The following is a 57,671-nucleotide window of genomic DNA, read 5'->3' as shown; positions in this document are numbered from 1 at the left end:
CATGGCGCAGATCGGGTCGACTTCGGAGACTTTAACGATCATGCCTTCCTGACGCAGGGACTGGGACGAACCCTTGCCCACGTCACCGTAGCCGATCACCAGCGCTTGCTTGCCGGACAACAGGTGGTCGGTGCCGCGCTTGATCGCATCGTTCAGGCTGTGACGGCAGCCGTACTTGTTGTCGTTCTTGCTCTTGGTCACCGAGTCGTTGACGTTGATGGCCGGGATTTTCAGCTCGCCCTTGGCCAGCATGTCCAGCAGGCGGTGTACGCCGGTGGTGGTTTCTTCGGTCACGCCGTGGACGCGGTCGAGGATCTGCGGGTACTTCTTGTGCAGCAGTTCGGTCAGGTCGCCGCCGTCGTCGAGGATCATGTTGGCATCCCATGGCTTGCCATCCTTGAGGATGGTTTGCTCCAGGCACCACTCGTACTCTTCTTCGGTTTCGCCTTTCCAGGCGAACACGGCGATACCGGCAGCAGCGATAGCGGCGGCGGCCTGGTCTTGAGTCGAGAAAATGTTGCAGGACGACCAGCGTACTTCGGCACCCAGGGCAACCAGGGTTTCGATCAGCACGGCAGTCTGAATGGTCATGTGGATGCAGCCGAGAATCTTCGCGCCCTTGAGCGGCTGCTCAGCGGCGTACTTGCGACGCAGGCCCATCAGGGCTGGCATTTCGGATTCGGCGATAAAGGTTTCGCGACGGCCCCAGGCAGCGAGGGACATGTCGGCGACTTTGTAGTCGGTAAAACCTGCAGGCGTGATTACAGCGCTCATGAAGAGCCTCCATTCGTAGTGTGCGAATGGGCGCCGTTGTGCGTTTAGTATCCAGCTGGCTAACCAGGCCGGACAACGCCCCATCCGAGCCTGACAGGTCGAGCCTGCTGCAGCGCCCCTCGGACAGGTGGCGGGAGAACGGTATCAATCGAAGATGACCGTTTTGAAGCGGAGGCGATTATAGCCGCCTGCGCCTGACTTCTAAAGCCTTTCTGTCGGCGGCATGAAGATCGCTCATGGGGTTGATAGGCAATGGCTCATAGAGCTTGGGCCCGGCCTCTGCCATGATGTTGCCCATCATTTCGCAACACGCTTTGGAGTGAACATGAACTTCCACACTCGCAAATGGGTAAAACCCGAAGACCTCAACCCCAACGGCACCCTGTTCGGTGGCAGCCTGCTGCGCTGGATCGACGAAGAAGCGGCCATCTACGCGATTGTCCAGTTGGGCAACCAGCGGGTGGTGACCAAGTACATCTCCGAAATCAACTTCGTCAGCGCCTCGCGCCAGGGCGACATCATCGAACTGGGCATCACCGCCACCGAGTTCGGTCGCACCTCCATCACCCTGACCTGTGAAGTGCGCAACAAGATCACGCGCAAGAGCATTCTGACGGTGGAAAAAATGGTCTTCGTGAACCTGGGTGAAGACGGTCTGCCGGCGCCCCATGGCCGCACCGAGATCAAGTACGTGAAGGATCAGTTCCAGTCGGAAGGCCTCGGCGAGTAATCCTGCGCAGGGCCAGTGAACGCTCTTGATCAACCATAGGTCGTACCTGAACATCGCCCCCCGTTCAGGTATCACCATGGCCACGCAAGAAGACGGCAAGACCCCCAATCTGTCGCAGGAAGAGCAGCACGACGTCGACAAGAACCAGCCGCCTCGCGCGGCGGTTCTGCATGAAATCATCCGCACTCAAGGCGATCAGGAACTGGAGCGCAACGTCGCCGCGTTGTGGTGGTCGGCGCTGGCCGCCGGCCTGACCATGGGCCTGTCACTGATGGGCATGGGCTTGCTCAACTCGCGCCTGCCGGATGGCGAAGAGTTCAAGGTGATCGCCAGTTTTGGTTACTGCGCCGGCTTTCTTGCCGTGATCCTCGCCCGTCAGCAGTTATTCACCGAAAACACCCTGACCGCGGTGTTGCCGGTGATGAGCAAACCCACGCTGAAGAATTTCGCACGCCTGCTGCGTTTATGGGCCGTGGTGCTGGTGGGCAACCTGTGCGGCACCTTGCTGGTGGCGTATGTGATGCTGCACTTGCCGATCTTTGACACCAAGACCGACCTGGCCTTCCTGGAAATCGGGCGCAAGGTCATGGAAAACGACGCCTACCAGATGTTCGCCAAGGGCATCGTGTCGGGCTGGATGATCGCCACCATGGTGTGGATGATCCCATCCATGGAAAGCGCCAAAATCTGGATCATCATCCTGATCACCTACCTGATGGCACTGGGAGACTTCACTCACATCGTGGTGGGCTCGGCGGAAGTGTCGTACCTGGTATTCGCCGGCGAGCTGCCGTGGAAAGACTTCTGGCTGGTGTTCGCCGGGCCGACGCTGGCGGGCAATATCATCGGCGGCAGCTTTATCTTTGCGCTGATCAGCCATGCGCAGATTCGCAGCGAAAGCAGCCTGCCGGGCAAAGCCGCTGCGGACCCGAGGCATCCGCAGCAGATCAACAAGGGTCAGTGAGTCTCCGGCGCCGCAGCAGGCGCCGGCTCATCCTTGGTCACATGCTTGACCAGCTTGCCGATGCTCAAGCCCTGCAACAGGATCGAAGACAGCACCACGATGTAGGTGATGCTCAGCAGCAAGTCACGCTCCGGGCCCAGTGGCAGGGCCAGGGCCAGTGCCACGGAAACCCCGCCGCGCAAGCCGCCCCATGTGAGGATGCGGATGGTGCCGCGGGGCACCGTGCGCCAGCGGCGCAGCAGCAGGATCGCCGGGGCCACCGTCAGCAGGCGTGACAACAGGATTGCCACGGCCAGCAAACTGGCGGCCAACACGTGCAGCCAGTTGAACGGCAACAGCAGCAGTTCCATGCCGATCAGCGCAAACAGCAGGGCGTTGAGCATGTCATCGAGCAGTTCCCAGAAGCCGTCCAGGTAGCGCCGGGTCATGTCGTTCATCGCCAGCTTGCGGCCGAGGTTGCCGATGATCAGGCCCGCCACCACCATCGCAATGGGTGCCGAGACGTGCAGTTCAGTGGCCATCGCCGAGCCGCCGATCACCAGGGCCAGGGTCAGCATCACTTCGATCTGATACTGCTCGATGCTCTTGATCATCAGGTACACGATGTAGCCGATCAGCCCGCCGAACACCACGCCGCCAATCGCCTCATGGGCAAACAGCATGGCCGTGGCGCCGACCGTAGGCGTCTCGCCCAGTTGCGCGATGCCCAGCAACACGGTGAACACCACCACCGCCGTGCCGTCGTTGAACAGCGATTCGCCGACGATGGTGGTTTTCAGTGGTTTCGACGCATTGGCGGTCCGCAGCACACCGAGCACGGCGATCGGGTCGGTGGGGGAAATCAGCGCGCCGAACAGCAGGCAGTACAGGAAACTCACGTGCCAGCCGAACAGGGCAAAGATGTAGAAGGCCAGGCTGCCGATCACCACCGTGGCAATCAATACGCCGAAGGTGGCAAGCAGGCCGATGGGCCAGCGGTAGCTGCGCAGGTCGCTCAGGTTGACGTGCAAGGCGCCGGCGAACAGCAGGAACGAGAGCATCCAGTTCATCAGCAGGTCGCCGAAGTCGATCTGGCCGATCAACTGCTGGATGCGCTCTTCAAGGCCGGGGTAGCCGATAAAGCTCAAGCCTTGCAGCAGCAGGGAAAACATCAGTGCCGTGACCATCACACCGATGGTGGGCGGCAGGCCGATGAAGCGGTAGTTCACATAGGTGAGCAGGGTGGTGAGGCAAATAAACGCAGCGACAAGTTCAAGCATCCGGGGTCCTTGGATGGAGGAGTGAGTAGAGATCATATGTGGGAGCTGTCGAGCCCCAGCGAGGCTGCGATGGCATCACCTGGGTGAGGCTGCAAGACCGCAGCGCCTGTATCGCAGCCTCGCTAAAGCTCGACAGCTCCCACACAGAACACATTTATCAGTTGGCTACGTTGACCGCAGCAGGGCGACGACGTTGCAGGTCGATGAACAAAAGTGCCGCCGCCACCATCCCGCCGATCCAGGCACCGAGCGGCAGGCGAGGATCTCCTTCGGTAATCGTGACGCTCTGATCAGGCATACGCAGGCCGACGCCCGGATCGGCGAAGATCGGGCAGCGGCAAAAATTTATTGGTCCAGGTCTTTGCGCAACTGAGTGCGGCGTGGTCGGCTTTAGTATAAACAGGTGCTGAAATATGGCGAATCAATTCCGCTTTTTATGACTGGGGAGTCACCGTGATCGCAACAGCTCTGGTACTGGTAGCGGCGTTGTTGCATGCGACGTGGAACACTTTGATCAAATTCAGCGGCGAGCGCCTGTTGGTCATCGCGTGCATGGACACGGTGGCATTGCTGTTTGTGGTGCTGGCGGTGGGGTTTGTATCGTTTCCGCCACTGGAAATCTGGCCGTGGATCATCGCCTCGGCGTTGTTTGAATTGCTCTACCGCTACCTGCTGATCCAGGCCTATCGCGTGGGTGACCTGGGCCTGGTGTACCCATTGATGCGCGGCTTGTCGCCTTTGGTGGTGCTGGCGCTGACGCTGGTGTTTGCCGGTGAGGTGCTCAGTCCCCAGCAGATTCTCGGCATTCTGCTGATTCCGTTCGGCATGCTGTGCCTGTTATGGCAGGGCGGCGGTGGCGACCGGTTGCCCTGGTCGATGCTGCCGGTGGTGGCGTTGATCGGCTTGTGTATCGGTTGCTACACCTTCCTCGATGGCCAGGCATTGCGCCGTTGGTCACACCCGCTGGACTACCTGGTGTGGCTGACGCTGATAAGCGCATGGCCGTTTCCGTTGCTGGCGATGGTGCGCAAACGGGCGGCGTTCGGGCTGTTCTGGCGCACGCAGTGGCGGCTGGGGCTGAGTGTCGGGTTGTGCGTGTTGTTGAGCTACGCTCTGGTGCTTTGGGCCATGCAGTTGGGCTCGATTGCCGAAGCCGCTGCGCTGCGGGAAGTCAGCGTGATCCTGGTGGTGCTGTTCGGCATGCGTTACCTGAAAGAACCTTTCGGCCGCCCACGGCTCATAGCCTGTGGGTTGGTGCTGATCGGCATGTTCGTGATGAAACTCTAACCGTCGGATAAAACTAAAAAAGGAATGGGTTATGACAGTCGCTTTCTGGTGTGTGTTGATCGCAATTTTTCTGCCGTACCTGTGCACGGGCGTGGCCAAGTTCAGCGGCGGCAAGTTCGGGCCCCGGCAGAACCATGACCCGCGGGCGTTCCTCGACACCCTCGAGGGGTTTGCCAAGCGCGCCCACAGTGCGCAACTCAACAGCTTCGAAGTGACCCCGGCCTTTGCGGCCGCGGTGATCATTGCCCATCTGGCTGGCGTTGCGTCGCTGGTGACGATCAACGTCCTGGCGGTGCTGTTCATCACCAGCCGGTTGCTCTACATCATCTGCTACCTGGCGGACTGGGCGATGCTGCGGTCGGTGGTGTGGGCGGTAGGGATGGCGTTGATTGCGAGCTTCTTCTTCGTCTCGATCTGAAGCCTGACACTGTTCAAGTGTGGGAGCGGGCTTGCTCGCGAATGCGGTGAGTCAGTCACCGGATGTATCGACTGATCCACCGCATTCGCGAGCAAGCCCGCTCCCACACAAGCCCGCTCCCACATAGACCTTGGTGTTCTTCAGGTGCCTGTCGGCACATCCGGCACTTTTGGCAACGCTGCGCCTTTGGGCCACAGCATCCAGATCTGGCCCTGCTGCTTCATGTTGCCCGCCAACTCGCCGGCGGCATCACCGGTTCCCCAGAACAGGTCGGCCCGCACTTCGCCGGTAATTGCACCGCCGGTGTCCTGCGCGGCCACCGGGCGGGCAATCGGTGTGCCGTCCGGTCGGGTAGTCGACAGCCATAACAGGCTGCCCAGTGGAATCACCTTGCGATCCACCGCAACGCTATACCCCGCAGTCAGCGGCACGTTCAGCGAGCCACGCGGGCCTTCGTTGCTGTCGGGGCGGGCACTGAAGAACACGTAGCTGGGGTTGCTTGCCAGCAATTCAGGAATACGCTGCGGATGCGCCTTGGCCCAGGCCGCGATGGCGCCCATGGTCACGTCTTCTTTTTTCAGCTCGCCCTGCTCCACCAGCCAGCGGCCGATGGGGCGGTACGGGTAACCGTTCTGGTCACCGTAACCCACCCGCAATTGGCGGCCGTCGGCCAGTTGGATACGACCCGAACCCTGGATCTGCAGGAATTGCAGGTCCATCGGGTTGGTCAGCCAGGCGATGGGCTTGGCGGTGGAGCCTTGGTGGTTGATGGTGCTGGCGTCGTCATAGGGTTTGAGTACCCGGCCCTCCAGGCGACCGCGCAGGCGCTTGCCCTTGAGCTCCGGGTAGATGCTTTCCAGGTTGACGATGATCAGGTCATCCGGCACGCCGAACACCGGCACATGGGCGGTGGCGGTTTCGGTCAGGCTGCCGGGGTAAACCGGTTCGTAGTAGCCGGTGATCAGGCCATTGGGGCTGTTGTCGGCCGAGCGCAAGCCGTAGACATCGAGGTTGGCCTTGAGGAAGTCGCGAATCGCCACTGCCGTCGACGGCACAGTGGCCGATGCCGCGCACGTCGTGCCCCACACCGGGTCAGCCTTGAGGCGTTGACAGGCACTGCGCCAGGATTCAAAGCCGGCTTGCAGGTCGCTGTCCGACACGGCCGGCAGGTTTTCCCAGGTAGCGCCAACGTAGGTGGCGATGGCGTGGGGCTTGGCTTTTTCGTCCTTGCCGGTGTCGCAACCGGCCAGCAACGCGATCATTGGCAGAGCCCACGCCAGGCGGCGGCTCCAGGGTTTAAAGCGGATACTCATACAATCAATTCCTGAAGCGATTGCCCGCGCTGGTTGGTGCTCGAGCAACCCTTATTATTAATAGGGGTATTGGTCTTTGCGGGCGGGGCGAGGATACTGGCCGCCGTTTCCCGTAACCTTGAGCCATCATGACTTTTAAAAGACTGACCGTTGTATTGCTGGCCTGCCTGACACTGTCCGCCTGCGGCGGGGTTGATCCGAATTCGCCCCTTGGCCAGCGCAAGGCCATTTTCAAGCAGATGCTCAAGACCGGCGAAGACCTGGGCGGCATGCTGCGTGGGCGCATTCCATTCGACGGCGGCAAATTTGCCGAAGGCGCGGTCAAGCTTGATGCGTTGTCCCACGAACCGTGGAAACATTTCCCGAGCGTGCGTGAAGAAGACCACACCAGCGCCAAGGACGACGTGTGGCAGCAGCAGGCACGCTTCCAGGAAATGGCTCGAAACCTTGAAACGGCCACCGGTGAATTGGTGATCGCCAGCCAGGTCCAGCCCTACAAGGCCAGCAACCTCGGGCCGGCGGTGCAGAAAGTCGAAGATGCCTGCACCGCGTGCCATAAACAGTTCCGCGATCACTGAGGCCGTCTTACTTGTCCAGTTCGTCCAGGGCTTCCTGCAAGTCCTTGCGTGACTGGGCCAGCTTGTCCTTGCGCTTGTTGATCTTGTCGGAGTCACCCTTCTTCATGGCCTTGTCGAGGTCAGCCTGACGGCGGCTGACTTCGTGCTTGGCGTCGAGCACCTTGTTTTCCCGCTCCTTTTTCAAGGAGGCATCGGTGCAGTTGGCGGTGACTTCACTCAAGGCTTTTTCCAGGCCGGCTTGTTGCTCACTGTTGCCGTGGGCCTTGGCTTGTTCGATCTGGGTGCTGATGGACTCGCGCTTGGCGGCGCAGCCTGTGAGTGGCGCAGCTTCCTCGGCTGCCAGCAATGGCGCGGACATAAGGGTAGCGACGGTCAACAGGGCAAAAGGTGCAAGAAATTTCATAAAGGCTCCAAGGCAAACAAGGTCGCAATCAGGTGGGCAGGATGAATTCTGCCGGCACCGGTTAATGCCGTCGGGCAGAGGTCAAAAACCATCTATCCCGGCAGCCCGTAATGTTTCACTCAAGGCCAGTACCTGCGGGTCGCGAAAAAAAGCGCTCAGTTGCGCCGCGCGACCCGGGCCTATGCCGTCTTCGGCCAGCCAGGCTTGAGTGTCTCTGGCGGCCAGGGTTTGCCAGCCGCCTTGTAGATTGTTGCGGGCCGTGGGCGGTACTCCCAGGGCCATCAGCCATTGCGCGAACGGTCGCTGCCGGGCGCTGCGCAAGCTGTCGAGTAAACGCGCACTGCTGCGTTCGCCGAAGCCATCAATGTTAGCAAGCTCTGCCTCATCCAGGGTTAACCAATCGAGCAGGCCGTCGATCAGGCCGGCCTGGATCAAGGTGTTCCAGGTTTCGCGGCCGATGTGTGGCAGGGCCAGGCCCTGGGCGCCGCTCAGCCAGGTCAGGCGCGCGAGCAGCTGTTCTTCGCAACCCGGGGCCAGTTGCCAGCAACTCAAGGGGTGGAAGTCCCTGGCCTGCGGGACCTGCAACTCGGCCCGTGGCTGGCTGCGCAGGATGACGCGGTCAAGGCGTGGGATGACGTGCCCGGCGAGGCTGATGGAGACCTGGTCGCCAGTACGGATATCCAGTTCCCGCCAGCGTTTCAGCGAACCGACACTGACCCGGCTGATCTTCCGGTCATCGAGCAGTACCGGTTCCAACTCCAGGATGGAGGTGATGCGCCCGGTGCGGCCAATCTTGAAGTGCACCTTGCGCACATGGGCCAGCGCCTTGGCCACCGGGTACTTCCAGGCAACCGCCCAGTAGGGCGCGCTGACCCGCCAGCGCTCGGCCGGGGCCCGCTGGCCTTGATGCAATACCACGCCGTCGCTGGCGAAGGGCAGCGGGTGGCTGTACCAATAGCTGCGCCAGTGCGCCGCTTCGGTAATGTCCTTGATCGGGTGGCTGTAGCGCCCGCTGTCGGTGAAGCCCCACTGCGCCAGCTGGCTCAGCCGCTCGGAAAAGTCATCAGGGCCCTGGGGCCAGGCCCAGACAAACAGACCGATATTGGCGGCCTCGGCGTCGCTCAACTGCCGGCGATTCATCAGCCCGGCCACTTTGCCGCGGGCGCCGAGGCCACCTTTGGCAGCTTGCACATGGTCATTCAGTCGCCAATAGAGTTCGCCCTGCAACAGCAGGTCAACGGGCTCGGGCAGTTGCTGCACGATCCCCGGAATCCGGCGGGCGGAGGCTGACCAATCCTGGCCCAGCCGGCCATCGCCGCGACTGATGACCCGGCTCAACCGGCCCTTGCGGTAAACCAGCGTGACGGCGACGCCATCGACCTTGGGCTGGATCCACACGTCCTGGCGAGTCCCCAGCCAGGTTTGCACGGCGTTATCGTCCAGCAGTTTTTCCAGGCCGGTGTGGGGCGTCGGGTGGGCGGTCGTGCCCCGCGCGCTGCCCAGCGGGTCGTCCGTGACTGGGGCGGAGGGAGTGAAACACCTGCGCCATTGGGCAAGGCGCTGGCTGGCCTGGTCATACAGCTCATCGCTGATCAATGACTGGCCGAGCCGGTGGTAGCTGTCATCCCACAAGCGGATTTGTTGCGCCAGGGTGCTGATCTGGGCCCGGGCGTGATCGGCCTCCCAGTCGGGGCACTCCTGCGACCACGCAGTGAGCGGCGAGAAGCTGAGTAAAAGGAAAAACAGCCAGCGCATAAGTGACGTCATCATGAGCATCCTTGCTCTGAAAAGGGCGCCCAGCCTAAGCCATCCCCGCGGGCATAAAAAAGCCCCGCAACCGCGAGGCTTTTTACCCGATGTTTCTGCTCGCTTGAACAGAACGCCGGGGCTTTGTGTACACCGTAGGACGATTACAGGCCGGCGGCAGTACGCAGGTCGTTGGCACGGTCGGTCTTTTCCCAGGTGAACGTAGTGAACGTGTCGTTGCCGACAGTCTTCTGCTCAGGGGTACGACCGAAGTGGCCGTAGGCCGCAGTTTCCTGGTACATCGGGTGCAGCAGGTCGAGCATGGTGGTGATTGCGTACGGACGCAGGTCGAAGATCTCACGCACCAGCTTGACGATCTTGTCGTCGCTGATCTTGCCGGTACCGAAGGTGTTCAGCGAGATCGACGTAGGCTGGGCCACACCGATTGCGTAGGACACCTGAATCTCGCAACGCTCGGCCAGGCCGGCGGCCACGATGTTCTTGGCCACGTAACGACCGGCGTAGGCCGCCGAACGGTCAACCTTGGATGGATCCTTGCCGGAGAACGCGCCACCGCCGTGACGGGCCATGCCGCCGTAGCTGTCGACGATGATCTTGCGACCGGTCAGGCCGCAGTCGCCCACCGGGCCACCGATGATGAACTGGCCGGTCGGGTTGATGTGGAACTGGGTGTCCTTGGTCAGCAGTTCGGCAGGCAGCACGTGCTTGACGATCAGCTCCATGACGCCTTCGCGCAGGTCGGCGTAGGAAACGTCCGGGTTGTGCTGGGTCGACAGTACCACCGCGTCGATGGCGACGACTTTGCCGCCTTCATAACGGCAGGTCACCTGGGACTTGGCGTCCGGGCGCAGCCATGGCAATGCACCGGATTTACGGGCTTCGGCCTGGCGCTTCACCAACTGGTGGGAGAAGGTGATCGGTGCCGGCATCAGCACGTCGGTTTCGTTGCTGGCATAGCCGAACATCAGGCCCTGGTCGCCGGCGCCCTGATCTTCAGGCTTGGCACGGTCGACACCCTGGTTGATGTCAGGGGACTGCTTGCCGATGATGTTCATCACGCCGCAGGTCGCACCGTCGAAGCCGACGTCGGAGCTGTTGTAGCCGATGTCGATGATCACATCACGCACGATCTGCTCCAGGTCTACCCAGGCAGAGGTGGTGACTTCGCCGGCGATGATCGCCACGCCCGTTTTCACCAGAGTCTCGCACGCCACTCGGGCGAACTTGTCTTCAGCGATGATGGCGTCCAGCACCGCGTCAGAGATCTGGTCGGCGATTTTGTCCGGATGCCCTTCAGACACGGACTCGGAGGTGAAAAGGGAGTATTCGCTCATCTCGATGTTTTCCTGATATTTACCGATGGTGAGTGTCGCCAGCCGGCCGCTGAAAATGGCGGACCTGAATCTGGAAACCATTACGTAAACCTACATAGAGGCTTTCCCCGGGAACGAGTCCCGCAGCGGTGGCCCAACGGGCCAGATCGTCCTGTTCAAAACCCAGCCAGAGATCACCGCAGGCTTCCCTGGCCCAACTCTGGTTGTGGCTGCATAAATCCGTGACCAACAGGCTGCCGCCTGGTTGCAGCAAATTCGCCATCTGCCTGAGGGCGTCTGCCGGGGCGGCGAAATGGTGCAGGACCATGTTCAGCACCACGCAATCGGCCCGCAGGCTGGTGTCATTCAGGGCGTCCGCCAACTGCAGGTGGACATTGCCCAGCGCTTCGCGCTCACACAATTGGCGGGCCAGCTCCAGCATCGCCGGGCTGTTGTCCAGCGCCGTGACCTGATGAAAGCGCCGCGCCAGCTCCGGCAGGAAGCCGCCATCACCCGGGCCCACTTCAACCGCCGTAGCCTCATCACTGAAGCTCAGCTTGTCCAAAAGTGCCAGCACGCTTTCGCGGTATTGCGCCAAGCCGGCGATCAGATCCTGCTGGGCGCGAAACTTCTCGGCTACCCGTGAGAAAAAGTCCTGGCTGGCGGCAGCACGTTGCCCGTGCACCTGGCTGATGCGCGACTGCACGTCAGCCGGCAGCGCCAGGCTGTCTATTTCTTCGAGCAGCGCGGCGTGCAGCTTGCCGCCCAGTTGCTCGGTGTGGGGCAGGGCGCGACGGTAAAAAATCGCATTGCCCTCGCGGCGGGTCGCCACCAGGTCGGCCTGGGCCAGTACCTTCAAGTGGTGGCTCATGCCGGATTGGCCGATGGCGAAGATCTGCGCCAGCTCCAGCACCCCGAACGAATCGTTGGTCAGCGCGCGCAACACATTCAGGCGCAACGGATCGCCACCGGCCTTGCACAGGGCTGCCAGCTCGTCGCTGTCGTCGGGTCGAATGGAAGGTGCGCTCAGGTTCATAAGGCCAGCAGTCTAGTGACGGTGGGAAAACCCCGCAAGGGCAATATCAAAAAGTTTTGATATTGGTCGATAATCGGTGGTTATAAGCAGCCGCTATAACCCATGGACGAAGCGGGGGGCGGTTTCTCCAGTCAATCCGCAGGAAAAACACCCCCAAGTGACTATCTGTCATTGCCCCGAGGGCCGTGGCTGAGGGAAAATGCCGATCCTTTTTTCCGTTTCTTTTATTCAACCTCCAGGAGATCAGCGATGCCCAGCCGTCGTGAGCGTGCCAACGCCATTCGTGCCCTCAGCATGGATGCCGTGCAAAAAGCCAACAGCGGCCATCCCGGTGCCCCGATGGGCATGGCGGATATCGCCGAGGTACTTTGGCGTGACTACCTGAAACACAACCCGAGCAACCCGTCGTTCGCCGACCGTGACCGGTTCATCCTGTCCAACGGCCACGGCTCGATGCTGATCTACTCGTTGCTGCACCTGACCGGCTACGACGTCACCATCGACGACCTGAAAAACTTCCGCCAGATCCACAGCCGCACCCCGGGCCACCCGGAATACGGCTACACCCCTGGCGTTGAGACCACCACCGGTCCACTGGGCCAGGGCCTGGCCAACGCCGTGGGTTTTGCCCTGGCTGAAAAAGTGCTGGCTGCGCAGTTCAACCGCCCGAACCACAACGTTGTCGACCACCACACCTACGTGTTCCTCGGTGATGGCTGCATGATGGAAGGCATTTCCCACGAAGTCGCCTCCCTGGCCGGTACCCTGGGCCTGGGCAAGCTGATCGCCTTCTACGATGACAACGGCATCTCCATCGACGGCGAAGTCGAAGGCTGGTTCACCGATGACACGCCGAAGCGTTTCGAAGCCTACAACTGGCAGGTGATCCGCAATGTCGACGGTCATGACCCGGAAGAAATCAAGATTGCGATCGAGACGGCCCGCAAAAGCGAGCAGCCGACCCTGATCTGCTGCAAGACCACCATCGGCTTCGGTTCGCCGAACAAGCAAGGCAAGGAAGACTGCCACGGCGCCCCACTGGGTGACGCGGAAATCGCCCTGACCCGCGCTGCGCTGAAGTGGAACCACGGCCCGTTCGAAATCCCGGCTGACATCTACGCCGAGTGGAACGCCAAGGAAGCCGGCCTGGCGGTCGAAGCCGAGTGGGACCAGCGTTTCGCGGCCTACTCCGCCGAATTCCCTGAGTTGGCCAACGAACTGGTTCGCCGCCTGGCCGGTGACCTGCCTGCCGACTTCGCTGAAAAGGCCTCGGCCTACATCGCCGAAGTGGCGGCCAAGGGCGAAACCATCGCCAGCCGTAAAGCCAGCCAGAACACCCTGAACGCGTTCGGCCCGCTGCTGCCTGAGTTCCTCGGCGGTTCGGCTGACCTGGCCGGTTCCAACCTGACCCTGTGGAAAGGTTGCAAAGGTGTCTCGGCGGAAGACGCCAGCGGCAACTACATGTACTACGGCGTGCGCGAGTTCGGCATGAGCGCCATCATGAACGGCGTTGCCCTGCACGGCGGCCTGGTGCCTTACGGCGCGACCTTCCTGATGTTCATGGAATACGCCCGCAACGCCGTACGCATGGCGTCGTTGATGAAGAAGCGTGTGATCTTCGTCTACACCCACGACTCCATCGGCCTGGGCGAAGACGGCCCGACGCACCAGCCGGTCGAGCAATTGACCAGCCTGCGCACCACGCCGAACCTGGACACCTGGCGCCCATCGGACGCAGTCGAGTCGGCTGTGGCCTGGAAGCACGCAATCGAGCGCAAGGACGGCCCTTCGGCGCTGATCTTCTCCCGTCAGAACCTGCAGCACCAAACCCGCGACGCGGCGCAGATCGAAGGCATCAGCCGTGGTGGCTACGTGCTGAAAGACTGCATCGGCGAGCCGGAGCTGATCCTGATCTCCACCGGTTCCGAAGTGGGCCTGGCGGTTCAGGCTTACGACAAGCTGACTGCCGCCGGTCGTAACGTGCGTGTGGTTTCCATGCCGTGCACCAGCGTCTTCGAAGCCCAGGACGCCGACTACAAGCAATCGGTGTTGCCGTTGCAGGTCAGCGCACGTATCGCCATCGAAGCGGCTCACGCCGACTACTGGTACAAGTACGTGGGCCTGGAAGGTCGCGTGATCGGCATGACCACCTACGGTGAGTCGGCGCCGGCGCCAGCGTTGTTCGAAGAGTTCGGTTTCACCCTGGAAAACATCCTGGGTCAGGCTGAAGAGCTGCTGGAAGACTAAAAGCTCGAACGCGGTGACCCTTTGGTTGCCGCATCCACTGTAGGAGCGAGCTTGCTCGCGAAGATCGTCAACGATATCGCAGCGTTTCTGGTTTAACGCGGCGCTCTCGGGTTCTTCGCGAGCAAGCTCGCTCCTACAATGGTTTGTGTCGCCCACAATGCGAGAACCCCATGCCTCAACCGCGTCCCTACAAAGTTGCACTCAACGGCTACGGCCGGATTGGTCGTTGCGTCTTGCGTGCTCTGTTCGAGCGAGGGCCGGCGGCCGGGTTTGAAATTGTCGCGATCAACGATCTGGCGGACATGGCCAGCATCGAATACCTGACACGCTTTGACTCCACCCACGGCCGGTTCCCCGGCGAAGTGCGGGTCGAGGACGATTGTCTGCATATTAATGGCAACTGCGTGAAGGTCCTGCGCAGTGCCACCCCTGAGGGCATCGACTGGGCGGCGCTGGACGTCGACCTGGTGCTGGAATGCTCCGGTGCCTATCACACCCGTGCCGACGGCCAGCGGTTTCTCGACGCCGGCGCACCACGGGTCCTGTTTTCCCAGCCGATGGCCAGCGAGGCGGATGTTGACGCCACCATCGTCTACGGCGTGAACCAGGATTGCCTGACCGGTGCCGAATTGCTGGTGTCCAACGCCTCCTGCACCACCAACTGCGGCGTGCCGCTGTTGCGCCTGCTGGACCAGGCGATTGGCCTGGAATACGTGTCGATCACCACCATTCACTCGGCAATGAACGATCAGCCGGTGATTGACGCTTACCACCATGAAGACCTGCGCCGTACGCGTTCGGCGTTTCAGTCGGTGATTCCGGTGTCCACCGGCCTGGCGCGCGGTATCGAGCGACTGTTGCCGGAACTTGCCGGGCGAATCCAGGCCAAAGCCGTACGGGTACCGACGGTGAATGTGTCTTGCCTGGACATCACCATGCAAACCGTCAGCGACACCGATGCCGGCGAAGTCAACCGGATCCTGCGCGACGCCGCCACCAGCGGCCCGCTCAAAGGCCTGTTGGCCTACACCGAGTTGCCGCACGCCAGCTGTGATTTCAACCACGACCCGCATTCGGCCATCGTCGATGCCAGCCAGACCCGCGTTTCCGGCCCACGGCTGGTGAACATCCTGGCTTGGTTCGACAACGAATGGGGTTTTGCCAACCGAATGCTGGACGTTGCAGAACACTATCTGCAAACAGCCTCTCCACAACTTTAGCTCTCAGGAATTGCCCCCCATGACCGTGTTGAAGATGACCGACCTCGATCTGCAAGGTAAGCGCGTACTGATCCGCGAAGACCTCAACGTCCCAGTCAAGGACGGTGTTGTCACCAGCGATGCGCGAATCCTGGCCTCGCTGCCGACCATCAAGCTGGCCCTGGAAAAAGGCGCGGCCGTGATGGTCTGCTCCCACTTGGGTCGTCCGACCGAAGGTGAATTCTCGGCAGAAAACAGCCTCAAGCCTGTAGCTGAATATTTGAGCAAGGCCCTGGGCCGCGACGTGCCGTTGGTAGCCGACTACCTGAACGGTGTGGACGTGAAGGCTGGCGACATCGTGCTGTTCGAAAACGTGCGCTTCAACAAGGGCGAGAAAAAGAACAGCGACGAACTGGCCCAGCAATACGCTGCCCTGTGCGACGTGTTCGTGATGGACGCCTTCGGCACCGCGCACCGTGCCGAGGGTTCGACCCACGGCGTGGCCAAGTTTGCCAAAGTTGCCGCAGCTGGCCCGTTGCTGGCGGCTGAACTGGACGCACTGGGCAAGGCCCTCGGCGCTCCGGCCCAACCGATGGCGGCCATCGTTGCCGGCTCCAAGGTGTCCACCAAGCTCGACGTGCTGAACAGCCTGAGCCAGATCTGCAACCAGCTGATCGTCGGCGGCGGCATTGCCAACACCTTCCTGGCGGCTGCCGGTCACCCGGTGGGCAAATCGCTGTACGAGCCGGACCTGCTGGAAACCGCCCGCGCCATTGCCGCCAAGGTCAGCGTGCCGCTGCCGGTAGACGTGGTGGTGGCCAAGGAATTCGCTGAAAGCGCCGAAGCCACCGTCAAGCTGATCGCTGACGTTGCCGCTGACGACATGATCCTGGACATCGGCCCGCAAACGGCAGCCAACTTCGCTGAACTGCTGAAGTCGTCCAAGACCATCCTGTGGAACGGCCCGGTCGGCGTGTTCGAGTTCGACCAGTTCGGCAACGGCACCAAAGTGCTGGCCCACGCCATCGCTGAAAGCTCGGCATTTTCCATCGCTGGCGGTGGCGACACCCTGGCGGCCATCGATAAATATGGCGTTGCTGACCAGATCTCCTACATTTCTACGGGGGGTGGTGCGTTCCTCGAATTCGTTGAAGGCAAGGTACTGCCGGCTGTCGAAGTGCTGGAAAGCCGGGCCAAGGGATAAGGCACTTGCTGAGGAAAAGGAGCATTCCGATGATCAGGTCGTTGGCACTGGTGATTGCAGCGGGCCTGCTGGCCGGCTGCGGCAGCACGCCGAAAGCGGCGCCCGAGTCTGAAAAGGCCGGGGCGGCTCGGCAAAAGAGTTGCTATCAGGCTGACTGGCAAGCCGAAACCATGCCGGTGATCAACAAGCGCATTGGGCCGGACGGGTTGGAGAAATACGACTCTGCGCCCAACGGTCAGGAACAGGGTTGCCCTTGACGGGTCTGATTCACTAACCGACAGCAGCGGTGGCCGCAGGTCGCCGCTTGAGGATTGGCAATGAAAGGCGTTTTCGCCCTGGCGGCACTGGCGTTATTGGCCGGATGCACCAACCTGAACATGTTCGACAAGAAGGCAGAGCCGGCAGACAAGTGGACCACCTGGACGTGTGACAGCCAGGCGCAAGTCAACTGGCGGTTTGCCGACCAGGCCCGCACCCAGGTGGATGTGCGCCTCGGCGGCTCGGACCAGGTGTATCGCCTCAAGCAGGATGTGGCGGCCTCGGGCGTGCTGTACAGCGACGGCCAGTTGGCGTTTCACACAAAAGGTGAGGAAGGCCTGGTTTACTGGGTTGCCACCGATGATTTGATCGGGCGCGGCTGTAAAGCGCAATAACACGCCGCGATCACCTGTAGGAGCCGGCTTGCCGGCGATAGCGTCAGCCGCCATCGCCGGCAAGCCGGCTCCTACAGACAGGTTTAACGATTAAGCAGGGCAGGCTTTGAAAGCCTGACCTTCAATAACTTGAATAGCAGCCGCCGCTACGGCAGGCTTGCACGATTAACGACCCTCGACCGGGAGAGAGACTCACAATGGCACTTATCAGCATGCGCCAGATGTTGGACCACGCAGCCGAATTCGGCTATGGCGTTCCAGCCTTCAACGTCAACAACCTTGAGCAGATGCGCGCCATTATGGAAGCCGCTGACAAGACTGACTCTCCAGTGATCGTCCAGGCTTCGGCCGGCGCGCGCAAATACGCCGGTGCCCCGTTCCTGCGTCACCTGATCCTCGCCGCGATCGAAGAATTCCCGCACATCCCGGTGTGCATGCACCAGGACCACGGCACCAGCCCTGACGTGTGCCAGCGCTCCATCCAGTTGGGCTTCAGCTCGGTAATGATGGACGGTTCCCTGGGCGAAGACGGCAAGACCCCGACCGACTACGAATACAACGTACGCGTCACCCAACAAACCGTGGCCATGGCTCACGCCTGTGGCGTTTCGGTTGAAGGCGAGCTGGGCTGCCTGGGTTCCCTGGAAACCGGCATGGCCGGTGAAGAAGACGGTATCGGCGCCGAAGGCGTACTGGATCACAGCCAAATGCTGACCGATCCGGAAGAAGCCGCCGACTTCGTGAAAAAGACCCAAGTTGACGCCCTGGCCATCGCCATCGGCACCAGCCACGGCGCCTACAAATTCACCAAGCCACCTACCGGCGACGTGTTGGCCATCGACCGCATCAAGGAAATCCACAAGCGCATCCCGAACACCCACCTGGTGATGCACGGTTCTTCCTCGGTACCGCAAGAGTGGCTGGCGATCATCAACCAGTACGGCGGCGACATCAAAGAAACCTACGGCGTGCCGGTTGAAGAAATCGTCGAAGGCATCAAGTACGGCGTGCGCAAGGTCAACATCGACACCGACCTGCGCCTGGCCTCCACCGGTGCAATGCGTCGCCTGATGGCCACCAACCCGAGCGAATTTGACCCACGTAAATTCTTCGGCGCTACCGTGACTGCCATGCGTGATGTATGTATCGCACGTTACGAAGCCTTCGGTACTGCGGGCAACGCTTCGAAGATCAAGCCGATCTCCCTGGAAGCGATGTACCAGCGTTACCTGAAAGGTGAGTTGAACGCCAAGGTCAACTAAGCCTTACGCGTTAATGAAAAGCCCGCAGCGATGCGGGCTTTTTTGTGGCTGAAATTTGATCAGGCGGCTGCGGGGGTGTCGAAGCCGCGGTATTCGATGACGCGGAATACGTCGCTTACGTCCTGCACCAGGATGCGGGCGGTGTTGGCTACGTGGTTCAGGTCACGCTCCGCAAAATCGGGCAGGCTGGAGCAGGCCATCAAGTTGAGGTGTTCGAGGGCGGCGTTGAGGCGTTCACGCAGGCAGGCGTGCAGGTCCGTGAGTGGTGCATCGCTGTCGATCAATAGCACGGGGTATTCGGTGGCTGTTTCGGTGCAAGGGGTGAAACGGCGGGGTGGGAGTTGTGGCTTCATGGCAAATCCTTAACTCAAAAGAAAATTGGCCACCGTTTGCTGCGAAACAAATAGGGTGGCAGCTGTACGCGGGTTCGCAGACCGAGGAGTTAAGACCCGGCAGACCCGAAGGTCTCCCACGTACAACCGCCATAAAAAGCCGAGCATTGGCAGGACTGCCTATGTCGTATTTTGACGGGTACGGTATTAACTCTGTAGGGCTGCGAAACCCTATCGCCGTTCAATGCCGGCGACGGGGCGAACTATAAGCGGCGCTCCGGTTCACCGCAACGGCCCTGTAGGACACAGAACCCCTGTGGGAGCCGGCGGTGCGACGATTCGACTTGCCCGCGATGGCGGTGTGCCAGTCGAGGAATAAGTTGGCTGATACACCGCCATCGCGGGCAAGTCGAATCGTCGCACCGCCAGCTCCCACAGGGATACGTGTTGGTTAAGTGATTGTGTTAATCACCGAATGATCCTTGGGTCCATAGGACAGTGCCTACGAGATGTGAGGAGACTTAGTTCTCCACCAGCACCTTCGGATTCGAGTTACCCCACACCGTATACAGATCCGCCAGCAACGCACCGTTGATGTCTTCAACCTCCGCCTGGCTGGTCTCCACCGCGCCCTGCTTGCCGAACAACACCACCTCATCGCCGCTCTTCACGGTCGGCACGTCGGTGACATCGACCATCAGGGTGTTCATCGACACCTTGCCCACCACCGGCACCCGGTGCCCGTTGATCAGCACGATGCCTTTGTTGGTAAACGCCCGGCGATAGCCGTCGGAATAACCCACGGTGATGTTCGCCAGTTTCGAATCCCGCGCCAGGGTGTAGGTGCGGTCGTAGCCTACGGTGTTGCCTTTCGGGTAGCTGTTGACCGACGCCACGTGGGATTTGAACTGCATCACGCGCTTGTATTCGGTGAACGACGGTACGGTATCGCCAAACAGCAGGCCGCCCGGACGAACCATGTCCAGCCGCGACTCGGGCACTTCCAGGGTGGCGAAGGAGTTGGCGGCGTGCAGGGTGATTTTGCTGCGGTCGAGCTGGGCAACGTTGATCAGCCAGTTGGCTTGTTCGTTGAACGCCTTGAGCCCGGTGCGCACGTCGGCGGCGTCTTCAACGGCGAAGTGGGTCATGATCGCCGTCACCTGCAGGTTTGGCACCTTGGTAATCGCTACGGCGTCGCGGCGGCCCTGGGCGGTGGTCATTTCCACACCGTTGCGGCTCATGCCGCTGGAGTTCAGGCCCAGGTGCACGACCAGTGGGCGGCCGTGGTTTTCGGCGATCAGGCTGGCGCGCACGGCGAAGTCCAGATTGCCCACCAGCTCTTCGACGTTATACGGCAAAGCAGCTTCCAGCTCGCTCAGGGCGGCGGTGCGTACGCGGATCAGTTGGCCCTTGAAGCCGCTTTCACGGACCACGCGGGCTTCTTCGTTGCTGGCGATGCCGACGCAGGGCACGCCCAGTTTGATCACCGAGGGCATCAGTAAACCGATGCCGTGACCGTAGGCGTCCGCCTTGAGCACGGCGCAGATTTTCGACTTGTCAGCGAGGCTGGCTTGGAGGGTGCGGATATTGTTTTCGAAGGCGACCTTGTTGATTTCGACCCAGGCGTTGCTGTCCTGGATATTGACCTGGGCCACCCCGTCGGCCATCGAGAGGGGCGGGGCGGCGAAGGCCGGGTTTTGCAGCAGTGCCATGCCCATAGAGAGGGCGAGCAGGGTGCGGGAAAAGGGCATTGGGCAGTCTCCATGACTTTCTTGTAGGGGGTAGTGCGCGTGCGCGGCGCCATACTCGGATTGTCCTACAAGAAAGTCGAGACCCTGGGTCGCGGTTCTGTCCTAAAGCGTCGTGGGACCGGTCGCTGAAGCGAATCAGCTTCAGTCGTGATCAATGTCCAGCTTGGCAAACGTCACGCGGGCGCCTTCCTTGCTGTTGCCGCTGTTGTCCTGCACGTAGGCGCCGGCCTTGAAGTACAGCGGTTGTTTGCCCCACGCAGCGCCGATGCGTTCGTTCCATTGCCCATTGGCAGCGTCGACGCTCAACAATCCGGCCTTGTTCAGGTGGATGACATAGGTGAAGTCGCGGTCCAGCGGTACGTTCTCGGCGACGATGATCACCCGGCCTTCCGACTCGTCAGGGCGCATGCGCACCTTGGCGACGATGTTGCCGGTCTGGGTTTTTTCCTTGTATTGGTATTCGACCTTGATCAGTGGCTTCTGGCTTTCGTAGGCGTGGATTTGACCGATCACCACCTTGCCGGAGGACGGCACCTTGTTGACCGCCAACGTGGCACGCAGGAAATTGTCGGCGTCGCTGTACAGCCAGTTGCGCAGGCGGCCGTCGGCGTAGGTTTCCCGCAGTTCGCTGCGAGGGTAAACGGCGTTCTCGGTACGCGTGCCGGTCACCGGGGTCCAGAATTGCACGCTGCTGCCTTCGGCCTGGAAGTATTGGTCCTTGAACCCGCTGAGCAGTTTCGGCGTGTCGATGGTCGAGGGCGGGGAGCCGACGGGGATGCTCAGGTTCCAGGTGGACAGATCAATCATTGAATACGCCTTTAACGGGGAGAGAAGGCCTTGGCTCGGGAGCCGGCACTTTCTTTATAGGTGGCTCGAAATGGATTGTTAATGGCTTTGTGGCGGATTGTTGGCGCCAATGAAATGTCAAAAAGCCATGTTTCCCGTAAACCGCGGGCTGTAGACACTGACCGTTAGTCGGTTGTCTGGGCTTTGGCGCAATGATGGCACCGTCGTGGCTTCTGCTTTATGGGATCCAGGGCTAGAGTGAGCCCTTATTGTTTATCCGGTTTTGTCGCAAAAATGACCGGAATGACTCCGACGAAAGAGAAGCAGCAATGGAATGCGCTCCAATCAAGCCTCGCGATGGTTGTTCAGTGCTTTTGGTGGTCGATGACTATCCCGAAAACCTGATCAGCATGCGTGCGTTATTGCAGCGTGAAGATTGGCATGTGGTGACGGCGGCCTCCGGGGTGGAAGCCCTGGGATTGCTGCTCGAACACGACGTCGACCTGGTGTTGCTGGATGTGATGATGCCCGGCATGGACGGGTTCGAGGTGGCCCGGCTGATGCGCGGCAGCCAACGCACACAAATGACCCCGATCATCTTTCTCAGCGCTCACGCCCAATCGCCGGCGGCGATGCTGGAAGGCTATGCCAGCGGCGCGATCGACTACCTGCTGAAACCCTTCGACCCGAATATCCTCAAGCCCAAGGTCCAGGCCCTGCTGGAGCACCAGCGCAACCGCCGTGCCTTGCAGCGCCTGAGTCACGATCTGGAATCGGCCCGGGCCTTCAATGCCTCGGTGCTCGACAACGCCGCCGAAGGCATTCTGGTGGTGGGCGAAGACGGCGTGATCAGCTACGCCAACCCGGCGATTTCGCGGCTGATCAATGCGCCGGTCGCCGAGATCCAGGGTGCCGAGTTCCTGGGCTTCCTACAGAAGCCCCATGTGCCTGGGTGGTCCGATTCTGCCTTGTATGAAGGCTACAAACGTGGCGAAACCTGGCGCCTGCACGACGCCATCTTGCGCACCGCACCCGGCCAGCAGTTGCCCGTGGCGATGTCGTGCGCCCCGCTGCCGGCCGAGCAGAAAGCCATGGTGGTCACGGTGCTGGACATGTCCGAGGTGCGCCATCTGCATCAGCAACTGGAGTTCCAGGCCGTCACCGACCCGCTGACGGGCCTGCTCAATCGGCGTGGGTTTCACCAGTCGGTGGAGAATGTGCTGTTGCGCAGCGAGCGTAACGAGCAGTCGCTGGTGCTGCTGTACCTGGACCTGGACGGGTTCAAGCGGGTCAACGATTCCCTCGGCCACGACGCCGGAGACCGCGTGCTGCGCTGGGTCTCGGAACAGTTGAAGGCGTGCCTGCGCTCCTACGACATTCTTGGCCGCATGGGCGGGGATGAATTCACCGCGCTGCTGGAGCTGGAATTTCCGGAGCAGGCGGCCAAGATTGCGGAAAAACTGATCGAACGGGTGTCGATCTGTCAGCAGGTCGACGGTCTGGATGTGATGCTGGGCCTCAGTATCGGCATCGCCACTTTCCCGGACTGCGGCTCGGACCTCAACGGCCTGCTGCGCGCGGCGGACGTCGCGATGTACGAGGCCAAGCGCGCCGGGCGTCAGCAATATCGCTACTACGACCAGGAAATGAACGGCCGGGCCCGCTCGCGCCTGATGCTCGAAGACAGCGTACGCAGCGCCATCGACAGCAAGGATTTCACCCTGGTGTACCAGCCGCAGGTGTCGTTGCACGACGGCCATCTGCGGGGCGTCGAAGCGCTGCTGCGCTGGCAGCACCCGAGTGTCGGCGATGTGCCGCCGGGGCTGTTTCTGCCGTTGCTCGAAGAGGCGCGGCTGATCAGCCAGTTGAGCACCTGGATCTACCAGCAGGTGGCCGCCCAGCGGCAGGCATGGGCAGGGGTGTTCAGCGATGAGTTGGTCCTGAGCGTGAGCTTGAGCAGCAGCCAGTTCAATATGCCGAACCTGGCCAGCCAGCTGCAGCAGGTGCTGGAGCGACATGGGTTGCAAGGCCGGCAGATTGAGGTGGAGATCAGTGAAGAAAGCCTGATGCACAATCTGGATGAGTCCACCAAGCAGCTCAAGCTGTTGCGCCGGGCCGGCGTGCGGATTGCCCTGGATGATTTCGGCGCGGGCAACTGCTCCCTGGCCCACCTGCGGGACCTGGAATTCGACACCCTCAAGCTCGACCCGAAGCTGATCGCCCGCCTGCCGGGTTCATCCCGGGACGCGGCGATGGCGCGCAGCATTATCGAATTGTGCCGGCATTTTGATCTGCTGGTGATTGCCGAAGGCGTCGAGACCCAGGAGCAAGTTGAGTGGCTCAAGGCCAACGGCTGCCAGTTCATCCAGGGCCCGCAGGTGGCGCCGCCGTTGATCGCGGATGAAATTGCCGACTGGCGCCTGCGCGCAGCCGCCCGCTGAATTCGCTACACTGGCGCCCATTCAAATACCCGTTGTTGACCCCATGACCGCGCTGAAATACCTCCAGGCCTACCCCCCAGCATTGCAGGAGCAAGTGCGCCAGTTGATTGCCAAGGACCAACTCGGCGACTACCTGACCCAGCGCTACCCCGAACGGCATGGCGTGCAGAGCGACAAAGCGCTGTACAGCTACGCCCAGGCCCTGAAGCAGGAACACCTGCGCAACGCCCCGGCCATCGACAAGGTGTTGTTCGATAACCGCCTGGACCTGACCCACCGAGCCCTCGGCCTGCACACCACCATCTCTCGGGTGCAGGGTGGCAACCTCAAGTCGAAGAAAGAAATCCGTATCGCCTCGCTGTTCAAGGAAGCCGCGCCGGAATTTCTGCGCATGATCGTGGTACACGAACTGGCGCACTTCAAGGAATCGGACCACAACAAGGCGTTCTACAAACTCTGTGAATACATGTTGCCGGGCTACCATCAGGTGGAATTCGACCTGCGGGTGTACCTGACCTGGCGGGACCTGCAGGGCAAGCCCTGACCTTCAAAGGCGATCGAGCATGGATGTGAGCAAGACCAAAAGCAGCTTCTACCGGCGCCTGTATGTGGCGTACCTGATTGATAGCCAGCTGGCCAGCAGCGTCCCGGCACTGACCGAGGTGACGGGCATGCCCCGGCGTACTGCACAGGACACGATTGCGGCGTTGGCGGACCTGGATATCGTGTGTGAGTTTGAACAGGAAGACGGCGCCCGCAACCATGCCGGGCGCTATCGGATTCGTGATTGGGGCGCGATTGATCGGCGCTGGATCGAGGCGAACCTGGCGAGCATTAAACAGGTGTTGGGTTACCCCTGAAAGCTTGGGGTGACCGGGCTGACGCCTTCGCGAGCAAGCCCGCTCCCACATTCGACCGCATTCCAAAGGTGGAACTCGGTCAAATGTGGGAGCGGGCTTGCTCGCGAAGAGGCCCTCATGCCCGGCGCATGCCTATATGTGGAATGTCATCCTCAAGGTATTCCTCACCCGCCGCCACAAACCCGTAACGCCCGTAATACCCCTGCAAATGCGCCTGGGCCGACAGATAGATCGGCACGTCGGGCCACTGTTTCTCTGCCTGCCTGAGGGCCTCATCCATCATCTGGTGGCCCAGCCCGGTACCCCGCGCGCTCGGCGCAACGATCACCCGGCCGATCACCACATCACCACCCTGTGATTCAGGATCCAGCAGGCGCAGGTAGGCCCGCAGTTGACCGTCATCCCAGGCCATCAGGTGATGGGTGTCACCGTCCAGGTCCTGGCCGTCGATGTCCTGGTACACGCATTTCTGCTCGACCACGAAGACCTCCGAGCGCAGGCGCAAAATGGCGTACAGCTGCTCCTTGCCCAGGTCACTGTGGTGTTTGCAGACCCATTCGACTGTCATGGTGTTCTCTCGGCTGATTGTCTGGTCAGGATAGTAAGCGCGCGGGAGGCGAGTGTCTAAATTGCGGTTTTTTTGTGAGTGAGATCAATTTGCCATCATTCTCTGCGTGCGACGCTGCCGTCTTTGTGTAATCTGCAGTACAGGCTCATTGATGAACTACTGTTAAATCCTCGGGTTGCCCCAGAGGTCAGGCCATAGAATGCCCGCCAAGGACTTGAGCATGCCGCGATTTTCTCGTGCCGTTGCTTTGATCGGTTTGTTGTTGCTGGCCCAGGCGGCGGCGGCAGAACGCTTGCGACTGGTGGCGGATGCCTGGCCGCCGTTCACTGACGCCACCCTGGTCAATGGTGGTTTGGCCACCGACATCGTGACCACCGCCCTGGCCCGTGCCGGCTACGCCAGTGAGTTTGAACAGGTGCCCTGGGCGCGGGCGCTGATGGGCGTGGGCGATGGGCGTTACGACGTATTGGTGAACGCCTGGTACGACGATGCGCGTACTCAGTTGGGGCAGTTTTCCGGCGAATACCTGCTCAACCGGGTGCTGTTTCTCAAGCGCCGCGACGATCCCATCGAATACCAGAACCTGGAGCAGTTGCACGACTACCCCGTCGCGGTGGTGCGTGGCTATGCCTATTCAGCGGCGTTCGATGCCGATCCGCAATTGCAGAAAGTCCCGGTGCATAACTTCGCCATGGCCGTGCGCATGCTGGCGGCGCAGCGGGTGCGGCTGACGCTGGAGGACGAATTCGTCGCCCGCTACTACCTGGCTCGGGAGTCCGCCACCGTGCGCAACGCGGTGGAGTTTTTGCCGGTGCCGCTGAGCGAAAACAGCCTGCACATTCTGGTTAGCCTGAAAAATCCTCAGCATCAGCAGATTGTTGCCGGGTTTGATCGGGAGATTGCCAGGATGAAAGTGGATGGCAGTTATGCGCGGTTGATGAAGCAGCACGGGATGTAGTGAGGCTAATGGCCCCTTCGCGAGCAAGCCCGCTCCCACATTCGACCGCATTCCAAAGGTGGAACTCGGCCGAATGTGGGAGCGGGCTTGCTCGCGAAGAGGGTTCAGGCTTCGCTGGTATCTTTGATCAGGTGAGCCGCCAACGTGCGCAACGGCCCCAGTTGCCGGCAGATCAGCGCCAATTGCGTCTGCACCAGCCGCTGCCCTTCGTCAATTTCATCCGGCATCTGCTCCAGGTCCACTGCCAAGGCTTCCTCGGCATCACTCTGAATCGCAATTGGCTGCTTGTTCGCCAGCCCCGTGGCGATCTCGTCGATGCTCGCCGCCAGCGTCTTCCCGGCGCCTTCGATCAAGTGCTCGCGCACTTCCGCCGGCAGTTGGGTTTCCCGGTGGGCGCCCAGCCCCGACAGGTAGCTGAGCAGCGTGTGGGACAGCACCAGGAACCTGAACCCCACGTCCGCTTCCTTACGGAAATGCCCCGGCTCCATCAGCATGTTCGCCAGGGTGGTGGACAGCGCGGCGTCGGCGTTGTGGGCATTGCGCCGGGCGAGGCGGTAAGCCAGGTCGTCGCTTTTGCCCGCGGCGTACTGCTGCATGATCTGGCGCAGGTAGATGCTGTTGCAGGTCAGGGTATTGGCCAACACCTTGTTCAGGCGCCGGCCCTGCCAGTCCGGCAGGAACAGGAACACTGCCAGTCCGGCGATCAGGCTGCCGAGCAAGGTATCGAACAGCCGTGGCAGGAACAGCCCGTAGCCGTCGCCCACCTGGTTGAAGCAGAACAGCACCATCAGCGTGATCGCAGCGGTCGCCAGGGTGTAGCGCGTGGTGCGGTTGATAAAGAACACCAGGCCGGCGGCAATGGCGAACATCGACTGGATCAGCGGGTTGGGGAACAGGTCGAACAGCGCCCAGGCGATGGTCAGGCCGATGGCGGTGCCGATGATCCGCTGGCCCAGCTTGCGCCGGGTGGCGCCGTAGTTTGGCTGGCACACGAACAGCGTGGTGAGGATGATCCAATAGCCTTGGGACGGGTGAATCAAGTGCACCATCCAGTAGCCGATACTCAGCGCCAGGGGCAGGCGCAGGGCATGGCGGAACAGCAACGAAGTCGGCGTCAACTGCGTGCGCAGGCGCGTCCACATTTCCTTGAGGTTGCGCGGTGCACGGTCCAGCAGGCTGCTGTCGGTGGCATCGGCCAGGCTGTCGGGGTTGGCGGCGTCGCCCAGCAGGCGGTCCAGGGTCGACAGGTTGGCCGCCAAGGCGCGCAGGGAGCGCAGCAGGCCGCGCCAGGCCGGGTTGCTCTGGATGCGCAGGTGTTCCAGGGAGGCGTTGAGGTCGCCCAGGGCTTCGGCGAAGCTGTCGTCATAAACGAACGGCTGGCGCATCTGGATCGATTCGGCCAGGGTCTGGCAGGCCTTGCCTTGCTGGCGCAACAGGCGCTGGCAGCGGAACAGCACGTCGCTGTGGAAGAAGGCTTCGGCGAGGGCGTTGTAAGGGTAGTGCGAGGAGCTGGCGCGCTCGTGGATGTCTTGGGCCAGGAAGTACAGCTTGAGGTAGCGGCTGACCTTGGAGCCCGGGCGACCATTGCCGACCCGGTGCAGGATGATCTCTTTGGCGGCGTTCAGTGCTGCCACCACCCGGCCGTTCTGCTGCGCCAGTTCCAGGCGCCGCGCTTCCACATCCAGTTGGCGGATCGGTTCGAACAGCGACGACTTGAGCTTGAGGTAACGCCCCAGCTCCCGAAACAGTCGCGCCAGGCTCTGCTGCACCGGCTGGTTGGAAAACAGCACCTGCCACAACACCGACAGCGCGCCATACCACGCGGCGCCGGCCACCAGCAGCAAGGGTTCATGCCAGAAGTCGGTGACGGCGCCACCGCGCTGGTCCACGCCGATCATGGTGTAGACCGAGAGAATCAGGGTGGCCGAAGCGATCGCCCCATAACGCTCGCCGAGGGCACCGAGCATGGTCAGGCCGAAGCTGGATAGAGCCAGGAAGATCGCGAAGATCCAGGGATAAGGGAAAAGCAGTTCGACGGACAGTGCCGCAGTGCTGAAGCACACCAGTGTCACGGCCAGGGCGTTGAGCCGGCCTTGCCAGTTGTCATCGGTCTCGGCCAGGGCGCTGGCAATAATGCCCAGGAACAGCGGGATCAGCAGCGCCATTTCATTCTGGTACCAGCACAGCGCCATGCTGCCGGTCAGGGCGATGAATACCCGTACGCTGTAACTGAACTTATCCAGTGCCCAAAGGCGCCGCATGGACTGCTTGAAGGAGGTCGATGACATGAAGTCTGGGGTCTTCCGGGACGATGCCGCTAAATTGAGCCAGTAATGACGCCACGGCAAGCGTGGCGATCACATCTGAGAGCAAAATTTATTCCAGTCATTACTTCCAAGCACACCACGAACCAAATGTGGGAGCGGGCTTGCTCGCGAAGGCGGTGTATCAGTCACTGATGTATTAGCTGACACTCCGCCTTCGCGAGCAAGCCCGCTCCCACATTTTTTTACCGGGTTCCGTCAGGCAAATTGGGCAGCGGCATAACCGGAGGCCCACGCCCACTGGAAATTGAACCCGCCCAGGTGACCGGTCACATCCAACACTTCGCCGATGAAGTACAAACCAGGGCTTTTCAGGGATTCCATGGTCTTGGACGAGACTTCCCGGGTGTCCACGCCACCCAGGGTGACCTCGGCGGTGCGATAGCCTTCAGTACCCGCCGGCACCAGTTGCCAGCGCCCCAGTTTGCCGGCGATGTCGGCAATCTCGGCGTGGGTGTACTGCTTCATCGGCTTGGAAACGAACCAGGTTTCGGCCAGCAGGTTGGCCATCTTCTTGGTGAAGATCTCACCCAGCAGGGTTTTCAGCTCGCTGTTCGGGCGCTCCACCTGTTGCGCTTGCAGCCAGGTGTGGGCGTCGTGGTCGGGCAGCAGGTTGATTTCCACCGTGTCGCCGGGTTCCCAGTAGGAGGAAATCTGCAGGATCGCCGGCCCGCTCAGGCCGCGGTGGGTAAACAGGATGTTCTCGCGAAAGCTCTGGTCGTTGCAGCTCACCAGGCAATCCACGGACGTACCGGACAGCTCGCCGCACAATTCCTTGAGCTGGTCGGTGATGGTGAACGGCACCAGCCCGGCGCGCGTTGGCAGCAGTTCATGGCCGAACTGCTTGGCGACCTGGTAACCAAAGCCGGTGGCACCCAGGGTCGGGATCGACAGCCCGCCGGTGGCGATCACCAGTGATTCGCAGCGCAACTCACCCAGGGTGGTTTGCAACTGATAGCCGCCATCGACCTTGGCAATCTCCTGCACCGAGGTGTCCAGGTGCATGCTCACGCCGACCTGGATGCACTCATCCAGCAGCATCCCGAGGATGTCGCTGGACTTGTTGTCGCAGAACAGCTGGCCGAGTTTTTTCTCGTGGTACGGCACGCCGTGCTTGGCCACCAGCGCGATGAAATCCCACTGGGTGTAGCGGGCCAGGGCGGACTTGCAGAAGTGCGCGTTGTGGGAGAGGAAGTTGGCGGGCTCCGTGTACATATTGGTGAAGTTGCAGCGGCCACCGCCGGACATCAGGATCTTTTTGCCGGCCTTGTTCGCGTGGTCGATCAACATCACCTTGCGCCCACGCCCGGCGGCGGTCAGCGCACACATCAAGCCTGCGGCGCCGGCGCCAATGATCACAACTTCGGTCGAGCGCACAGCCATGTCCTCATACAAATTCTGAATTGGAATACAGTCAAATGTGGGAGCGGGCTTGCTCGCGAATGCGCAGTGTCAGTCACCGAATCTGTCGACTGATATACCGCATTCGCGAGCAAGCCCGCTCCCACATTTTTGATCTCGGTATAGCTTGAGATCTTTACAGGATACGCACGCGCAACGAACGGCCTTTGATCTTGCCGTCATTCAAACGCTGCAGCGCCTGCTTGGCGATACCGCGTTCAACGGCCACGAACGCCTGGAAATCAAAGATCGCGATCTTGCCGACCTGGGCCCCCGGAATCCCGGCTTCACCGGTCAGTGCGCCAAGGATATCGCCCGGGCGAACCTTGTCTTTACGGCCGGCGGCGATGCACAGGGTGCTCATCACCGGCAGCAACGGGCCGCCGCTTTGCGGCTTGAGGTTGTCCAACTGGTCCCAGTTCAGCGGCGACTTCTGCAACTGCTCGATGGCCTGGGCGCGGTGGGCTTCAGACGGGGCAACCAGGCTGATAGCGATGCCAGTCTCACCCGCGCGCCCGGTACGGCCCACGCGGTGAATGTGGATTTCCGAGTCGCGGGCCAGTTCGACGTTGATCACCATGTCCAGCGCATCAATATCCAGGCCACGGGCGGCTACGTCGGTGGCCACCAGTACCGATGTACTGCGGTTGGCAAACATCGCCAGCACCTGGTCACGGTCGCGCTGTTCCAGGTCGCCATGCAGGCCAACGGCGGAGATGCCCTTGGAGGTCAGGTGATCCACGGTTTCCTGCACTTGCTGCTTGGTGAAGCAGAAGGCTACGCAAGAAGCCGGACGGAAATGCGCCAGGACCTTGGTCACCGCGTCCATGCGCTCTTCCGGGGAAATCTCGTAGAAGCGCTGCTCGATCTGATCGTCCGAGTGGAACGCTTCGGCCTTGACCTGTTGCGGCGCGCGCATGAATTTCGAGGCCAGTTGCTTGATGCTCACCGGGTAGGTGGCCGAGAACAGCAGGGTCTGGCGGCGGGCCGGGGTCTTGCTGATGATGTCTTCGATGGCGTCGTAGAAGCCCATGTCGAGCATGCGGTCGGCTTCATCGAGGATCAGCGTGTTCAAGCCGTCCAAAACCAGCGAACCCTTGCGCAGGTGCTGCTGGATGCGGCCCGGGGTGCCGACGATGACGTGGGCGCCGTGCTCCAGGGAGGCGATCTGCGGGCCGAGGGACACGCCGCCGCACAGGGTCAGCACCTTGATGTTGTCTTCGGCGCGGGCCAGGCGACGGATTTCCTTGGCCACCTGGTCAGCCAGCTCGCGGGTCGGGCACATGACCAGTGCCTGGCAACCGAAGTAGCGCGGGTTGATCGGGTTCAGCAGGCCGATGCCGAAGGCTGCGGTCTTGCCGCTGCCGGTCTTGGCCTGGGCAATCAGGTCCAGCCCTTTGAGGATCACCGGCAAGCTTTGCGCCTGGATCTGCGTCATCTCGACATAACCCAGCGAGTCGAGGTTAGCCAGCATGGCGGCGGACAGGGGCAAAGTATTAAAAGCGGTGGCGATGGTAGTCACGGGACTGGCTCTGCAAAACAAAATGTCGCGCAGTGTACCAGCCCCGTGGGATTTTCCCTGCAAGTTCTAGACGAGAAGCCTGTTAATGCTCAATGTCGTGCTCACGGCTGACCACGCGTTTGCCGTCTTTTGGCGACAATTGCAGGAAGATCGCCGCCGCCAGCATCGCCATGATGCCCACGGTGACGAAGGTCAACTGGAACGCGCCGAGCACGGTGTCGACCCCGTCGTTGCCCACTTCGGCGGTAAAACCACCCAGCAGCGCACCGGCGCAGGCCACCCCAAGGCTCAGGGACAACTGCGCCACCACCGACAGCAAACTGTTGCCGCTGCTGGCCTGGGCGTCGTCGAGGTCGATCAGGGTCACGGTGTTCATCGCGGTGAATTGCAGCGAGTTGATCGCCCCGAGGATCGCCAGCATGCTCAGCAGCAGCGGGTAGGGCGTGTGTTCGCTGACCAGGCCCATGCTTGCCAGCATGATGCCCAGCGCCAGGGTGTTGCCGGTCAGCACCACGCGGTAGCCCAGGCGCTCGATCAGCGGCCGGGCGATGGACTTGGCAAACATCGCCGCCGCCGCCAGGGGCAGCATGCTCATCCCGGCTTCGGACGGTGAGTAACCGAGCGCCACCTGCAGCAACAGCGGCACCAGGAAAGGCAACGCGCCGCTGCCCAGGCGAGCGAACAGGTTGCCGAGGATGCCCACCGCAAAGGTCCGGGTCTTGAACAGCACCGGCGAGAACAGCGGGTTGTCGATATGCCCGGCGCGCAGCCAATACGCCGCCAGGCACGCGAGGCCGCCGAACAGCAGCAACATCACCCGCAGGTGCGGCAGGTGCAATTCGCCGAGGCCTTCCATGGCGATAGTGATCAGCACCATCGCCGCGCCGAACAGCAGGAAACCCACGCCGTCGAACCGCGTACGTTCGCTGCCGCGCAGGTCGGGGATGAATTTCCAGACGGCGTAGCAGCCGATGATGCCCACTGGCAGGTTGATCAGGAAGATCCAGTGCCAGGTCAGGTATTGCACCATCCAGCCGCCCATGGTCGGGCCGAGCAGCGGGCCCAGCAGCCCGGGAATGGTGATGAAACCCATGATCCGCACCAGCTCCGAGCGCGGGTAGGCGCGCAGCACCACCAGCCTGCCCACCGGCAACATCAACGCACCGCCCAGGCCCTGGATCACCCGGGCGCCCACCAGCATGGTCAGCGTGCTGGAGAGCGCGCAGAGCAACGAGCCAATGCTGAACAGCATGATCGCGCCGAAGAAAATCTTCTTGGTGCCGAAGCGGTCGGCCACCCAACCCGAGGCGGGAATCAGCAGGGCCACGGTGAGCATGTAGGCAATCACTACGCCTTGCATGCGCAAGGGGTTCTCCGCCAGGTCTCGAGCCATGGCCGGCAAGGCGGTGTTGAGAATCGTCCCATCCAGCGACTGCATGAAGAAGGCAATCGCTACCACCCAGGGTAGCCAGCGGGCGGTCTTGGCATCGAGAGGGGCGCGATTCGGCATGAGTTACCTTTTTGTTAGCAGCCTATGTGTCGGCGATTATGCGCCATCGGCGGCTCCTTTTCCCACAGGCCCTTCGTCTATATCTGACAACGCCACGTGTTTGCCCACCAGGAAATCAATCAGCGCGCGGTGCACGGCCAGGGCCGCTTCGCGGGATTCCAGGTCGAGCAAATGGCCGGTGTGTTCGGCGGTGGCGAAGCTGCTGCGGCCTACGTATTTCTTGAACAGTTGGGCTTCGTCTGCCGGGGTGTACTCGTCCAGCACGCCGTTGAGGAAGTGCACCGGGGTTTCGATCCGGGTCAGTTGCGGCAGGTAGTTGCCGTCACCCAGGGCCAGCACCTGATGGATATGGAAGCGTGCCTGGCGATACTCGGTGGTGGCCATGGTCGACAGGTGCCGGTGGTTGTTGCGCTTGAGCCGGGGCGACAGGTATTTGCCCACGGTTTCATTCAGCAGATGGCCGACGGCGGATTTGTCATCGGCCTCGATCAGCACGCGCACCCGCTCTACGTATTCGAGCATGGCCTGGTTGAGGTTGGGCGCCAGTGCCATCACCACCGAGCTTTCAATCGACGGCGGGTTATGGGCGAGGGTCAGCAGCGTGGAAATCCCGCCCCATGAGGCAGACACCAGGTGGTTGACCTCAAAGCGTTCCACCAGAGCGCGCAGGATCTGCACTTCATCGTCCTTGGTCACAAGGTCGAGGTCGGTGTTGTGCGGGCGTGAATAGCCGGAGAACGGCAGGTCGAACATCAGCACATTGAAGTGCTCGGACAGGCACTTGCTGGTGCGTGCAAACGAGCGGGTGGTGGACAGCGCGCCGTTGACCAACAGCACGGTTTTCTTCTCTGGGTTGTTACCAAGCTGCTCTACGTGAACGTTGTAGTGCTTGAACAGCTTTTCAATGACAAAACTTCCATGGTTCATGTCAACGCTCCAGCTTGCCCTATCCCGGGCAAGGTCGTGCATCACTTGCGTGCAAGTGGGTTGAGGACGGCGGGGTGTTGTTTGAGTTTTTTTACCGCGCGGACGTGGCTAGGTGCCACCAACCTTTATAACGAGGTTTTTCGCGAGCGACAACTGGCCGGACGGCCAGGTGTCTGGAGTGGGGCTTTGAGGATGAACCGAATCAAAATGTGGAATGCGATCAACTGTGGGAGCGGGCTTGCTCGCGAATGCGGTGCCTCAGTCACAGATGTAGTGGCTGACACGCCGCATTCGCGAGCAAGCCCGCTCCCACATGGGTTTTGCGTTGCTTATAAGGTCAGGGTCAGGCGTTTTACCAATGCGCCCGGTAATAGATTCGACGAGGTATTGCGCTGGCTGTACGTACTCGCCGACAGCAGCAATTCCCGATCAGCGGTCAGCGCTTCCAGTTGCGAGCCCAGCAGGTTGTAAACGCTGTCATCAAAACGCATGGTGCTGACCGGCGCCTTGATCTCGCCGTCTTCGACCCAGAACGTGGCGAAGCGGGTCATGCCGGTCAGGCGTGCGGCGGGCTGGTCGGAGTAGTTCAGGTACCACAGGTTGCTGATGTACAAGCCGGTACCCAGTTGCTTGAGGATATCGGCCTGAGCCAGGTCGCCGGCGGCCATCTGCAGGGCGCTTGGAGATTCATCGCCGCTGGCGCCATTGGTGCTCAAGCCGTATTCGGCAGCACTGCGAGAGTTCACCAATTGGCCTTCAGCCTTGCCGGCATTGATCAGCTTCACATCACTGCGCGGATAGCCGTCACGGGAAAACGCCGAACTCAGGGAGCCGCTGACCTGTTCGTCCAGGGTCACCAGCGGGCTCAAGGACTGATCACCGCCATACAACCGTTGCAACGGACTGCCTTTGCTGGCGATGGCCTGGGCGGAAAACCCGCCCCAGGTCAGCATGCTGATGATCTCTTCCATGGCCGCCGGTGCCAGGTAGGCGCGGTATTGCCCCGGTGCCAGCGGGTGCAGCGGGCGACCAAGGTATTCCAGTTGCTCACGGGCCTGCTTGAAACGCTGGGCGAAGGCCACGCTGTCCCAATCGTTGCCGGCGTAGCTGGCTTTCACCGCTTCACCGTTGGCGTGGAACAGGCTGAAGTCGAAGTTGAAACTGTTGGCCTGGTGCCAGCCGAAGGCGCCTGATGAACTGGCGAAACCACGGCTGATAGGGCCGGCGGCGTAGAAGCCGACCATGTCCACACCTTCAGCGGCCAGGCTGACTGCTTCCAGCACCTGGGCCAGGTCCGGCAGTGGTCGGTCCTGCTGGTCCTTGTTTTGCCAGGCGTTGTGGTTGAGCAGCAGGTACGGATCCTGCGGCAACAACGGCAAGGTCTCGCGCAGTTGTTGCAGGCCGTCGGCCAGGCGCTGGCGATCCAGTTCAGGCTCGCCCGCCAGGGTGATACCGAGGTCGGCGTGGCGCCCGTCGTTGATCAGCTTCAGGTTCAGGCTGGCTTGTTGCACCTGGCCGGCCTGGCGCACTTTGCCGTGGTTGAAACGCACAAACTCGGAGGACTCGTCGGCGTAGCCGAGGTGGAATTGTTCTGTCTCGGTGATGGCCTGCTTGAGCCAATCGACCAATGCCTTGAAGTTGTTCATCAGGCATCTCCCCCAAATACATCAATATTGCTGAACACACAGGCCGGCGATGCATGGCCGACGCGGATCACCTGGTTCGGTTCGCCCTTGCCACAGTTTGGCGTACCCAGGACCCTGGAGGTGCTGGCGTCGCCTACAGCGCTGAGGTTGCGCCAGAACTGTGCGGAGATCGCCCGGTAGTTGGGGTTCTTGACCACGCCTTTGAGTTCACCGTTTTCAATCAACTGGCCCCATTCGCAACCGAACTGGAATTTGTTGCGCGCGTCGTCAATCGACCACGAACGGTTGGTGGACATCAGGATGCCGTTCTCGATACCGCCAATCAGCTGCGCCATGCTTTTGTTGCCGGGCTCGATGTTGAGGTTGGCCATGCGGTCGATCGGCGCGCGATTCCAGCTGCAGGCACGGCTGTTGGCCACGCCGTCCATGCCAGAACGGTATTGAGACAGCGCCCCGCCCAACGGTTTGAGCAGCAGACCCTCTCGGATCAGGAATTGCTTGCTGGCTTTGGTACCGTCGTCGTCATGGCCATAGCTGGCAAGCTGCTCGGGAATGTCCGGGTCAAAGGTCACGTTCAACAGGTTGGAGCCATATTGCAAATGGCCGAAATCGCTGGCCTTGACGAAGCTGGTGCCGGCGTAATTGCGCTCGTCGCCGAGGATGCGGTCCAGTTCCAGCGGGTGGCCGATGGATTCGTGGATCTGCAGGATCATCTGGTCGGGCGTCAGCAGCAGGTCGCGTTTGCCGTTGGGCGTGTTTGGCGCCAACAGTAATTGCAGGGCGCTGTCTGCGACTTTTGGGGCCGCGCCCACCAGGCCGAAGCGGCTGATCACGTCAAAGCCGCCTTGCTGGCCGAAGTTGGTGCCGCCCAGGGTGCGGGTCTGGCTGTCGTTGCCGTCGTAGGCCGTGACGTTGACACCCGGGAACACAAACCGCTGGGCCTGGCGCAGTTCGGCGCCGGCGCTGTTGAGGTAGATCTGTTCGACGTGGGTGGTGCCCAGGCTGACTTCCCAGTTCACCAGGCGCTCGTCCTTGGGCACGGCGGCCGATTCGGCGCCGAGCAGTTGGTAGCAGTCGCTCAGGGACGGAAAGGGCTGGTCTAGGTTCGGCGACAGGTAGTCGGCAATGTCGCTGGACACTGGCTGGTCGCGCAGGTCGAGCAGGGCGTGGGGCTTGATGAGCCGGGCTTGCTGTTCGGCGCGCTCAAGGGCGGCTTGCAGGCCGGGCAGGGAAATGTCGTGGGTGGCGGCGTAGGCTTCGACGCCATTGAGGCGCACGGTGAGCATCGCGCCTTCGTCCTGGCTGAGGTGTGGCGGCTCGGCGACGTTCTTGCGTACCGACAGGTACTGGCCGGACTCGCGGACGTAGCGCAGGGAAAAGAATTCGGCGGTGGTGCGCAGGGCACTGAACTGCTTTTTGAGTGTGGCGTGGTGTTCGAACATGGGGCCTTCCTTGTGGGCGGCTCGGCGCGGGCAGGCAAACAGAGTAGGCCTGGGCTGGGAGCTGATCAAGGAAAGTGTAGGCGGGCGGGAGGTCTTGCGGTGTCAGATCGGGCCTCTTCGGGAGCAAGCCCCCTCCCACATTTGATCGGGTTCACACGGTCAAAAATGTGGGAGCGGGCTTGCTCGCGAAGGGAGCACCTCGGTCCATCAGTTACTGCGCAGTAGGACCCACTTCACGCATCGGCTTGCCACGCACCGGCGCATCGCCTGCCACGTAGTAATCCGCAGTGCTGCGCGGCAGTGGCTTGCGGCCACGGATCTTGTCGGCGATTTTCTCGGCGATCATGATCGTCGGCGCGTTCAGGTTGCCGGTGGTGATGATCGGCATGATCGAGGCGTCAACCACGCGCAGACCCTGCATGCCATGCACGCGGCCTTCGGCGTCAACCACGGCCATCTCGTCGGTGCCCATCTTGCACGAGCAGGACGGGTGGAACGCCGTCTCGGCGTGCTCACGGATAAATTTATCCAGTTGCTCGTCGGTCTGTACGTCGATGCCCGGGCTGATTTCGCGGCCACGGTATTGGTCGAGTGCCGGCTGTTGCATGATTTCACGGGTCAGGCGGATGCCGTCGCGGAATTCCTGCCAGTCCTGTTCGGTAGACATGTAGTTGAAGAGGATGCTCGGGTATTCCCGTGGGTTCTTCGACTTCAGCTGCACGCGGCCACGGCTCGGCGAACGCATGGAACCCATGTGCGCCTGGAAACCGTGCTCTTTCACACCGTTGCTGCCGTTGTAGTTAATCGCTACCGGCAGGAAGTGATACTGGATGTTCGGCCAATCGAATTCTTCACGGGTACGGATGAAACCGCCCGCTTCGAACTGGTTGCTGGCGCCGATGCCGGTGCCGTTGAACAGCCACTCGGCACCAATGGCCGGCTGGTTGTACCAGAGCAGCGACGGGTACAGCGAGACCGGTTGGGTGCACGCGTATTGCAGGTACAGCTCAAGGTGATCCTGCAGGTTTTCGCCGACGCCAGGCAGGTCGTGGACCACCGGAATGTCGAGGCTTTCCAGCAGTTTCGCCGGGCCAACACCGGAGCGTTGCAGCAGTTGCGGCGAAGCGATTGCGCCGCTGCACACCAGGACTTCCTTGCGGGCACGGGCTTCAACGCGTTCTTCAGCGGCACCGATCAGGTAGCGAACGCCAACGGCGCGCTTGCCTTCGAACAGGACTTTGTCGGTCAGGGCATGGGTGACGATGGTCAGCGTCGAGCGCTTCTTGGCCGTGTCCAGGTAACCGCGAGCGGTGCTGGCGCGACGACCGTTTGGCGTCACGGTACGGTCCATCGGGCCGAAGCCTTCCTGCTGGTAGCCGTTCAAGTCGGAGGTAGCGGGGTAACCGGCCTGTACGCCGGCTTCAACCATCGCGTGGAACAGCGGGTTGTTGCCGGCCTTTGGCGTGGTCACGCTGACCGGGCCGTCGCCACCGTGGTAGTCGTTCGGGCCGATGTCGCGGGTTTCGGCTTTACGGAAATACGGCAGGCAGTCCAGGTAGGTCCAGTCTTCCAGGCCCGGCAGTTTCGACCAGTTGTCGTAGTCCATCGCGTTGCCGCGGATGTAGCACATGCCGTTGATCAGCGAGGAGCCGCCGAGGCCCTTGCCGCGACCGCACTCCATCCGGCGGCCGTCCATGTGTGGCTCTGGATCGGTTTCGTAGGCCCAGTTATAGCGGCGGCCTTGCAGCGGGAACGCCAGGGCGGCTGGCATCTGGGTACGGAAATCGAAACGATAGTCCGGGCCGCCGGCTTCCAGCAGCAGGACGGTGACGCCTTCGTCTTCGGTCAGACGGGTCGCCAGGGTGTTACCGGCAGAGCCGGCACCCACAATGATGTAGTCGTATTCTTGGGACATTAAATGCACCCTCGTGAAAGTTGGTTCAGGCTGCTTTTGTGGCGAGGGAGCTTGCTCCCGTTCGACTGCGCAGCAGTCGCAAAGTCAGCGCTCGAGTTCTGTCTGAAAGAACTGCGGTACCTGGCATGGGGCTGCTTCGCGGCCCGACGGGAGCAAGCCCCCTCGCCACATGGGCCATGCCAGGCTCAATCAGGTTTTAGAACACCGAGGCGTAGTCGCCCAGCTCAACCTGTACCGATTTGATGCGAGTGAAGTTGTTCAGCGAGGTGATCCCGTTTTCACGGCCCACGCCCGACTGCTTGTAGCCGCCCACCGGCATCTTCGCGTCGGACTCGCCCCAGGCGTTGATCCAGCAGATACCGGCTTCCAGCTGATGAATCACGCGGTGGGCGCGGTTCAGGTCCTTGGTCACCAGGCCAGCGGCCAGGCCGAAGTCGGTGTCGTTGGCACGGCGGATCACTTCTTCTTCGGTGTCGTAGGTGAGGATGCTCATCACCGGGCCGAAGATTTCTTCACGCACGATGGTCATTTCGTCGGTGCAGTCAGTGAACACGGTCGGGGCCACGTAGGCACCCTTGGCGAATTCACCGTCGGTCAGACGGTCGCCGCCGCACAGCACGCGGGCGCCTTCTTCTTTACCTTTGGCGATGTAGCCGAGCACGCTTTCCATGTGGGCGAAGCTGACCAGCGGGCCGAAGTTGGTGTTTTCATCTTCCGGGTTGCCGATGCGGATGCGGGCAACGCGCTCGGCGATCTTGGCTTCGAACGCGCCTTTGAGGGCGGTCGGAACGAACACGCGGGTGCCGTTGGTGCAGACCTGGCCCGAGCTGTAGAAGTTGGCCATCATCGCGATGTCGGCGGCGCGGTCGAGGTCGGCGTCGTCGAAAATGATCAGCGGGGATTTGCCGCCCAGTTCCATGGTGACTTCCTTGAGCGAAGAGCTCGAAGCGCTGGCCATGACTTTCTTGCCGGTGTCGGTGCCGCCGGTGAAGGAGACTTTCTCGATGCGCGGGTGTTCGGTCAGCCAGGTGCCGACTTCACGGCCGCTGCCGGTCAGGACGTTGAACACGCCATCCGGAACGCCGGCGGCGGTGTAGATTTCAGCCAGTTTCAGGGTGGTCAGCGAGGTGACTTCGCTTGGCTTGAAGATCATCGCGTTACCGGCCGCCAGGGCAGGTGCGGATTTCCACAGGGCGATCTGGATCGGGTAGTTCCATGCGCCGATACCGGCCACGACGCCCAGCGGCTCGCGACGGGTGTAGACGAACGAGGTGTCACGCAGCGGGATCTGCTCGCCTTCGATGGCGGGCACCAGGCCTGCGTAGTATTCCAGCACGTCAGCGCCGGTGACGATGTCGACGTATTGGGTTTCGGAATACGGCTTGCCGGTGTCCAGGGTTTCCAGGGCGGCCAGTTCGTCGTTGCGCTCACGCAGGATGTCGACGGCACGACGCAGGATGCGCGAACGCTCCATGGCAGTCATGGCGGCCCAGATTTTCTGGCCCTTTTCGGCGCTGACCACAGCGCGCTCGACGTCTTCTTTGGTGGCGCGTTGCACGTTGGCGAGAACTTCACCGTTAGCCGGGTTGATGGCTTCGAAAGTGGCATCGCTGCCAGCGTCGGAGTAGCCGCCGTCAATGTAGAGTTTTTGCAGTTCGAAACGGGCCATAAAGTCCTCGCAAGTGCATTAGTGGTTGGCGCGGTTCGGGAGTTGAGCGTTTATGTGTGCTCTAACTCACCTGCTTGGCCAATTGGAAATCCATGTATTCGTAAGCGATCCGTTGCGCCTGCTCCGTGTCGAAAGCGTCTCCCGACAGGGCGCCGCGCAACCACAAACCGTCGATCAGGGCCGCCAGGCCTCGGGCTGCGCTGCGTGCCTCGGGCAACGGCAACGCTCGGCGGAACTGGCAACACAGGTTGGAATACAGACGGTGATCGTTGATCCGCTGCAGCCTGTGCAATGACGGGTGGTGCATGCTGGTGGCCCAGAAGGCCAGCCAGGTTTTCATAGCCGGGCCGTTGACTTGGCTGGCGTCGAAGTTGCCTTCGATGATCACCTGAAGATGGGCCCGCGGGCTGTCATCTTTCAGCGCCAACCGGCGCTCGGTGACGTTCTCGATCAGCACGTTCATCAGGTACCGCATCGTGGCGGCGATCAGGCCATTCTTGTCCTGAAAATAGTGACTGATGATGCCATTCGAGACACCGGCCAGACGGGCGATCAGCGCAATGCTGGCATCCCCCATTCCGACCTGATCGACGGCCGTCAATGTGGCTTCGATCAACTGCTGGCGGCGTATGGGTTGCATACCGACCTTGGGCATCGTGCACCTCTCCTTAGGCCTGCCAACGGGCGATAAACGTCCGTCGGCTTGAGGGCCAGTCTATTTTGTTTTGATTGAACGTTCAATCAACAAAGAATAAGATCTGCGACAAATGGTCGCTGCCTACAGGTATTTCCTACGTGCATGTGGCGCCACCTGACATCGGGAAAACCCATGAAACAGCCCGGCACAGCGGTTCGCCGGGGGTTTATGGTTTTTCGGGGTGTCTTTATACACCCGTCCGTCGACTGCCGAAAAATCGATGGCTCGGGTCAAGCGTTGCCTTGTGTTTCTCTGCACTGCCCGGAGCATCTGTGCCATGAGTTCTGCCTCTCTTATAAAGACCCCGCCAGAAAAGGTGCGGGTCAACGGTTGGGTGTTCTACACCTCCACCGCGCTGATTCTGTTGTTGACCGCGATTCTGATCATCGCCCCGCAGGAAGCCGGCAGGATGCTCGGTGTGGCCCAAGCCTGGTTGTCGAAAAGCTTTGGCTGGTACTACATGGTCGTGATCGCCGCCTACCTGGTGTTTGTGGTGGGCCTGGCGTTTTCGTCCTATGGCAAATTGAAACTGGGCAGCAAGGACGACACCCCGGACTTCAGCTACGGCGCCTGGGCCGGCATGCTCTTCTCGTCGGGCATCGGCATCTCGCTGCTGTACTTCGGCGCCTCCGAGCCGCTGGACCACTACTTCAACCCGCCTGAAGGCGCGTCGGCCACCGGCGAAGCTGCACGCCAGGCGTTGCAGTTGACGTTCCTGCACTGGGGCCTGCACGGCTGGGCGATCTACGCACTGGTCGGCCTGGCCGTGGCGTACTTTGCCTACCGTCATAACCAGCCGCTGGCCTTGCGTTCGGCGCTGTACCCGCTGGTGGGCGAGCGTTGGGTCAAAGGTGCGGCCGGTCACGCGGTAGACGGCTTCGGCATGTTCGTAACGCTGCTGGGCCTGGTGACGAACCTGGGGATTGGTTCGATGCAAGTGTCCTCCGGGTTGGAAAACCTGTTCGGCATGCAGCACAGCAACACCAACCTGCTGATCGTGATCATCGTGATGAGCACCGTGGCGACTATTGCTGCGGTGTCGGGTGTGGAGAACGGCATTCGCCGCCTGTCCAACCTGAACATCGTGCTGTTCAGCGGCCTGCTGATTTTCGTATTGCTGTTCGGCCCGACCTTGCACTTGCTCAACGGCTTCGTGCAGAACATCGGCGACTACATGAACGGCATCGTGCTGAAGACCTTCGACCTGTACGTGTACGAAGGCGACGCCGACAAGACCGAACGCTGGATGGGCCTGTGGACCCTGTTCTACTGGGCCTGGTGGATTTCCTGGGCGCCATTCGTGGGCATGTTCATCGCGCGTATTTCCCGCGGTCGCACGGTGCGTGAACTGGTGGCCGGCGTGCTGCTGATCCCGCTGGGCTTCACCCTGGCGTGGCTGTCGATCTTCGGCAACTCGGCCCTGGACCTGGTGGTGAACCATGGCGCGGTGGAGTTGGGCAAGACGGCGCTGGAACAGCCGTCCATGGCGATCTACCAACTGCTTGAGCATTACCCGGCGTCGAAAATCGTCATCGGTGTGTCGATCTTCGTGGGCTTCGTACTGTTCCTGACCCCGGCGGATTCCGGCGCGGTGATGATGGCGAACCTGTCCTGCAAGGGCGGCAACGTTGACGAAGATGCGCCGCACTGGCTGCGGATTTTCTGGTCGGCGGTGATCACCCTGGTGACCATCGGCCTGCTGTTCGCCGGTAACTTCGAAGCCATGCAAACCATGGTGGTGCTGGCGGGCTTGCCGTTCTCGGTGGTGCTGGTGTTCTTCATGTTCGGCCTGCACAAGGCGATGCGCCAGGACGTGGCGATCGAGTTGGAGCAGGCGCAGTTGGCCGAGCGTGGTCGGCGTGGTTTCAGCGAGCGTTTGACTGCCCTGGACCTGCAACCGAGCCAGGGTACCGTGCAACGCTTTATGGACAAGCACGTCACGCCGGCGCTGGAAGAAGCGGCGACTGCGTTGCGTGACCAGGGGCTGGAAGTGCAGACCCTGCTGGGCAAATCCAAGCGCTGCATTGGTGTGCGCATCGAGATGCAAGAGGGCAATCCGTTTGTCTACGAGGTCAGCCTGGATGCTTATTCGTCGGCACCGAACGACTTGCCCGAGGAAGAACGCACGCGCTACTACCGCGCCGAGGTTTACCTGCACAACGGGCCTCAGGAATACGACCTGATGGGCTTCACCCAGGAGCAGATCACCCGGGACGTGCTCGATCAGTTTGAAAGCCATCGGCAGCTCCTTGGCCGTGTCTATAGCTGAGTGTTGAAAGGACAGGTGGTGTCGTTACTGACACCACCTGAGCAAAATGTGGGAGCGGGCTTGCTCGCGAATGCGCAGTGTCAGTCAGTACATCTGACACTGATACACCGCATTCGCGAGCAAGCCCGCTCCCACATTTATGTTGCGGTGTCTGTTAGCCCAGGTTCTTGCCCAAGAGGGCATGATAGAGCTCGCTGTCACCCAGAATCCCCACCACCTTGTTGTCGTCCTGCAGCACCAGCTTGTTGCCTGTCTGATACCGAATCTGCAGCGCCTCACGCATCCCGATATTCGAATCCACCAGCGTCGGCATCCGGCCCAGGCCCTCCACCGATTGCCCCGGTGCCCAGTTCTGCAGGTTCAGCACCGAACCGTTCTGCCGCGCGCCCTTGATGGTGTTGCCTTCGGCCAGGTCCAGCCACGAGTCACCGCCCGGGTCCAGGCTGATGGAGCCGTTGACGTGGGTGCAGTTATCCACCGTGCGCATCAGGCTGCGGCCACACAGCACATTCAGCGGGTTGGTGTGGGCCACGAAGGTCCGCACATAGTCATCCGCCGGGTTCAGCACGATCTCTTCCGGCACGCTGTACTGGATGATCCGGCCGTCTTTCATGATCGCGATGCGGCTGCCGAGTTTCAGCGCCTCATCCAGGTCGTGGCTCACGAATACGATGGTCTTGCTCAGCTTGCGTTGCAGCTCCAGCAACTCATCCTGCAAGCCCTGGCGGATCAGCGGGTCGAGTGCCGAGAAGGGTTCGTCCATCAACAGGATATCGGCGTCCATCGCCAATGCGCGGGCCAGGCCGACACGCTGCTGCATGCCACCGGAAAGCTCGTCGGGCTTCTTGTTGCGCCACTGCGACAGGCCCACCAGTTCCAGCTTGTCGTCCACCAGCTTGCGTCGTTCTTTCTCCGGGCGGCCCTGCATCTCCAGGCCGAAGCTGATGTTCTCGCGCACCGTCAGCCAGGGCATCAGGGCGAACTTCTGGAACACCATGGCGATGCGCTGGGTGCGCATCATTTTCAGCTCGGCGGGGGTGCAGGATGCGATGTCGATCTGGCGACCTTCATGCTCCACAAACAGCTTGCCGCGGCTGACGGTGTTCAAGCCATTGATGCAGCGCAACAAGCTCGACTTGCCCGAGCCGGACAGGCCCATCAGCACGCAGATCTCGCCTTTCTCGACATCCAGGCTGGCGTTTTCAACGCCGACAATCTGCCCGGTCTTTTTCAGGATCTCGTTGCGCGTCATGCCCTGGTCCAGCAGCTTGAGCGCCTCGCGTGGGTCTTTGGAGAAGATCACGTCGACATTTTCGAATCGGATAATGCTCATGCATCACCCCCTACTTTGGCGTCGGGTTGTTTGCAGATGCGGTCGAGCATGATGGCCAGCAGTACGATCGCCAGGCCGGCTTCAAAGCCCAGGGCGATGTCGGCGGTGTTCAGCGCGTTGACCACCGGTTTGCCGAGGCCGTCGGCGCCCACCAGGGCCGCGATCACCACCATCGACAACGACAGCATGATGCATTGGGTAATGCCGGCGGCGATGCTCGGCATGGCGTGGGGCAGTTCGATCCGCGAGAGCAACTGACGGCGCGAGCAGCCAAAGGCCTTGCCGGCGTCCATCAACTCTTGCGGCACATCACGGATACCCAGGTAAGTCAGACGGATAGGCGCGGCAATCGCAAACACCACCGTGGAAATCAGCCCGGGCACCACACCCAGCCCGAAGAGGGTCAGGGTAGGGATGAGGTAGACGAAGGTCGGTACGGTCTGCATCAGATCGAGCACCGGCCGCATCAGGGTGTAGAACATCGGTTTGTGCGCGGCAACGATGCCCAGCGGCACGCCGATCACCACGCAGACCAGGGTGGCGAACAGCACTTGCGCCAGGGTCTCCATGGTTTCCTGCCAGTACCCCAGGTTGAGGATCAGCAGGAAGGAGGCGATGACAAAAACGGTCAGGCCCCATTTGCGTTGAATGAAGTGAGCGAGCAGCGCAATCAGACCGATCAATGCCAGTGGATTGAACCAGGTCAGCGCGAACGTCACGCCGTGGATCATCGTTTCCAGGGTCGATGCGATTGCGTCGAAGTAGGCGGCCCCGTGTTGGGTCAACCACTCAACGAAGGCAGCGATGTACTGGCCTAGCGGGATTTTATGTTCAGTCAGCATGGTAGTGAATGTCCACATGCGAAGAGGAAAAACATCCCGGGCCAGCGTACCGGCCCGGGGTCAGCGGTTACTTGGCGAGGTAAGCTTTGACGGCCTCCAATCCTGGTTTGCCATCGACCGTGGTGACACCGGCGAGCCAGGTGTCGAGCACTTGCGGGTTCTTCTTCAGCCACGCCTTGGCTGCGGCGTCAGGCTTCATTTTGTCGTCCAGGACATTACCCATCAGGGTGCTTTCCATGTTCAGGGTGAACGACAGGTTTTTCAGCAACTGGCCCACGTTGCTGCATTCCTGGGTGTAGCCCTTGCGGACGTTGGTGTAGATGGTGGCCTGGCCGTAGTTGGGGCCGAATGAATCATCACCCCCGGTCAGGTACTTCATCTTGAAGCGGGTGTTCATCGGGTGCGGTTCCCAGCCGAGGAACACGATGGCCTGGTCGCGCTTGGTGGCGCGTTCCACCTGCGAAAGCATCCCGGCTTCGCTGGATTCGACCACTTTGAAACCGGCGGTTTTCAGGCCGAAAGCGTCCTTGTCGATGAGGGTCTGGATGGTCCGGTTGCCGTCGTTGCCCGGCTCGATCCCGTAGATCTTGCCGCCCAGCTCATCCTTGAATTTGACGATGTCGGCGAAGTCTTTCAGGCCCTTGTTGTACAGCGCTTCCGGTACGGCCAGGGTGTACTTGGCGTTTTCCAGGTTGGCGCGCACGGTTTCCACGGTGCCGGCATCACGGTACTGCTTGATGTCGTTTTCCATGGTCGGCATCCAGTTGCCGAGGAAGATGTCCATGTTCTTGCCGTCGGCCAGGGACTTGTAGGTCACGGGTACTGAAATCATCGTGGTGCGGGGTTTGTAGCCGAGGCCCTTGAGGACTTCGCTGGTGGTGGCGGTGGTGACGGTGATGTCGGTCCAGCCGACATCGGAGAAGTTGACGGTCTGGCATTGCGCCGGTTCTGCAGCGTGAGCCACGACTGGCAGACTCAGCATGGCGGCCAACAACAACGACGGGGAACCTTTCATGGGGGTGGACTCCTGGTGTTTTTCTGGCGGCAATAACACCGCGCTTATAGGTGTTGCGGTTGGGCGTGCGGCACAGCTCTGCCACGCAACTGTGCAAACGAGTCGAGACTGATCATGTACCAGTGAAAATCTGACGCCTACAGGGGGCGTCGTATCCAGTACAGGGATGGTCGTATCCAGTGTCGGTGACGTCGCTTACAGATTTTTTCCACGGCAAAACTGCACTTTTTACCGATCTGCACCGCAAAAAACGGCCAAAACGTCGCCTTCCACAACAGCGGCGCTGATGAGCATGGGTACGTCGGTGTGAGACGCCGTGAGCGCCAACAAAAGCTTGATGATGGCCGCATCTGGGCGGATTGCGACATGAGCGTAGCAGCTCCGTCACCAGGCGTTATGTGCGCCTGGCCTGTGCTCATCGAGGAGTTTCACGGCAATGGCTATCAGCGTTTTCGACCTGTTCAAGATCGGCATTGGGCCTTCGAGTTCTCACACCGTCGGCCCCATGCGCGCCGCGGCGTTGTTCGTTCAAGGATTACGTGAACGTGATGTGTTGGAACAAGTCAGGCGCGTCGAAGTTCAGCTGTATGGCTCCTTATCGGCCACGGGCATCGGTCACGGCAGCGACAACGCGGTGATCATGGGCCTGATGGGCGAGTGGCCGGACGCGATCGATCCGTCACAGATCGGCATCCGCATCGAAACCCTGCGCGAGACCAACACCCTGCTGCTGGACGCACGTTTGCCGGTGCCTTTCTTATGGGCGCGGGACATGCGCCTGATCGACGAAAACCTGCCGTTCCACCCTAATGCCATGACCCTGGTGGTGTTCGGTGATAACGGCGAGCTGCACCGCGACACCTACTACTCGGTGGGCGGCGGATTCGTGGTGGATGAAGCCCAGGCCAACAGCGGCGTGGCGGACATGGACCGCACCGAGCTGCCCTATGATTTTTCCAGTGCGGTGGAACTGCTGCAGCTGTGCAAGACCCACAACCTGCGCGTCGCTGAGCTGATGTTGGCGAACGAAAAAACCTGGCGCTCGGAAGAAGAAATCCGCAGCGGCCTGATGAAGCTTTGGCGCGCCATGCAAGATTGCGTGGAGCAAGGCCTCAAGCACGAAGGCATCCTTCCCGGCGGCCTCAATGTAAGGCGCCGTGCAGCCAAGTTGCACCGCAGCTTGCAGGAGCTGGGCAAGCCGAACGTGATCGGCTCGACCTTGAGCGCGATGGAATGGGTCAACCTGTTCGCCCTGGCGGTGAATGAAGAAAACGCCGCCGGCGGGCGCATGGTCACGGCACCGACCAACGGCGCGGCGGGGATCATCCCGGCGGTGCTGCACTACTTCATGAAGTTCAGCGAAGAAGTGACCGAAGCCAACGTGGTCGACTATTTCCTCGGCGCGGCGGCGGTGGGCATCCTGTGTAAGAAAAACGCGTCGATCTCGGGTGCCGAAGTCGGCTGCCAGGGTGAAGTCGGCTCGGCGTGCGCCATGGCGGCGGCGGGTTTGGCGGAGATCCTCGGGGCTACGCCGGAGCAATTGTGCAACGCGGCGGAGATTGGCCTGGAACACAACCTCGGCCTGACCTGCGACCCGGTAGGCGGGCTGGTGCAGGTGCCGTGCATCGAGCGTAATGCGATTGCCGCGGTGAAGGCGATCAACGCGGCGCAGATGGCGCTGCGGGGGGATGGCCAGCACTTCATCTCGCTGGACCGGGTGATCCGCACCATGCGCGATACCGGGGCGGATATGCATGACAAGTACAAAGAAACATCGCGGGGTGGGTTGGCGGTGAGTGCGGTGGAGTGTTGATACCGCTTTATGTGGCGAGGGAGCTTGCTCCCGCTGGGCTGCGCAGCGGCCCCAAAATCTTGGRAGCGCTTCGCACTCCAGCGGGAGCAAGCTCCCTCGCCACAGCAAGCTCCTTCGCCACAGCAAGCCCTCTTGCCACAGCAAGCTCCCTCGCCACAGGACAGCGATGAGCCTCTATCAACTTCGACCAATAGTGCGTTGACAAGTGTAGGAAACCCTAAGGATACTTCGGATCAGTCATACGACAACCTACAACAATAACGGGATCACCATGACCACCACAACCGCCCCTACCCCGTTCAACCGCTTGCTGCTCACCGGTGCCGCCGGTGGCCTGGGCAAAGTCTTGCGCGAACGCCTGCGTCCTTACGCCAAGGTACTGCGCCTGTCGGATATCGCCGACATGGCCCCGGCCGCTGACGACAGCGAAGAAGTATTGCCTTGCGATCTTTCCGACAAACAAGCCGTGCACCAACTGGTGGAAGGCGTCGATGCGATCCTGCATTTCGGCGGCGTATCGGTGGAACGCTCGTTCGAGGAAGTGCTGGGCGCGAACATCTGCGGGATCTTCCACATCTATGAAGCGGCGCGTCGCCATGGGGTCAAGCGCGTCATCTTCGCCAGCTCCAACCACGTGATCGGCTTCTACAAGCAGGACGAAGCCCTCGACGCCCACTCCCCGCGCCGCCCCGACAGTTACTACGGGCTGTCCAAATCCTACGGCGAGGACATGGCCAGTTTCTACTTCGATCGCTACGGCATCGAGACCGTGAGCATCCGCATCGGCTCCTCGTTCCCGGAACCCCAGAACCGCCGGATGATGCACACCTGGCTGAGCTTCGACGACCTCACCCAACTGCTCGAACGCTCGCTGTACACACCGAATGTCGGGCATACCGTGGTCTACGGCATGTCGGATAACCTCGATGTGTGGTGGGACAACCGCTTCGCCGCGCACCTGGGCTTCACCCCGCGGGACTCTTCCGAAGTATTCCGCAAACAGGTGGAAGCCCAGCCGATGCCCGCTGCCGACGACCCGGCGCGGGTGTACCAGGGTGGCGCGTTTTGCGCCGCCGGCCCGTTCGGTGACTGACCACAGACCAACCCAAGGGAATGAGTGGCCATGCAAGCAGAACTGATTGTCGACGCCCGCAACGCCGTGGGTGAATGCCCGGTGTGGGTACCCGGGGAAAACGCCCTGTACTGGGTGGATATTCCCACAGGCGAACTGCAACGCTGGAACGCCACCAGCGGCCAGGCGCAGGCCTGGAAAGCTCCGCAGATGCTCGCCTGCATCGCCCGCACCTCGGCGGGCGATTGGGTTGCGGGCATGCAAACCGGGTTTTTCCGGCTGACGCCCCACAACGATGGCAGGCTCGACACTGCGCCCCTGGCCAGCGTCGAGCACGCCCGCCCGGACATGCGCCTGAACGATGGCCGCTGTGATCGCCAGGGCCGGTTCTGGGCCGGCAGCATGGTGCTGAACATGGCCGAGAATGCGGCCGACGGTGCACTGTACCGCTACGAAACAGGCCGGGCGGTTCACACCGCACTCAACGGTTTCATCACCCCCAACGGCCTGGCCTTCAGCCCGGACGGGCGCACGATGTACCTCTCGGATTCGCACCCGTTGGTCCAGCAGGTCTGGGCCTTCGACTACGACATCGACAGCGGCACGCCGTCCAATCGGCGGCTGTTTGTGGATATGCACCAGTTCCTCGGCCGCCCCGACGGAGCCGCCGTGGATGCCGAAGGTTGCTACTGGATCTGCGCCAACGATGCCGGGCTGGTCCACCGCTTTACCCCCGACGGCCGTCTCGACCGCTCACTGGCCGTGCCGGTGAAAAAACCCACCATGTGCGCCTTCGGTGGCAGCCGCCTGGACACCCTGTTCGTCACCTCGATCCGCGACGACCACAGTGCCCAGTCGCTGGCCGGCGGCGTGTTTGCCCTCAACCCCGGGGTCACCGGATTGCCGGAGCCCACCTTCATCCTCTAGCTGCATCGCTGTGCCTTGAATAAAACAATAACAAGACTGGAGAGACACCCCATGGACTTCAAACGCACTTTGCTCCTCGCCGCACTCCCCTTCACCTTCGTCTTCGCCGGTGCCGCCCACGCGCTGGAAATCAAATTCGCCGACATCCACCCCGCAGGCTACCCCACCGTCGTCGCCGAAGAACAGCTGGGTAAAACCCTGGTGGCCGAAAGCAACGGCGGCCTGACCTTCAAGATGTTCCCCGGCGGCGTGCTGGGCTCGGAAAAGGAAGTGGTGGAACAGGCCCAGGTCGGCGCGATCCAGATGGCCCGGGTCAGCCTCGGCATCGTCGGCCCGGTGGTGCCGGACGTGAACGTGTTCAACATGCCGTTCGTGTTCCGCGACCAGGTGCATATGCGCAAGGTCATCGACGGCGAGATCGGCGATGAAATCCTCGCCAAGATCACCGACTCCGAATTCAACCTGGTGGCGCTCGCCTGGATGGACGGCGGCACGCGCAACCTCTACACCAAGAAACCGGTGCGCAAGATCGAAGACCTCAAGGGCATGAAGATCCGCGTGCAGGGCAACCCGATCTTCATCGAAACCATCAACGCCATGGGCGGCAACGGCATTGCCATGGACACCGGCGAGATCTTCAGCGCCCTGCAGACCGGCGTGATTGACGGCGCGGAAAACAACCCGCCCACCCTGCTGGAACACAACCACTACCAGAACGCCAAGTTCTACAGCCTGACCGGCCACCTGATTCTGCCCGAGCCCATCGTGATGTCGAAAATCACCTGGAACAAGCTCACCCCCGAGCAACAGGTGCTGGTGAAGAACACCGCCAAGGCCGCGCAGATCCAGGAGCGCGAGCTGTGGGACGCCAAGTCTGCCAGCAGTGAAGCCAAGCTCAAGGCCGCCGGTGTGGAGTTCATCGACATCGACAAGAAACCGTTCTATGAGGCCACCGCTTCGATCCGCGACAAGTACGGCGCGCCCTACGCCGACCTGATCAAGCGCATCGAAGCCGTCGAGTAACCCTCCTTCCCCTCATAGATAAGGCCCGGCGCGGTCGGCATCGACGCGCCCGGTTACGGTGAACGCCATGAAGAATTTACTGCTGCGCATCAACGACCGCATTTACATGAGCTGCATCTGGATCGCCGGCCTCGCCGTTCTTGGCGTCGCGCTGATCATTCCCTGGGGCATCTTCGCCCGCTACGTGCTCGGCACCGGCTCCAGCTGGCCGGAGCCCACCGCTATCCTGCTGATGCTTGTGTTCACCTTTGTCGGCGCCGCCGCCAGTTACCGCGCCGGGGCGCACATGTCGGTGGCCATGGTCACCGACCGCCTGCCGCCCGGCCAACGCCGAATCGTCGGCATCGTCTCACAATTGCTGATGGCAACCATCTGCCTGTTCATGACGATCTGGGGCAGCAAATTGTGCCTGTCGACCTGGAACCAGTTCATGAGCGCCATGCCGACCTTGCGGGTGGGCATCACCTATATGCCGATCCCGATCGGTGGCTTGCTGACCCTGGTTTTTGTGCTGGAAAAACTCCTGCTGGGTGACCAGAGCAACCGTCGGGTCGTGCGCTTCGACCTGGTTGAAGAAAGTGAAGGGGCTGCCTGAATGGACGCATTGATTCTGTTGGGCAGCTTTATCGCCCTGATCCTGATTGGCATGCCGGTGGCCTACGCCCTGGGGCTTTCTGCGCTGATCGGCGCGTGGTGGATCGACATTCCGTTCCAGGCCCTGATGATTCAGGTGGCCGGCGGGGTGAACAAGTTTTCGCTGATGGCGATTCCGTTCTTCGTGCTGGCCGGGGCGATCATGGCCGAGGGCGGCATGTCGCGCCGGCTGGTGGCGTTTGCCGGGGTGCTGGTGGGCTTTGTGCGCGGCGGCCTGTCCCTGGTGAACATCATGGCCTCGACGTTTTTTGGCGCGATCTCCGGCTCGTCGGTAGCCGATACGGCGTCTGTCGGTTCGGTGCTGATTCCGGAAATGGAACGCCAGGGCTATCCCCGTGAATTCGCCACCGCCGTCACCGTGAGCGGCTCGGTACAAGCCTTGCTGACGCCTCCCAGCCACAACTCGGTGCTCTACTCCCTGGCGGCGGGCGGCACCGTGTCCATCGCCTCGCTGTTCATGGCCGGCGTGGTCCCGGGCCTGCTGATGAGCGCCTGCCTGATGGTGCTGTGCCTGATCTTCGCGAAAAAGCGCAACTACCCCAAAGGCGAAGTGATCCCCCTGAAACAGGCACTGAAAATCTGCGCCGATGCACTGTGGGGCCTGATGGCCATGGTGATCATTCTTGGCGGGATTCTGTCGGGCATCTTCACCGCCACCGAGTCGGCGGCGATTGCGGTGTTGTGGGCGTTCTTCGTGACCATGTTCATCTACCGCGACTACAAATGGAGCGAGCTGCCCAAGCTGATGCACCGCACGGTGCGCACGATCTCCATCGTGATGATCCTGATCGCGTTCGCCGCCAGCTTCGGCTACATCATGACCCTGATGCAGATCCCGGCGAAGATCACCACGATGTTCCTGACCCTGTCGGACAACCGCTACGTGATCCTGATGTGCATCAACGCCATGCTGCTGTTGCTGGGTACGGTGATGGACATGGCGCCGCTGATTTTGATCCTCACGCCGATTTTGCTGCCGGTGATCCTGGGGATTGGCGTCGACCCGGTGCACTTCGGCATGATCATGCTGGTGAACCTGGGGATCGGCCTGATCACCCCGCCGGTGGGTGCGGTGTTGTTTGTGGGGGCGGCGGTGGGCAAAGTCAGCATCGAGAAGACCGTGAAGGCGTTGCTGCCGTTTTATGGTGTGCTGTTTTTGGTGCTGATGGCCGTGACCTACATTCCGGCGTTGTCGTTGTGGTTGCCGGGGTTGGTGTTATAAGCCCCACACTGCGTGTAGCGAGGGAGCTATTGTGGAGAGGGAGCTGCTGTGGCAAGGGAGCTTTCTGTGGCGAGGGAGCTTGCTCCCGCTGGAGTGCGAAGCGCTCCCGCTTTTTTTGGGGCCGCTCCGCAGCCCATCGGGAGCAAGCTCCCTCGCCACACAAGCATTCATCATTCAATAGGTCTGCTGACACTCATGATGCTTGAACTCGAAGACAACCTGACCCACCTGACGCTGGCGCCAGCGTTGGGCGGGAGTATCGTCAACTGGACAGTACGCAGCAGCGGCCAGCCCTTGCTACGCCACACCGATCGACAGTCGCTGGCCAGCGGCCTGCCGGGGAAGCTTGCGTGCTTCCCGCTGGCGCCCTGGTCGAACCGGGTTGCCGAAGGTGGCTTTGATAACCCATCAGGGTGGTTGGGACTTGAGCCCAACAGCCCGCTGGACCCGCTGCCAATTCATGGCAGTGCCTGGCAACAGGTGTGGCAGGTGGTCAGCCAGACGTCAGACGAAGTGGTGTTGCAACTGGACAGCAGCACACCCTTTGCGTATCGCGCCGAGCAGCGGGTTCAGTTGAAGGGCGGCAAGTTGAGCATCACCTTGCGCGTCACGCACCTGGCGGAAACGGCGACGTGGCATGGGCTGGGATTGCATCCGTATCTGCCCCGCAGGCCGGGCACGCAATTGCAGGCAAAGGCTTCGCAGGTATGGATGAGTGATGCGGCGAAATTGCCGACAGGGCTGGCTGCCGTACCCGCCGAGTGGGATTTTCAACACCCAGAATCGTTGCCCGAGACACTGGTGGACAACGGTTTTTGCCCGTGGGATGGGCGCTGCGTCATCCAGCAGCCAGACCTGGGTTACACCCTGGAATGCCAGGCCACCGGCAGCGACTATTACCTGCTGTATTGCCCGCCGGGGCTGGATTTTTTCTGCTTCGAGCCGGTGAGCCATCCAGTGAATGCCCATCACCTGCCGGGTAGGCCGGGATTGAAGCTGTTGGAACAAGGCCAGTCGGCAGAACTCAGTTTCAGCCTGCAATACAAAACCCTCTAACAACACAAAACCCATGTGGGAGCGGGCTTGCTCGCGAATGCGGTGGATCAGTCAACACATCTGCGACTGACACTCCGCATTCGCGAGCAAGCCCGCTCCCACATTTTTGATCTCCATTGTGTCTTAGGGAGGGGTGTTTTTCAGGCGCCCCGCCGTGTCGATACTCACCACCACCGATAACCCCGGTCGCAGCCGTTCACTCTGCTCCTGCCCCGGATCCACGGTAATCCGCACCGGCACCCGCTGGGCGATCTTGACGAAGTTGCCGGTAGCATTGTCCGCCTGCAACAGGCTGAACTCCGACCCGGTCGCCGGGGAAATGCGCTGCACCGTGCCGTGAAACTTGCGGTGGTCCAGGGCATCCACGGTAAAGGTCACCGGCTGGCCAACCTGCACGTTGTCCATCTGGGTTTCTTTCATGTTGGCGATCACCCACAGCTGGTTCGGCACCAGCGCCATCAACTGCGCGCCGCTGTTGACGTAGGCCCCGAGGCGCACGCCAATCTGGCCCAGTTGCCCGTCACGCGGGGCGATGATCCGGGTGTTCGACAGGTCGATACGCGCCAGCTCCACTGCCGCATCGGCACTGGCCACCGCCGCCTCCAGCGAACCGCGATTGACGATCACTGTCTGCAAATCCTGCCGGGCGATTTCCAGGTTGGCCTGGGCCTGGGCCACGGCCGCGATGGTTTGCGCATTGGCGGCGCGGGTCACGTCCAGCTCGCGTTTGGACACCGACCCATCGCTGATCAACTCCTCATTGCGGCGCAAATCCGCGGTGCTTTTGCGGGCCTGGGCCTGGCTGTCCATCAAGGCCGCCTGACGCAGCTTGATGGTCGCCTCGGCGCTGTTGCGTTGCTGCACCACATTGGCCAGGGACGCCTGCTGCACCGCCAGTTGCGCCTGGGCCTGATCAAGGCGCTGCTTGTAGATACGGTCATCGAGGCGCACCAGCAAATCCCCGGCCTTGACGTACTGGAAGTCCGTCACCGGCACTTCATACACGTAGCCGCTGAGCTGCGGCCCGATGATCGTCACCTGGCCGCGCACCAGGGCGTTTTCGGTGGTTTCCACGGCGCTGCTGAAGGGCGGCAACTGCCAGGCGTAGAGCACGATCAGCACGCCGATAATCGCAATCGCGGCAAAGCCCATGGAAGAGATGATGCGCACCCGCAAGGAGCGCGGTTCGGTGGCCGGCATGCTCGGCGGCGCGGTGCCTTCCGGCGTGGAAGCGATGGCGTTGGTGGTGGTCGTCGTCGGTTCGGTCATGAAGAAAGTGCGCCGCTGGGTTGAACGGGAGGCGCTGCACTGGCGGCAGCTTTAGTGGTACTCATCAGCCAGAGGCTGCGGATAAAGATCCAGATCATGGTGAGTATGGCGATGATCGCGATCAGCATGAACACATCGTTGTAGGCCATCACATTCGCCTCGCGGGTGGCGGCCGTGGCCAGGCTGCGAATGCCCATGAGGTTGCGCAGCTCGGGGTCGGCGATCACCCCGCCATAGGCCGAGCCGCCGCTGGCCACCCGTGCGGCCACACGCGGGTCGAGCAGGGTCAGGTGTTCGACGATCATGCTGGAATGGAATTTCTCCCGCACGATCTGGAACGTACCGAGCAATGCCGCACCAATCAGGCCGCCGAGGTTCTGGCAGATCCCGAACAGCACCGAGAAACTCACCAGGTTCCTGGGGTTGGTCAGTACGTTCTTCGTGCCCAGGACCATGGTCGGCCCGAGGAAGAACGTGCCGCCAAAGCCTAGCAGGAACTGGCTGATGTACATGTTTTGCGGGCGCGTGAGGTTGCTGGAGAAACTGTCCATCACCGAGCCCACTGCCATGAAGGCCAGGGAGATGATCAGCGGCATCAGCAAATGCGCGGGGTTGATGGTCAGCGCGCTCACGGCCAGGCCGGCAATCGCCCCCGCGAGCATCACCCAATACAGCGTGCGCATCTGCTCGTTGCTCATGTTCAGCATCTGCATGAAGCCCACGGCGCCGGTGGACTGCTCCGAGAGCACCATGCGAATCAGCACCACCGCCAACGCCAGGCGAATCATCGCCCCGCTGCCCAGCCAACGGGTCATCAGCAACGGGTTGGAGCGGTTATGTTCGATGGCCAGGCCGGCCATGATCAGCACCAGCGAGCAGGCCGAGGCGATACCGATCCACGGCGCTTCCAGCCACCAGTCGATACGGCCCAGGGACAGCACCGCGCAGAGCAAGGCAACGCCGGTGGCGAGGATGGCGAAGGTCAGGAAGTCGAGTTTTTCGAAGGTCTTGAAGCGGTCGCCCGGTGGCAGCTTGAGCAGGAACACACAGCCCAGGCAGGTCAGGGCCATGCCCAGTTCGAACAGGTACAGGCCGCGCCATTCGGCGATTTGCAGCAGGTCTTCGGAAAACAGTCGGGCCAGGGGCAACGCCAATTGCGCGGTGCCCAGGCCGAGCACCAGGGCTTTCATCCGCCACTTTGCGGGAAAGGCCTGGATCATGTAGTACAGGCCCAGGGAACTGAGGGCGGCACCGACCATGCCGTGGGCCGCGCGTACGGCGATGGCCGAGCTGAGGTCGTTGACGAACAGGTGGCCGAAGGTGACCAGGGCGTAGAGCACCAGGAACACTTCGGTGAACGCACGCAGGCCGAATTGCTGACGGAATTTCACCAGCAGCAGGTTCATGGAGACGTTGGTCATGACGTAGGCGGCGGGGAGCCAGGCCATCTCGGCCGTCGTGGCCCCCAGGGCGCCCTGGAGGTACACAAGGTTGGCGATCACCAGCGAGTTGCCGAGGCCACCGGTGATTGCCACGAGTACGCCGACGAGGGCGTAGGCCCAGCGCTTGCGGGTGGAATGCAGCGGCGTCGACGGCGAGCCCGGCAGGCTCGGGCGCTCGTGGGGCTGCCAGGTGTGGGGGGTGTATTTGTCCATTCGGTGGCCTTGATGACCGGCGTTTGGGGCCGGTGGAACGGTTACTCAGGGAGTAGTAAACCTGAGTGGAGTTCAACTTGCCATCTTGGGAGGGATTTGGGCGGTTGGGGTGCATATCCGTTGCTGCGGTAACGGCTGCTTATGGTTCCGCTCTTACAGCGGCTCACTTCTTAACAGCGCAAAAGTAAGCAAAACGCTCTTGCCCCACCACTCGGCACCTCGCTAATGCTCGGTATGCCCGCACTCCGGCCAGCGTGGTTAACGGGGCCCTAAGATCAAGATCAAAAGCAAAAGCACAGCGGCCTCCCGGCCGGCTTGGGTGTTAAAAGCAAAAGCAAAAACCAGAGCGAAAACAGATCTGCTTT

The 57,671-nt window shown here is 61.4% G+C and carries 50 protein-coding genes and 1 riboswitch (1 of these 51 running past the window's edge); of the genes, 23 read left to right on the top strand and 27 right to left on the bottom strand.

What is annotated here, in order from left to right; all coding sequences use genetic code 11:
- On the bottom strand, window positions 1–774 hold the 5' portion of the coding sequence (gene ahcY, locus A462_RS20205; RefSeq protein ID WP_003216850.1) for an adenosylhomocysteinase. Its footprint begins 636 nt before the window's first position; 774 of the gene's 1,410 nt are visible here — the first part of the coding sequence; its start codon is at window positions 772–774; its stop codon lies beyond the left edge, outside the window.
- A gap of 21 nt (window positions 775–795) precedes the next feature.
- Window positions 796–901, bottom strand: a riboswitch (S-adenosyl-L-homocysteine riboswitch).
- 198 nt (window positions 902–1,099) lie between these two features.
- Here ahcY and A462_RS20210 point away from each other — a divergent pair.
- The gene (locus tag A462_RS20210) at window positions 1,100–1,504 is read left to right on the top strand and encodes an acyl-CoA thioesterase (RefSeq protein WP_003216852.1); all 405 of its coding nucleotides are present in this window, start codon (window positions 1,100–1,102) and stop codon (window positions 1,502–1,504) included.
- 76 nt (window positions 1,505–1,580) lie between these two features.
- Window positions 1,581–2,468 (top strand): formate/nitrite transporter family protein, encoded by an 888-nt coding sequence (locus tag A462_RS20215; RefSeq protein ID WP_008434095.1) that lies wholly within the window; start codon window positions 1,581–1,583, stop codon window positions 2,466–2,468.
- On the opposite strand, the gene A462_RS20220 is transcribed toward A462_RS20215, so the two are convergent.
- Complete coding sequence (locus tag A462_RS20220; RefSeq protein ID WP_008434094.1) at window positions 2,462–3,727, bottom strand: cation:proton antiporter; 1,266 nt, start codon at window positions 3,725–3,727, stop codon at window positions 2,462–2,464. The genes A462_RS20215 and A462_RS20220 overlap by 7 nt on opposite strands.
- 157 nt (window positions 3,728–3,884) lie before the next feature.
- Window positions 3,885–4,025, bottom strand: coding sequence for a hypothetical protein (locus tag A462_RS34610; protein ID WP_008434091.1), 141 nt, complete (start codon window positions 4,023–4,025; stop codon window positions 3,885–3,887).
- 155 nt (window positions 4,026–4,180) lie between these two features.
- Between A462_RS34610 and A462_RS20225 the strand changes: the two genes are divergently transcribed.
- Together A462_RS20225 and A462_RS20230 are read left to right on the top strand one after the other, a co-directional pair.
- The gene (locus tag A462_RS20225) at window positions 4,181–5,014 is read left to right on the top strand and encodes an EamA family transporter (protein WP_008434089.1); all 834 of its coding nucleotides are present in this window, start codon (window positions 4,181–4,183) and stop codon (window positions 5,012–5,014) included.
- Between the two features lie 31 nt (window positions 5,015–5,045).
- Window positions 5,046–5,432 (top strand): MAPEG family protein, encoded by a 387-nt coding sequence (locus tag A462_RS20230; RefSeq protein ID WP_003216858.1) that lies wholly within the window; start codon window positions 5,046–5,048, stop codon window positions 5,430–5,432.
- A 140-nt stretch (window positions 5,433–5,572) separates the two neighbouring features.
- Here the strand turns inward: A462_RS20230 and mltA are convergent, their stop codons facing one another.
- On the bottom strand, window positions 5,573–6,745 hold the full coding sequence (mltA, locus tag A462_RS20235) for a murein transglycosylase A (RefSeq protein ID WP_008434085.1): 1,173 nt from the start codon (window positions 6,743–6,745) through the stop codon (window positions 5,573–5,575).
- A 128-nt stretch (window positions 6,746–6,873) separates the two neighbouring features.
- Here mltA and A462_RS20240 point away from each other — a divergent pair, with 128 nt between their 5' ends.
- On the top strand, window positions 6,874–7,323 hold the full coding sequence (locus tag A462_RS20240) for a c-type cytochrome (RefSeq protein ID WP_008434083.1): 450 nt from the start codon (window positions 6,874–6,876) through the stop codon (window positions 7,321–7,323).
- Between the two features lie 7 nt (window positions 7,324–7,330).
- Here A462_RS20240 and A462_RS20245 read toward each other — a convergent pair whose 3' ends face one another.
- The 4 genes from A462_RS20245 to A462_RS20260 all read right to left on the bottom strand — a co-directional run bounded on the left by A462_RS20245 (window position 7,331) and on the right by A462_RS20260 (window position 11,842).
- Window positions 7,331–7,726, bottom strand: a complete 396-nt coding sequence (locus A462_RS20245) for a DUF1090 domain-containing protein (protein WP_008434082.1) — start codon at window positions 7,724–7,726, stop codon at window positions 7,331–7,333.
- Between the two features lie 81 nt (window positions 7,727–7,807).
- Entirely contained in the window at window positions 7,808–9,493 is a 1,686-nt protein-coding gene (ligB, locus tag A462_RS20250) for an NAD-dependent DNA ligase LigB (RefSeq protein WP_032899249.1), read from the bottom strand.
- A gap of 143 nt (window positions 9,494–9,636) precedes the next feature.
- Complete coding sequence (gene metK / locus A462_RS20255) at window positions 9,637–10,827, bottom strand: methionine adenosyltransferase (protein ID WP_003216863.1); 1,191 nt, start codon at window positions 10,825–10,827, stop codon at window positions 9,637–9,639.
- 19 nt (window positions 10,828–10,846) lie between these two features.
- The gene (locus tag A462_RS20260; protein ID WP_003216864.1) at window positions 10,847–11,842 is read right to left on the bottom strand and encodes an ArsR/SmtB family transcription factor; all 996 of its coding nucleotides are present in this window, start codon (window positions 11,840–11,842) and stop codon (window positions 10,847–10,849) included.
- A gap of 249 nt (window positions 11,843–12,091) precedes the next feature.
- Between A462_RS20260 and tkt the strand changes: the two genes are divergently transcribed.
- The 6 genes from tkt (at window position 12,092) to fba (ending at window position 18,407) form a co-directional block, all read left to right on the top strand.
- Complete coding sequence (gene tkt / locus A462_RS20265; protein WP_008434079.1) at window positions 12,092–14,089, top strand: transketolase; 1,998 nt, start codon at window positions 12,092–12,094, stop codon at window positions 14,087–14,089.
- Window positions 14,090–14,259: 170 nt separating this feature from the next.
- Complete coding sequence (gene epd, locus A462_RS20270) at window positions 14,260–15,309, top strand: erythrose-4-phosphate dehydrogenase (protein WP_008434077.1); 1,050 nt, start codon at window positions 14,260–14,262, stop codon at window positions 15,307–15,309.
- 19 nt (window positions 15,310–15,328) lie between these two features.
- On the top strand, window positions 15,329–16,492 hold the full coding sequence (locus tag A462_RS20275) for a phosphoglycerate kinase (protein WP_008434075.1): 1,164 nt from the start codon (window positions 15,329–15,331) through the stop codon (window positions 16,490–16,492).
- Between the two features lie 29 nt (window positions 16,493–16,521).
- Window positions 16,522–16,749: a hypothetical protein gene (locus A462_RS20280; protein ID WP_008434073.1), complete on the top strand. Its 228-nt coding sequence runs from the start codon at window positions 16,522–16,524 to the stop codon at window positions 16,747–16,749.
- 60 nt (window positions 16,750–16,809) lie between these two features.
- Window positions 16,810–17,145 carry an MliC family protein gene (locus tag A462_RS20285; RefSeq protein ID WP_003216869.1) on the top strand — a complete coding sequence of 112 codons (336 nt, stop codon included), beginning with the start codon at window positions 16,810–16,812 and terminating at the stop codon, window positions 17,143–17,145.
- A gap of 197 nt (window positions 17,146–17,342) precedes the next feature.
- On the top strand, window positions 17,343–18,407 hold the full coding sequence (gene fba, locus A462_RS20290; RefSeq protein WP_003177554.1) for a class II fructose-bisphosphate aldolase: 1,065 nt from the start codon (window positions 17,343–17,345) through the stop codon (window positions 18,405–18,407).
- Window positions 18,408–18,466: 59 nt separating this feature from the next.
- On the opposite strand, the gene A462_RS20295 is transcribed toward fba, so the two are convergent.
- The 3 genes from A462_RS20295 to A462_RS20305 all read right to left on the bottom strand — a co-directional run bounded on the left by A462_RS20295 (window position 18,467) and on the right by A462_RS20305 (window position 21,297).
- Window positions 18,467–18,760, bottom strand: coding sequence for a hypothetical protein (locus A462_RS20295; RefSeq protein WP_008434070.1), 294 nt, complete (start codon window positions 18,758–18,760; stop codon window positions 18,467–18,469).
- Window positions 18,761–19,260: 500 nt separating this feature from the next.
- Entirely contained in the window at window positions 19,261–20,490 is a 1,230-nt protein-coding gene (gene alr / locus A462_RS20300) for an alanine racemase (RefSeq protein ID WP_003216875.1), read from the bottom strand.
- Between the two features lie 141 nt (window positions 20,491–20,631).
- Complete coding sequence (locus A462_RS20305) at window positions 20,632–21,297, bottom strand: polysaccharide lyase family 7 protein (protein WP_003216876.1); 666 nt, start codon at window positions 21,295–21,297, stop codon at window positions 20,632–20,634.
- 308 nt (window positions 21,298–21,605) lie between these two features.
- On the opposite strand from A462_RS20305, the gene A462_RS20310 reads away from it, so the two are divergent.
- The 3 genes from A462_RS20310 to A462_RS20320 are packed head-to-tail and all read left to right on the top strand — an operon-like array spanning window position 21,606 to window position 24,577.
- Window positions 21,606–23,717, top strand: coding sequence for a putative bifunctional diguanylate cyclase/phosphodiesterase (locus tag A462_RS20310; RefSeq protein ID WP_008434066.1), 2,112 nt, complete (start codon window positions 21,606–21,608; stop codon window positions 23,715–23,717).
- 43 nt (window positions 23,718–23,760) lie between these two features.
- Window positions 23,761–24,261: a M48 metallopeptidase family protein gene (locus A462_RS20315; RefSeq protein WP_003216881.1), complete on the top strand. Its 501-nt coding sequence runs from the start codon at window positions 23,761–23,763 to the stop codon at window positions 24,259–24,261.
- A gap of 19 nt (window positions 24,262–24,280) precedes the next feature.
- Window positions 24,281–24,577: a winged helix-turn-helix domain-containing protein gene (locus A462_RS20320; RefSeq protein ID WP_008434063.1), complete on the top strand. Its 297-nt coding sequence runs from the start codon at window positions 24,281–24,283 to the stop codon at window positions 24,575–24,577.
- Window positions 24,578–24,692: 115 nt separating this feature from the next.
- Here A462_RS20320 and A462_RS20325 read toward each other — a convergent pair whose 3' ends face one another.
- Entirely contained in the window at window positions 24,693–25,145 is a 453-nt protein-coding gene (locus A462_RS20325) for a GNAT family N-acetyltransferase (RefSeq protein WP_008434061.1), read from the bottom strand.
- 220 nt (window positions 25,146–25,365) lie between these two features.
- Between A462_RS20325 and A462_RS20330 the strand changes: the two genes are divergently transcribed.
- Window positions 25,366–26,103 (top strand): substrate-binding periplasmic protein, encoded by a 738-nt coding sequence (locus tag A462_RS20330; protein ID WP_008434060.1) that lies wholly within the window; start codon window positions 25,366–25,368, stop codon window positions 26,101–26,103.
- Between the two features lie 104 nt (window positions 26,104–26,207).
- Here the strand turns inward: A462_RS20330 and yccS are convergent, their stop codons facing one another.
- The 10 genes from yccS to betI form a co-directional block, all read right to left on the bottom strand.
- Window positions 26,208–28,391 carry a YccS family putative transporter gene (gene yccS / locus A462_RS20335; protein WP_003216889.1) on the bottom strand — a complete coding sequence of 728 codons (2,184 nt, stop codon included), beginning with the start codon at window positions 28,389–28,391 and terminating at the stop codon, window positions 26,208–26,210.
- Between the two features lie 234 nt (window positions 28,392–28,625).
- Window positions 28,626–29,804 carry an NAD(P)/FAD-dependent oxidoreductase gene (locus tag A462_RS20340; protein ID WP_008434057.1) on the bottom strand — a complete coding sequence of 393 codons (1,179 nt, stop codon included), beginning with the start codon at window positions 29,802–29,804 and terminating at the stop codon, window positions 28,626–28,628.
- 160 nt (window positions 29,805–29,964) lie between these two features.
- Window positions 29,965–31,302: an ATP-dependent RNA helicase DbpA gene (gene dbpA, locus A462_RS20345; RefSeq protein WP_231988901.1), complete on the bottom strand. Its 1,338-nt coding sequence runs from the start codon at window positions 31,300–31,302 to the stop codon at window positions 29,965–29,967.
- Between the two features lie 130 nt (window positions 31,303–31,432).
- Window positions 31,433–32,860 carry a multidrug transporter subunit MdtD gene (gene mdtD, locus A462_RS20350; RefSeq protein ID WP_003216894.1) on the bottom strand — a complete coding sequence of 476 codons (1,428 nt, stop codon included), beginning with the start codon at window positions 32,858–32,860 and terminating at the stop codon, window positions 31,433–31,435.
- Window positions 32,861–32,896: 36 nt separating this feature from the next.
- Window positions 32,897–33,787: an alpha/beta fold hydrolase gene (locus tag A462_RS20355; protein ID WP_003216895.1), complete on the bottom strand. Its 891-nt coding sequence runs from the start codon at window positions 33,785–33,787 to the stop codon at window positions 32,897–32,899.
- 329 nt (window positions 33,788–34,116) lie between these two features.
- Window positions 34,117–35,433, bottom strand: a complete 1,317-nt coding sequence (locus A462_RS20360) for a TldD/PmbA family protein (RefSeq protein WP_008434052.1) — start codon at window positions 35,431–35,433, stop codon at window positions 34,117–34,119.
- Window positions 35,433–36,875, bottom strand: a complete 1,443-nt coding sequence (locus tag A462_RS20365; RefSeq protein ID WP_008434050.1) for a TldD/PmbA family protein — start codon at window positions 36,873–36,875, stop codon at window positions 35,433–35,435. Before A462_RS20365 ends, A462_RS20360 begins: the two co-directional genes overlap by 1 nt.
- 211 nt (window positions 36,876–37,086) lie before the next feature.
- Window positions 37,087–38,790 carry a choline dehydrogenase gene (gene betA / locus A462_RS20370; protein WP_008434047.1) on the bottom strand — a complete coding sequence of 568 codons (1,704 nt, stop codon included), beginning with the start codon at window positions 38,788–38,790 and terminating at the stop codon, window positions 37,087–37,089.
- Window positions 38,791–38,986: 196 nt separating this feature from the next.
- Complete coding sequence (betB, locus tag A462_RS20375) at window positions 38,987–40,459, bottom strand: betaine-aldehyde dehydrogenase (protein WP_008434045.1); 1,473 nt, start codon at window positions 40,457–40,459, stop codon at window positions 38,987–38,989.
- Window positions 40,460–40,520: 61 nt separating this feature from the next.
- On the bottom strand, window positions 40,521–41,114 hold the full coding sequence (betI, locus tag A462_RS20380; RefSeq protein WP_003216902.1) for a transcriptional regulator BetI: 594 nt from the start codon (window positions 41,112–41,114) through the stop codon (window positions 40,521–40,523).
- A 376-nt stretch (window positions 41,115–41,490) separates the two neighbouring features.
- On the opposite strand from betI, the gene A462_RS20385 reads away from it, so the two are divergent.
- Window positions 41,491–43,425, top strand: coding sequence for a BCCT family transporter (locus A462_RS20385; protein WP_236260840.1), 1,935 nt, complete (start codon window positions 41,491–41,493; stop codon window positions 43,423–43,425).
- 154 nt (window positions 43,426–43,579) lie between these two features.
- Here A462_RS20385 and choV read toward each other — a convergent pair whose 3' ends face one another.
- The 3 genes from choV to A462_RS20400 all read right to left on the bottom strand — a co-directional run bounded on the left by choV (window position 43,580) and on the right by A462_RS20400 (window position 46,615).
- Window positions 43,580–44,758 (bottom strand): choline ABC transporter ATP-binding protein, encoded by a 1,179-nt coding sequence (gene choV / locus A462_RS20390; protein ID WP_008434041.1) that lies wholly within the window; start codon window positions 44,756–44,758, stop codon window positions 43,580–43,582.
- A complete protein-coding gene (gene choW, locus A462_RS20395; RefSeq protein WP_003216909.1) occupies window positions 44,755–45,600 on the bottom strand; it encodes a choline ABC transporter permease subunit in 846 nt (281 codons plus the stop codon). Before choW ends, choV begins: the two co-directional genes overlap by 4 nt.
- Before the next feature lie 67 nt (window positions 45,601–45,667).
- Entirely contained in the window at window positions 45,668–46,615 is a 948-nt protein-coding gene (locus A462_RS20400; protein WP_003216912.1) for a choline ABC transporter substrate-binding protein, read from the bottom strand.
- Window positions 46,616–47,051: 436 nt separating this feature from the next.
- Between A462_RS20400 and A462_RS20405 the strand changes: the two genes are divergently transcribed.
- The 7 genes from A462_RS20405 to A462_RS20435 all read left to right on the top strand — a co-directional run bounded on the left by A462_RS20405 (window position 47,052) and on the right by A462_RS20435 (window position 54,382).
- Entirely contained in the window at window positions 47,052–48,428 is a 1,377-nt protein-coding gene (locus tag A462_RS20405) for an L-serine ammonia-lyase (RefSeq protein WP_008434038.1), read from the top strand.
- A 271-nt stretch (window positions 48,429–48,699) separates the two neighbouring features.
- The gene (locus A462_RS20410) at window positions 48,700–49,521 is read left to right on the top strand and encodes an NAD-dependent epimerase/dehydratase family protein (protein ID WP_003207819.1); all 822 of its coding nucleotides are present in this window, start codon (window positions 48,700–48,702) and stop codon (window positions 49,519–49,521) included.
- Between the two features lie 30 nt (window positions 49,522–49,551).
- Window positions 49,552–50,427, top strand: coding sequence for an SMP-30/gluconolactonase/LRE family protein (locus A462_RS20415; RefSeq protein ID WP_003207816.1), 876 nt, complete (start codon window positions 49,552–49,554; stop codon window positions 50,425–50,427).
- Between the two features lie 51 nt (window positions 50,428–50,478).
- Complete coding sequence (locus tag A462_RS20420; protein WP_003207815.1) at window positions 50,479–51,450, top strand: TRAP transporter substrate-binding protein; 972 nt, start codon at window positions 50,479–50,481, stop codon at window positions 51,448–51,450.
- Between the two features lie 67 nt (window positions 51,451–51,517).
- Window positions 51,518–52,045 (top strand): TRAP transporter small permease, encoded by a 528-nt coding sequence (locus A462_RS20425; RefSeq protein WP_003207813.1) that lies wholly within the window; start codon window positions 51,518–51,520, stop codon window positions 52,043–52,045.
- Window positions 52,046–53,326, top strand: coding sequence for a TRAP transporter large permease (locus A462_RS20430; RefSeq protein ID WP_003207810.1), 1,281 nt, complete (start codon window positions 52,046–52,048; stop codon window positions 53,324–53,326).
- A 195-nt stretch (window positions 53,327–53,521) separates the two neighbouring features.
- Window positions 53,522–54,382 carry an aldose 1-epimerase gene (locus tag A462_RS20435; protein WP_008434034.1) on the top strand — a complete coding sequence of 287 codons (861 nt, stop codon included), beginning with the start codon at window positions 53,522–53,524 and terminating at the stop codon, window positions 54,380–54,382.
- Window positions 54,383–54,505: 123 nt separating this feature from the next.
- Here the strand turns inward: A462_RS20435 and A462_RS20440 are convergent, their stop codons facing one another.
- Window positions 54,506–55,651 (bottom strand): HlyD family secretion protein, encoded by a 1,146-nt coding sequence (locus tag A462_RS20440; RefSeq protein ID WP_003207807.1) that lies wholly within the window; start codon window positions 55,649–55,651, stop codon window positions 54,506–54,508.
- Window positions 55,648–57,306 carry an MFS transporter gene (locus tag A462_RS20445; protein WP_003207803.1) on the bottom strand — a complete coding sequence of 553 codons (1,659 nt, stop codon included), beginning with the start codon at window positions 57,304–57,306 and terminating at the stop codon, window positions 55,648–55,650. Before A462_RS20445 ends, A462_RS20440 begins: the two co-directional genes overlap by 4 nt.
- Window positions 57,307–57,671: the final 365 nt, after the last annotated feature.

The organism is Pseudomonas sp. Ag1, assembly GCF_000278565.1.
Lineage (GTDB): Bacteria > Pseudomonadota > Gammaproteobacteria > Pseudomonadales > Pseudomonadaceae > Aquipseudomonas.
The sequence above is the reverse complement of the archived record's forward strand: the minus strand, read 5'-3'. Positions and strand labels throughout refer to the sequence as shown.

Coding starts and splice junctions, on each gene's coding strand:
- A462_RS20210 (WP_003216852.1), top strand. CDS start 1,100: ATGAACTTCCACACTCGCAAATGGGTAAAACCCGAAGACCTCAACCCC.
- A462_RS20215 (WP_008434095.1), top strand. CDS start 1,581: ATGGCCACGCAAGAAGACGGCAAGACCCCCAATCTGTCGCAGGAAGAG.
- A462_RS20220 (WP_008434094.1), bottom strand. CDS start 3,727: ATGCTTGAACTTGTCGCTGCGTTTATTTGCCTCACCACCCTGCTCACC.
- A462_RS34610 (WP_008434091.1), bottom strand. CDS start 4,025: ATGCCTGATCAGAGCGTCACGATTACCGAAGGAGATCCTCGCCTGCCG.
- A462_RS20230 (WP_003216858.1), top strand. CDS start 5,046: ATGACAGTCGCTTTCTGGTGTGTGTTGATCGCAATTTTTCTGCCGTAC.
- mltA (WP_008434085.1), bottom strand. CDS start 6,745: ATGAGTATCCGCTTTAAACCCTGGAGCCGCCGCCTGGCGTGGGCTCTG.
- A462_RS20240 (WP_008434083.1), top strand. CDS start 6,874: ATGACTTTTAAAAGACTGACCGTTGTATTGCTGGCCTGCCTGACACTG.
- A462_RS20245 (WP_008434082.1), bottom strand. CDS start 7,726: ATGAAATTTCTTGCACCTTTTGCCCTGTTGACCGTCGCTACCCTTATG.
- ligB (WP_032899249.1), bottom strand. CDS start 9,493: ATGACGTCACTTATGCGCTGGCTGTTTTTCCTTTTACTCAGCTTCTCG.
- metK (WP_003216863.1), bottom strand. CDS start 10,827: ATGAGCGAATACTCCCTTTTCACCTCCGAGTCCGTGTCTGAAGGGCAT.
- A462_RS20260 (WP_003216864.1), bottom strand. CDS start 11,842: ATGAACCTGAGCGCACCTTCCATTCGACCCGACGACAGCGACGAGCTG.
- tkt (WP_008434079.1), top strand. CDS start 12,092: ATGCCCAGCCGTCGTGAGCGTGCCAACGCCATTCGTGCCCTCAGCATG.
- epd (WP_008434077.1), top strand. CDS start 14,260: ATGCCTCAACCGCGTCCCTACAAAGTTGCACTCAACGGCTACGGCCGG.
- A462_RS20275 (WP_008434075.1), top strand. CDS start 15,329: ATGACCGTGTTGAAGATGACCGACCTCGATCTGCAAGGTAAGCGCGTA.
- A462_RS20280 (WP_008434073.1), top strand. CDS start 16,522: ATGATCAGGTCGTTGGCACTGGTGATTGCAGCGGGCCTGCTGGCCGGC.
- A462_RS20285 (WP_003216869.1), top strand. CDS start 16,810: ATGAAAGGCGTTTTCGCCCTGGCGGCACTGGCGTTATTGGCCGGATGC.
- fba (WP_003177554.1), top strand. CDS start 17,343: ATGGCACTTATCAGCATGCGCCAGATGTTGGACCACGCAGCCGAATTC.
- A462_RS20295 (WP_008434070.1), bottom strand. CDS start 18,760: ATGAAGCCACAACTCCCACCCCGCCGTTTCACCCCTTGCACCGAAACA.
- alr (WP_003216875.1), bottom strand. CDS start 20,490: ATGCCCTTTTCCCGCACCCTGCTCGCCCTCTCTATGGGCATGGCACTG.
- A462_RS20305 (WP_003216876.1), bottom strand. CDS start 21,297: ATGATTGATCTGTCCACCTGGAACCTGAGCATCCCCGTCGGCTCCCCG.
- A462_RS20310 (WP_008434066.1), top strand. CDS start 21,606: ATGGAATGCGCTCCAATCAAGCCTCGCGATGGTTGTTCAGTGCTTTTG.
- A462_RS20315 (WP_003216881.1), top strand. CDS start 23,761: ATGACCGCGCTGAAATACCTCCAGGCCTACCCCCCAGCATTGCAGGAG.
- A462_RS20320 (WP_008434063.1), top strand. CDS start 24,281: ATGGATGTGAGCAAGACCAAAAGCAGCTTCTACCGGCGCCTGTATGTG.
- A462_RS20325 (WP_008434061.1), bottom strand. CDS start 25,145: ATGACAGTCGAATGGGTCTGCAAACACCACAGTGACCTGGGCAAGGAG.
- A462_RS20330 (WP_008434060.1), top strand. CDS start 25,366: ATGCCGCGATTTTCTCGTGCCGTTGCTTTGATCGGTTTGTTGTTGCTG.
- yccS (WP_003216889.1), bottom strand. CDS start 28,391: ATGTCATCGACCTCCTTCAAGCAGTCCATGCGGCGCCTTTGGGCACTG.
- dbpA (WP_231988901.1), bottom strand. CDS start 31,302: ATGCTGGCTAACCTCGACTCGCTGGGTTATGTCGAGATGACGCAGATC.
- mdtD (WP_003216894.1), bottom strand. CDS start 32,860: ATGCCGAATCGCGCCCCTCTCGATGCCAAGACCGCCCGCTGGCTACCC.
- A462_RS20355 (WP_003216895.1), bottom strand. CDS start 33,787: ATGAACCATGGAAGTTTTGTCATTGAAAAGCTGTTCAAGCACTACAAC.
- A462_RS20360 (WP_008434052.1), bottom strand. CDS start 35,433: ATGAACAACTTCAAGGCATTGGTCGATTGGCTCAAGCAGGCCATCACC.
- A462_RS20365 (WP_008434050.1), bottom strand. CDS start 36,875: ATGTTCGAACACCACGCCACACTCAAAAAGCAGTTCAGTGCCCTGCGC.
- betA (WP_008434047.1), bottom strand. CDS start 38,790: ATGTCCCAAGAATACGACTACATCATTGTGGGTGCCGGCTCTGCCGGT.
- betB (WP_008434045.1), bottom strand. CDS start 40,459: ATGGCCCGTTTCGAACTGCAAAAACTCTACATTGACGGCGGCTACTCC.
- betI (WP_003216902.1), bottom strand. CDS start 41,114: ATGCCCAAGGTCGGTATGCAACCCATACGCCGCCAGCAGTTGATCGAA.
- choV (WP_008434041.1), bottom strand. CDS start 44,758: ATGAGCATTATCCGATTCGAAAATGTCGACGTGATCTTCTCCAAAGAC.
- choW (WP_003216909.1), bottom strand. CDS start 45,600: ATGCTGACTGAACATAAAATCCCGCTAGGCCAGTACATCGCTGCCTTC.
- A462_RS20400 (WP_003216912.1), bottom strand. CDS start 46,615: ATGAAAGGTTCCCCGTCGTTGTTGTTGGCCGCCATGCTGAGTCTGCCA.
- A462_RS20405 (WP_008434038.1), top strand. CDS start 47,052: ATGGCTATCAGCGTTTTCGACCTGTTCAAGATCGGCATTGGGCCTTCG.
- A462_RS20410 (WP_003207819.1), top strand. CDS start 48,700: ATGACCACCACAACCGCCCCTACCCCGTTCAACCGCTTGCTGCTCACC.
- A462_RS20415 (WP_003207816.1), top strand. CDS start 49,552: ATGCAAGCAGAACTGATTGTCGACGCCCGCAACGCCGTGGGTGAATGC.
- A462_RS20420 (WP_003207815.1), top strand. CDS start 50,479: ATGGACTTCAAACGCACTTTGCTCCTCGCCGCACTCCCCTTCACCTTC.
- A462_RS20425 (WP_003207813.1), top strand. CDS start 51,518: ATGAAGAATTTACTGCTGCGCATCAACGACCGCATTTACATGAGCTGC.
- A462_RS20430 (WP_003207810.1), top strand. CDS start 52,046: ATGGACGCATTGATTCTGTTGGGCAGCTTTATCGCCCTGATCCTGATT.
- A462_RS20435 (WP_008434034.1), top strand. CDS start 53,522: ATGATGCTTGAACTCGAAGACAACCTGACCCACCTGACGCTGGCGCCA.
- A462_RS20440 (WP_003207807.1), bottom strand. CDS start 55,651: ATGACCGAACCGACGACGACCACCACCAACGCCATCGCTTCCACGCCG.
- A462_RS20445 (WP_003207803.1), bottom strand. CDS start 57,306: ATGGACAAATACACCCCCCACACCTGGCAGCCCCACGAGCGCCCGAGC.